The organism is Rhizobium sp. Root1204 (genome assembly GCF_001424965.1).
Lineage (GTDB): Bacteria > Pseudomonadota > Alphaproteobacteria > Rhizobiales > Rhizobiaceae > Pararhizobium.
Genome location: NZ_LMCZ01000001.1, coordinates 230,687 through 286,968, shown reverse-complemented (window position 1 = coordinate 286,968; position 56,282 = coordinate 230,687). Strand labels below are relative to the sequence as shown.

Genomic DNA, 56,282 nt, shown 5'->3' with positions numbered 1-56,282 from the left:
CCTGCGGCCGCGTCCGCCCAGCCGTTTTCGGCAAGCCAGCCAGCGGGGTCGATGTTGTTGACGCTGCAGGCGGTGGTCAGTGTTCCCTGCCAGCCATTTTTCGGCACGGTGCATAAAAGTGCGCGCGCCCGCAGGAAATTGCGGAAGGCGGTTTGGGCCACCATGCCGCAGGGCCATGTCTTGCCTGTTTCGCCGCAGATGCGATCCGCCTTTTCCGGCTCGATCCCCTCAAGTTGCAGCAACCGGTCGCCGAACTGGATAAGGCCAGCGGACAGCGCAACCGGATGACGCAGGACGGCGGGAACCGGCTCCGGCCGGGCAAGAGGTTGCGACAGCGGCGTGCGCGGCTCGATACGCTCCAGCGGTTTTGCTGGTACTTCGTCCGGCAGTCCGAACTGTTCCGGCGCGATATCGCGCACGGTTTTGTCCTCTGCCTGGGGCAGCGCGTTGCCGGTGGAAACAGTGGTTGCGGGATCTTCGTGCGCAGGGTCGGCGGGTGCAGCAAGCACTGGCGTGTCCTCGCCGGCCGTGGTTTTGGCGGGATCCATTCCTCCGTCGGCCAGATCGGGCACATCGGCAATGTCAGGTGTTTCGAGCGTGAAATCCGAGGTTTGGGCGTCCTGCCGCCCCTGGATGACCGACGCGCCTGCCTGCAGAAGCGCTACGGTCAGAGCAATTCCGGCCAAGCCGCCGCCAATGGTGAGCAGATGCCGCTTCATCAGGAAAACTGTCCTATTGGCTGGCCCAGATGATGCGGGCGATCCACTCGACGTCGCTGAGTTCGAATGTGCGGTTGGGGTGTTCGGGATTGAGCGAGAGCAGCTCGATGCTGCGCGGGGTCTGGCGTACCAGCACCTTGGCCATCACTTCGCCCTCGGTGGTCTTGACCACCACGCGGTCACCGCGGCGAATCTGTGCGCCGGGTTCGACGATCAGCACATCGCCGTCGCGATAGAGCGGCAACATGCTGTCGCCCTGGATTTCCAGTGCATAGACGCCAGCCTTCGTGCCGGGAGCTGCCGGAAATTCGACGACATCCCAACCCTGGCCTGCCGGAAAGCCGCCATCGTCGAAGAAACCGCCGGCCCCAGCCTGCGCAAAGCCGAGCAGCGGAATAGAGCCGGCCTGCGGCGGAAAAGCACCCTCCGGCACGGCTCCGGATGCAGGTCCCGGCCGCAGGAAGTCCATGAACTGGTTGATCGTCGAGCCAGTCGCGTCAAGCACCTTGGCGATCGATTCCGTCGAGGGCCAGCGCTCGCGCCCATCGGCCGAATGGCGCTTGGACTTGTTGAAAGAGGTCGGATCGAGCCCAGCCCGCCGGGCAAGGCCCGAAGGGGACAGCTGGTGCCGTTCGGCGAGCGCATCGATCGCACTCCAGATCCGGTCATGTGAAAACATCGTTGCGCATCCTGCAAGCGGTGAAGCGTGACGCTTTCCTGTGTGTTCTGGCTTCTTGCTGTCTTGATTGGGTGTCTGTGCAGAATAGTCAAAATGTGACGTTGAGTAAAGCAGTAAAGGAAAATAATCCTGCCTCTTTCGCGGCGCAATCAGGGGCACGGTCCAATTGAAATACGCCGCATGCCGCCTATACTCCAGTGGACCCATCCCGCTGGTTGCGAGGCGCAGCATTTGTTCTCGATTTTGAAGTCCGAAATCCTCTTGGGCGCAGCACTGGTTTTGGCGGCTGCCGGCTTCCTGCTCGAACATGCGTTGCTGGAAAACGGGCAGGTGGCGGCTCTTGCCGGTGCAGCCGTTCTGGTCTTTGCCATCGTGCTCGCTTCATTACGGGTCGCCCATCATGCCGAAGTGCTGGCTGCCAAGGTCGGCGATCCCTACGGCACGATGATCCTGACCTTGTCGGCGGTGCTCGTCGAAGTCATCATCCTGGCGATCATGATGAGCGGCGAAGAGATCTCGCCAACCCTGGTGCGCGATACGATCTATGCCGCCGTCATGCTCGATATCAACGGTATTCTCGGGCTGGCAGCACTACTGGGCGGCCTGAAGCACGGCGAGCAATCTTATAACGACGACTCCAGCCGGACCTATAGCGTGATGATCCTGACCGCGATGGGCATTTCGATGGTGGTGCCGGAATTCGTTCCTGAAGCCAAATGGCACCTCTATTCGGCCTTCACCATTGTGGCGATGGTGACACTTTACGCTGTCTTCCTGAAAATGCAGGTTGGGGTGCACAGCTATTTCTTCAGCTACAGCTACCCCAAGCGCGAGGGCGGTGAAAAGCACTCGTCCGAGGATGAGCCGGTGGCGGTTTCGATTGCCATCTTGGTCGTCGGTATCGTCATCATCGGCGCGCTTGCCGAAGTCATGTCGGGGCTGCTGACGGCCGGGCTCAAGGGAACCGGTGCCCCGCCGGTCCTGGCGGCGATCGTCGTTGCGGCCATTTCCGCCTCGCCGGAAATCATGACGGCGATGCGCGCGGCCCTTGCCAACCGGATGCAAGCCGTCGTCAACATCGCGCTTGGCGCATCGTTGTCGACCGTCATCCTGACGGTGCCGGTGATGGAGGCGATCGCGCTCTATACCGGCCAGCCCTTCATCATGGCGATGACGCCGGTGCAGACGGTGATGGTGACGATTACCCTGATCGTTGCTGCCATCAACCTCAATGACGGCGAAACCAATGCCATCGAGGGCATGACCCATTTCGTCCTGTTCGCCACATTCGTCATGTTGTCGGTGATCGGGCTCTGACTTGAGCCGTTGTGAGCTAAATCCCGGCAACCGGAAAGGCTGATCGTCAGGCGGTATTTCTTGCCGCGCCCCCATTTTTCGCCACACATCGCGCTGTCATGCCTCTTCCGTGCACGCTGGCCTCGCGATATCACAGATCGCGCGCGCGATTTGCGCAGCGCCTTCGGGAGCCCTCCGTGAATACCTCCGTGCTTTCAGGCATTCTGCTGACGATCTTTTCCTATTTCCTGTTCACGCTGCAGGACGCTTCGGTCAAATGGCTGGTGGTGGCGCTGCCGGTCTGGCAGATCCTGTTCGTGCGCAGCGTGACGATCTTTGCGATCTGTGCTGCCATCGGCCGCGGACCGCTGCTTGTCCGCTCGCTGCGTTCGCCGGTCCTGAAGCCGATGATCCTGCGCAACCTGTTGTTGCTCGCCGCCTGGCTGTCCTATTATACCGCCGCCCGCGATCTCGGACTGGCCGAGTTGACGACGCTCTATTACGCGGCACCAATCCTGATCACCATTCTCGCCGTGCCGATCCTCAAGGAAGATGTCCCGCCCTTACGCTGGATCGCGGTCGTCGTTGGTTTCATCGGTGTGCTGGTGGCGACCGACCCATTCGGGTCGGCCATGAAACTGTCCTTGCCTGTCTGGCTGGCGCTGCAGGCCGCGGTGTTCTGGGCGTTTTCGACGGTACTCTTGCGCAAGACCGCGATGCAGGAGGTGACGCTGGTGCAGATGACGCTGTCGAGCGGCTTCTTCATCCTGTTCACCGGCATTGCCGTCATCGTCACCTGGGTTCCGCCAAGTCTTCTCGATGTCGGGCTGATGGTGGGAACCGGGCTGATTGCCGGTATTGCGCAATATGCGCTGTTCGAAGGTATGCGCCGCGCGCCGGTCTCAATGCTGGCGCCGTTCGAATATTCCTCGCTGATCTGGGCCTTCGGGCTCGGCTTCCTGATCTGGGGGGATATTCCTGCAACCCAGGTGTTCGCCGGCGCGGCGCTGATCTTTTCCGCCGGCATGATCATCATTCTGGGCGAACGTTTCAGCCGCCGGCTGCGGGCCGGCTAGGTCTTCTTGCCGATGAACCGGCGGAAGGCCTCGAGCGTCTCGACGCTGACATGATGTTCAATACCCTCGGCATCGATGCGGGCGGTTTCCGGGCTAACGCCAAGGCAGCGCAGGAAGGCTTCAACCGTCTGGTGGCGCGCCCGGCTTTCAAGCGCCATCTTCTGGCCGGCCTCGGTCAGGAATACGCCACGATAGGGTTTGCGTGACACCAGTCCTTCGGCAGCAAGCCGGGCCAACATCTTGGCAACCGTCGGCTGAGCGACGCCGAGACGGGCGGCGATATCCACTTGGCGCGCCTCATTGCCATCCTCGATCAGATCGGCGATCAGCTCGACATAATCCTCGATCAACGCACCGCGCCGTGCCTCGCGGGTCTGCCGGAAACCCTCGGAATGAATGTCCGCGTCTGGGAGCGGGTCCGTGCGGGGGACAGGGCGGCGCGGCAAGGGGCGATGTCCTCTCAGGTTTTTTCATTGATGCTTTTGGCGTTTCATATCACGCGCTTGGATTTTTCATAATGATTTATCCCGTCCTCCACATTGCCGCCCGGCGTGTCTTCCCATTTGCTGAAAAAAGCTAAAACGATAAAATATAGCATATTGCATAATGTTTTGCCCTGGCATAGTTTTTGGGTAACAGAGCCCATTCCGTATCCGGAGACCGTGCATGTCCAATTCCGAAGCCGTCCTTCCACCGCAGGAGAGCTGGACCTTTTCCAGTCCGAAGGAGGACGCGCGGCCAAGTCTCCCCGAGGTCAACGCCAGCATTCCCGTACCATCCGGCGGCCTCTGGTTCCGGCGTCTGCTCGCCTTCATGGGGCCGGGCTACATGGTGTCTGTCGGCTATATGGATCCCGGCAACTGGGCGACCGATATCGCTGGTGGCTCGCAGTTCGGCTATACGCTGCTGACGGTCATTCTGCTCTCCAACCTGATGGCGATCCTTTTGCAGGCGCTGGCCGCCCGTCTTGGCATCGCCACCGGCCGCGATCTCGCCCAGGCCTGCCGGGCGACCTATTCCAGGCCGGTCAACTTCATGCTCTGGCTTGCCTGCGAGGCGGCAATCATCGCCTGTGACCTTGCCGAAGTAATCGGTACGGCGATCGCGCTGCAACTTCTGTTCGGCATCCCGCTGATCGGCGGCGCGCTGATTACCGCGGCGGACGCTTTCCTTCTTCTGCTTCTGATGAACAGGGGCTTCCGTTACCTCGAGGCCTTCGTCATCGCGCTTCTGATCGTCATCGCCGGCTGCTTCCTCGTCCAGATCGCCGCCGCCGCGCCGCCGGTGGCTGCCGTTCTCTCCGGCTTCCTGCCATCGAGGGAAGTCGTCACCAACCCGGCCATGCTCTACATCGCCATCGGCATTATCGGCGCCACCGTCATGCCGCATAACCTTTATCTCCACTCTTCGATCGTCCAGACCCGCAACTACAAGCGCACCGATGAGGGCAAGCGTGATGCGATCAAATGGGCGACGGCCGACAGCACGATTGCCCTGATGCTGGCGCTGTTCATCAATGCCGCCATCCTGATCATTGCCGCTTCGGTCTTCCATGCCAACGGCCGTACCGACGTGGCTGAAATCGGCCAGGCCTACGAACTCCTGTCGCCGCTGCTTGGTCTTGGTATCGCTTCGACACTCTTCGCCGTGGCGCTGCTGGCCTCTGGCCTCAACTCGACGGTGACGGCGACGCTGGCCGGCCAGATCGTCATGGAAGGTTTCCTGCGGCTGCGCATTCCGCAATGGGCGAGACGCCTGATTACCCGTGGTATCGCCATCATTCCGGTTGTCGTCGTCACCTGGATCTATGGTGAAAAGGGTACGGCGGAACTCCTGGTGTTCTCCCAGGTCATCCTGTCGATGCAGCTGCCGTTCGCGGTCATTCCGCTGGTCCGCTTCGTTTCCGACAAAAAGAAGATGGGCACTTTCGTCATCCCGAAATATGTTGCCGCCCTTGCCTGGATCGTCGCCTCGATCATCGTCGTGCTCAATCTCAAGCTGCTTTACGACACGTTTATCGGTTAAGGCCGCCAACAAAAACAAACACGTAGAGGCGGCGGGAGTGCCGCCTTTTTCCTTGGCATTATTTCCTCTGTTTCAAGCTGCGGGGATAATCGTGGGCGCTTTTTTCTCCGATTTCACCCGTCTTCCACGCCCGCTTTACGGTGAACTGCGGCCCAAAAGCCTTCAATTCGCCAGCCATTGCCCCCATATGTTTGCCAAGAGGCGCGCGCTTGCGGGCCGGGAGAAACAACAGGATTGGGTTTCATGTTTAGAGTTGGACGCGTTCTTGCGACCGTTGCGGTCGCTTCCATGGTGATGCTGACGGTGGTCGATCTGGCCGAGGCGCGGCGTGGTGGCAGCAGCTTCGGCAGCCGCGGTACCCGCACATTCTCGGCACCGCCCGTCACCCGCACGGCGCCGGCGGATGCGACGCCGATCAACCGCACGATGACCCCGCAGAGCCAGGCGACGACGCCAGGTGCGGCCGGCCAGCAGAACATGGGCCAGGCGGCCCGTCCCGGCGCCCAGCGTCCGGGCGGCTTCTTTGGTGGCTTCGCAGGCTCCATGATCGGTGGTCTCGCCCTCGGCGGCCTGATCGGCATGATGATGGGCAATGGTTTCGGCGGCATGGCCGGCATGCTTGGCATGCTCTTGCAGATCGCTCTGATCGGCGGCGCCGTGATGCTCGCCTTGCGCTTCTTCCGCAATCGCCAGACGGCAGCACCGGCAGGCTACGCGCCGCGTGGCGCCAGCGCCTCGCCAATGCAGGGTTTTGGCACGCAGGGCCAGGGCTCCGGCTTTGGTTCGGGCATGCCGTCCTTCAAGATCCCGTCGATTGGTGGTGGCGGTGCCGCTGCTACGGCCGCATCTCGCCCGGCTCAGCCGCGCATGGCCGATGATACGACAGACGAAATCGGTATCGGCGAAGAAGATCTCGGCCAGTTCGAGGGAATGCTGAAGCAGGTTCAGGCTGCCTATGCGGCCGAAGATTACGCCACGCTGCGCAAGCTGACGACGCCGGAAGCGATGTCGTGGCTGGCCGAAGAGCTGAGCGACAACGCCACCAAGGGCCTGAAAAACGAGGTCAGCGACGTGCATCTGGTGCAGGGCGACGTCGCCGAAGCCTGGAACGAGGATGGCGATGACTACGCGACCGTCGCGATGCGCTACGAAAGCATCGATGTGGTGCGCGACCGCGCCACCGGCCGTGTCGTCGAGGGCGATCCGGACAACCTGACGGAAACCGTCGAACTCTGGACGTTCCTGCGCAAGCGCGGTGGCGACTGGCAGGTCTCGGCCATCCAGGGCATGACAGCCTAAGCGCTGCATCCACCGCGACTTCAAGCTTCGACCGCCGGCATTGCCGGCGGTTTTTGTATGTACCCGTTTCATCCGCTGCGCCGGCCTCCACCTGCCCGCGACCGTCTCGCGAAACACTCCGGCGGCTGAGACGGGAAGACGTATGGCCGCATTTTTCAGGCCGGGGATGAACGGGGATGGTTTTTTATTCGAAATGCCGGGCGCAGCGGCCTTTGACGGCAAAGGCGGACTTTATTTATCCCCGCTGAGGCGGGCGATGGCCTTCTCGAGACGGGCCAGCCGGATTTTTGGCGTGGTGGCTTTCAGGAGCGGCAGGATCAGCGCGTATTGGCCGGTCTTGTCGAGTGCCGCAAATACGGCAGCGGCTTTCGCATTGCCGTTCAGCGCTGCGACCAAATCCTCCGGCAGCCCGGCATGGCGCTGTGGCTCATAGGCCATCACCCAGCGGCCGTCCGCCTTGGCTGCCGCCACCTCCGCAAGACCCGCCGCCTGCATCCGCCCGGCCTCGATCAACGCGGCTACCCGGTCGACATTCAACCGCGACCACGGGCTTTTGCCCCGCCGCGGCGAATAGCGCTGCAGATAGCATTCTGTGTCAAAGCCCTTCCGCTGACTGTCGATCCAGCCGTAGCAGAGCGCAACATCCAGCGCCTCGCCGATGGTGATCAGCGGCCTTTTGGCGTTCTTCTTGGCGATCAGTAGCCAGATGCCGGTGGACTGGGCGTGGTTGGCGGCAAGCCATGTGTCCCATTCGGCTGGGGTGGTGAAGGCATGGGGGGAGGCGTCCATGGGGTGGTCCGGGTTGGCGTGGTGGCGAGTGTATCGTTTGGGAGGCGTCTGGCTAGGGGCATTGCCTTCAGACACTTGCAGAGGCCGGCCCCTCGGGGCTTGTTGGCTGGCATGTGCGGCCCCCCAAGCTCCGTCATGCCTGTGTTTGTCACAGGCATCCAGCCGCCGCGCGTCTGCGCGGCGAGGGGCCTTCAGGCCCCGGAGGGCCTGACTGTTGGTTGTGAATGTCGCCGGATATCAGCGTCCCTTGTCAGGCAGCCTTGGCGGCCGCTGCATAGGGGTCAAACCGCCCGTAGAAGGTCTCGCCCTTAGCGGCCATGTCCTTGAGCAACGGCGTCGGCTGGAAATGATCGCCGTAGGAAGCGGCGAGCTTTTCGCAGAGTGCCACGAAGGTTTTCACGCCCATGCCGTCGATATAGCTCAGCGTGCCGCCGGTATAAGGGGCAAAACCGAAGCCGAGGATCGAGCCGACATCGGCTTCGCGCGGGTCGGTGACGATGCCTTCTTCGATGGTGCGGGCGGCTTCGAGCGCGATGGTGACGAGGAAGCGCTGCTTGATCGTTTCGACGTCGAAGCTTTCCGCCGGCTTCTGGGCAAAGAGGTCCTTGAGGCCGGGCCACAGGAACTTCTTCGCCGGCTTGGCCGGATATTCATAGAAGCCCTTGCCATTTTTGCGGCCGCGGCGGTCGAGATCGTCAACCAGCTTGTTGATCAGCGTCATGTGGCGCGGATCGACAGAGCCTTCGCCGAGATCGGCGATCGAGGCTTTCAGGATCTTCTGGGAAAGATCTATCGCCACTTCGTCGTTGAGCGACAGCGGTCCGACCGGCATGCCGGCCATCTTGGCCGCATTTTCAATCATCGCCGCCGGCACGCCTTCGATCAGCATGTCATAGGCTTCGTGGATATAGCGGAAGACGCAACGGTTGACATAGAAGCCGCGCGTGTCGTTGACGACGATCGGCGTCTTCTTGATCGCGGCGACAAAATCGAGCGCGGTGGCAAGCGCCGCGTCGCCGGTTTCCTTGCCGAGGATGACTTCCGTCAGCATCATCTTTTCGACCGGCGAGAAGAAGTGGATGCCGATGAACTGCGCCGGGCGCTTCGAATTCTTGGCAAGGCCAGTGATCGGCAGGGTCGAGGTGTTGGAGGCAAAGATGGCGTCTTCGGACAGGACGGCCTCGACTTTCTCGATCACGTCCTTCTTGACCTGGCGGTCTTCGAACACAGCTTCGACGACGAGCTTGATGCCCTTCAGGTCGTTGTAATCGGCCGACGGCGTGATGCGGGAAAGAAGGGCCGCCGCGTCGTCCTGCGTTAGCCGTCCCTTACCAATGGAATCCTTGACCAGGCCTTCCGAATGGGCCTTGCCCTTGGTTGCGGCCTCGATGTCACGATCGATCAGGGTGACTTCGATGCCGGCGGCCGCGGCGACATAGGCGATCGACGCGCCCATGAAGCCGGCGCCGACGACGCCGATCTGCTTCAGCTCGGTCTTCGGCACGCCGGCGGGGCGGCGGGCGCCCTTGCCGAGTTCCTGCATCGAGACGAACAGCGAGCGGATCATCGAGAACGCCTCGGTGGTCTGCAGGATTTCGGTGAAGTAGCGCTGCTCGATCTTCAGGCCGGTATCGAAGGGAACCTGCAGGCCTTCGTAGACGCATTTAAGGATGGCAAGGCCGCCCGGATAGTTGCCGGAGGTTTCGCGGCGCAGGATGGCGGATGCGGCTGGCCAGAGCTGCGCCGCTGCCGGTGTCCAGATGCCGCCGCCCGGAACCTTGTAGCCCTTTTCATCCCAGGGCTGGACGGGCTTCAGGCCATTCTTGATCATCGCCTTGGCGGTATTGATCAGTTCGGCGGGTTCGGCGATCTCGTGGATCAAGCCCATGGCTTTGGCGCGCTGCGGCGTGAGCGATGAACCGGTCGTCATCATCTGCAGGGCATCCTGCGCATTGGTGAGCCGCGGAACGCGCTGCGTACCGCCCGCACCCGGGAAGATGCCGACCTTGACCTCGGGCAGAGCCAGCTTCACCGACTTGGAATTGGCGGCAACGCGGCCGTGGCAGGCGAGCGACAACTCAAATGCGCCGCCTATGCAGGTGCCGTTGATCGCCGAAACCCACGGCTTGCCTGAGGTTTCGAGCTTGCGGAACAGGCCGGTCATCTGGCCGGTGAGCTCGAACAGCTTCTGCGCGGCGTTGTCCGGATCGATCTTTTTCTGTTCCTGCTGGAACGTGAACATGCCCTTGATCATCGACAGATCGGCGCCGCCGGAGAAGCTGGACTTGCCGGACGTGAAGACGACGCCCTTGACGGCTTCGTCGGCCACGGTCTGGTCAACGATGGCGTCGAGTTCCTTCATCACCTCGACGGTGAAGACGTTCATCGACTTGCCGGGCATGTCCCAGGTGATGAGCGCAATGCCGTCAGCGTCGGTCTCGATAGTGAAATTGGTGTAGGTGGTCATGTGGGAATTCCTCTCCCTTGAAATCTTGGCTTCGCTCGATGCCGCCGCCTGAAATTGAGGGCGATCCGGCTGGGTAAGCCCCTCCCCCTTGTGGGGAGGGGTTGGGGAGGGGCTTCCTGCCACGTGGCGAAAACCCCTCCCGGCCCTTTGGCCCACCCTCCCCACAAGGGGGAGGGAAAGACCTCATACCCGCTCGATGATCGTCGCCGTGCCCATGCCGGCGCCGATGCAGAGCGTCACGAGCGCGGTCTGCAGGCCGCGGCGTTCCAACTCGTCGAGTACGGTGCCCAAAATCATCGCGCCGGTGGCGCCGAGCGGGTGGCCCATGGCGATAGCGCCGCCAGTGACGTTGATCTTGTCATGCGGAATGTCGAAGGCCTGCATGTAGCGGAGCACGACGGCGGCAAAGGCCTCGTTGAGCTCGAACAGGTCGATATCGCCGATGGTCATGCCGGCGCGCTTCAACAGCTTTTCTGTGACATCGACCGGGCCGGTCAGCATCAGCGCCGGATCGGAGCCGATATTGGCGAAATGCTTGATACGGGCGCGGGGCTTCAGGCCCATCGCCTCGCCACCGGCTTTGGAGCCGACGAGAACCGCGGCTGAGCCGTCAACGATGCCGGAAGAATTGCCAGCGTGGTGGACGTAGTTGATCCGCTCGATTTCCGGATGCGCCTGGATGCCGACGGCCTCGAAGCCGCCCATCTCGCCCGGCATCTGGAACGACGGGTTGAGCGACGCAAGGTTCTGCATCGTCGTCGTCGGACGCATATGCTCGTCCTTGGCGAGGATGGTGATGCCGTTCTGATCCTTTACCGGAATGACGGACTTGTTGAAATAGCCATTGTCCCAGGAATGGCCGGCGCGCTTCTGGCTCTCGACGGCATAGGCATCGACGTCCTCACGGGAGAAGCCATACTTTGTGGCGATCAGATCGGCCGAGACGCCCTGCGGCATGAAATAGCCGGGGAAGTTGACGGACGGATCCATGTACCAGGCGCCGCCCGACATGCCCATGCCGACACGCGACATGCTCTCGACGCCACCGGCAATGACGATGTCATCGGCGCCAGCGGCGATCTTGCCGGCGGCGAAATTGACGGCATCGAGACCCGAGGCGCAGAAACGGGAGATCTGCATGCCCGGCGCGCGGTTCGAATAACCGGCCTCGAAGGCGGCGGCCTTGGGGATGACGGCGCCCGCTTCGAACACGGGATCGACGCAGCCCATGATGATGTCGTCGACGGTCGACGTGTCGAGCCCGTTGCGGTCGCGCAGCGCTTCCAGAACCTTGGCAGCCAGACGCGGCGTCGGCACTTCGTGCAGTGCGCCATCCTTCTTGCCCCGGCCGCGCGGCGTGCGCACGTGGTCGTAAATGAAGACGTCGGTCATGATTGTTTTCTCCCTGTCGGCCTTGCGCCGTGAAACTGTTGTTTTCCTCTTCTCCCCAGCGGGGAGAAGTGCCGAGCAACGCGAGGCGATGAGGGGGCTCCGGTGAAGCCGGAGCCAAATACGTGGCGCCTTCGGCGCCCCCTCATCCGGCCCTTCGGGCCACCTTCTCCCCGATGGGGAGAAGAGGCAAGCTCAATCAAAACGCTGCCGCATCCAGTGCCATCATTGTGTCGGCGCCGGTTTCGATGCGGGCTTTGCGCAGTGCCGTTTCCGGCATGATGCGCTCCATGAAGAATTTTGCCGTGATCAGCTTGTTCTTCAGGTAGGCCTCGCGGTCGCCAGCGCCTTCGGCCAGCTTTTCCTCGGCCGTCTTGGCAATCTTCGCCCACATGTAGCCAAGCACGACGAGGCCGAAGAGGTGCATGTAGTCGGTCGAACCGGCACCGGCATTGTCGGGCTTTGCCATGGCATTGCCCATGAACCACATGGTGGAGGCCTGCAGGTCGTTCAAGCCCTTCTTCAGGCCCTTGGTGTAGGTCACCAGCTTTTCGTCAGAACGGTTCTCTTCGCAGAAATCACCGATCTCATTGAACAGCGCCGCGATCGCTCGGCCACCGTTCAGCGCCAGCTTGCGGCCGACGAGATCGAGCGCCTGGATACCGTTGGCGCCTTCGTAGATCATGGCGATGCGGGCATCGCGGACATACTGGCTCATGCCGTGTTCTTCGATATAGCCGTGGCCGCCAAAAATCTGCTGGGCCATGACGGCGTGATCGAAGCCCTTGTCGGTGAGCACACCCTTGAGGATCGGGGTCATCAGACCGAGAATGTCGTCGGCTGCCTGGCGATCCGCATCGTTGTCGCCGCGATGGGCGATGTCCGACTTCAGCGCCGTCCACAGCGTGAAGGCGCGGCCGGCCTCGTTGAACGCCCTGATGGTCATCAGAGTGCGGCGGACGTCCGGATGGACGATGATCGGGTCAGCCTTCTTGTCGGGAGCCTTGGCGCCGGAGAGTGAGCGACCCTGGATACGGTCACGGGCATAGTTGGCGGCGTTCTGATAGGCGACTTCGGCCACCGACAGGCCCTGCAGGCCAACGCCGAGACGGGCTTCGTTCATCATCACGAACATGGCGTTCAAGCCCTTGTTCTCCGTGCCGATAAGATAGCCGATGGCGTCGTCATAGTTCATCACGCAGGTCGAATTGCCGTGGATGCCCATCTTGTGCTCGATCGCACCGCAGGAAACCGTATTGCGCGCGCCGACGGTGCCATCAGCCTCGACATGAAATTTCGGCACGATGAACAGCGAGATCCCTTTCACTCCGTCCGGCGCGCCTTCGATACGGGCGAGAACCAAGTGGATGATATTGTCCGACATGTCGTGTTCGCCAGCCGAGATGAAGATCTTCTGGCCGGAAATCTTGTAGGAGCCGTCGCCTTGCGGCACGGCCTTGGAGCGGAGCAGGCCGAGATCGGTGCCGCAATGCGGTTCCGTCAGGTTCATGGTGCCGGTCCACTCGCCCGAAACCATCTTCGGCAGATAGGTTGCCTTCTGCGCATCGGTGCCGTGAACGAGGATGGCGGCGATGGCGCCCTGCGTCAGGCCCGGATACATGGTGAGCGCCATGTTCGCGGAGGACATGTATTCGCCGATCGCGGTATGCAGTGTGTAAGGCAGACCCTGGCCGCCAAACTCTTCCGGCACTGACAGGCCGAGCCAGCCGCCTTCGCGATACTGGTCGAAGGCCTGCTTGAAGCCCTTTGGTGTGGTCACTGTCGCATCGTCGTTGCGCTCGCAGCCTTCCTGGTCACCGGACAGGTTGACTGGGAACAGCACTTCCTCGGCAAGCTTGGCCGCTTCGCGGACGATCGCCTCGATCATGTCGGGTGTTGCGTCGGCAAAGCCGGGAAGGTTGTTGTAGCGCTCGATGCCGAGAACGTCGTTGAGAATGAAAAGCGTGTCTTCGACCGGGGCCTTGTAGCTGGGCATGTCTCGTGTTCCTCACCTGTAACCGTGTCACGGGGCGGCTTCTCCAGCAGCGCTCCATGTGATTTCCATCATGCTACAAAACTTTGACGTGCGCGTAAACGTCAAAATTTGCGGAGGGTCAAAATTTGATCGATCAGGGGATCCGGCGAGCCGGATGTGCCGAAACTGTCATGTGGAAGCCTCCCGACGGCAGCATGCGCCCAAATCGTTAAAAAATTTTCAGTCAGGTTAACGGCTTATTTACCACGTTTCGTGAAAGTGCGTGTTGAGATGGTCACAGTTGCAATAGTTTTGTCTTCGCGTCGTTGCAGCTCTGTCCGGATCGGTACCGGAACTCCCGGGAGGCGGGGATTTGCCTTTCAGAAGCCCGGATTCCGATCAAGGCCGATGAAAGAGGCGAAGAACGATGAACGGATCGCGATCAAACACTCCCCGTCCAGGCGCCCAGTCCTATGGCGACAGGTCGTCACTCGACGCGCTGAACCGCACGATCGAAGGCTTGGAAGCGCGCATCGAAGGATTGATGGGAACGGCTGGGCGTGATCAGCGGGGCCGTGTCCCGGCTGATGGTCCGGTGGCTGTTCCAGACCCGATCACGGAAATCATGCAGCGGCAACGGACACTGACGGCTACGCGGGAGCGCGATGCTATCCGGGAACGCGATGCTGTCCGTGACCGGGACACCGTTCGCGAACGTATCCAGTCCCGTGCGGCGCCGCGTTCCTATGAGGAGCACAGCGTTTCCCAGGCCCCGGCATATCAACCCCCAGCATTCCAGGCACCTGCGCAGCCCCGCCGCGAACTGCCGGCGGCACCACCGCTCAGCGAACAGTTGCGCAGCGAGGTCTATCGCAGCGAGCCGTTCCGCCGCGAAACGGTCCGCCAGGAAAATCTGCGCCCAGAGAGCCTGCGCCCCGAACCCACCCACCAGCGTCCGGAACCTGTCCGCAGCGAGCCCTTACGCTCGGAACAATACCGCAGTGAGCCGCAGCGCCCCGATCCGGCTATGGCCGAGATCGCCCAGGCGCTTGTTGGCCTGCGCCAGGAATTGAAGAAGGATATCGCCGACGGCCTGTCGCGCGAGATGACGACGCTGCGCGCCGAAATTCGTGGCATTACTGCCGATGCGGCTCAGGACCAGACGATGGCGGAGGATATCCGCGGCGATCTGCAGCGTCTGTCCGACAGCATCAACCAGCTTGGCCGTCAGGCATCGCCATCGCAGGCCGACGCGTTGAAGGTCGAGTTTGACGAACTGCGCATCATGATCGACGGTCTTGCCCGCGAGGACAGCGTGCACCGCATGGAAGCACGCTGGACCGGCGTCGAAGATCGGATGAATGCGTTTGATTCCAACCGCGACGACGAACTGGTGGCGCTCGCCTACCGGCTCGACGAAATCAAGTCGCAGATCGGCTCGATGAATAGCGGCCCGGCCATTCACGCCTTGGAGGATAAGCTGATTTCGGTGGCGCAGGCGATCGAAATGATCGGCCGCCACATGCAGCCTGACGATCGTCATATGGCATCGCAATTTGCCGATCTGGATGCGCGTCTCGACGAGATCAGCCGTGCCATCGTTGCCAGCGGCCGCGCGAGCGGCCCTGACAGCGCCGGCGTGACCCGCGTCGAGGGCCGTCTTGCCGACCTTTCCCGCCAGATCGACAGCCTGCAGCGCCCGAGCGACAACGGCGTTGGTTCGCGCATCGAGGCCTTGGCTGCTCGCGTCGAGGAACTGGCCAACGAAGAAGCCGCCGTCCGTCTAGAAGAGCGTCTCGAACAGTTATCGCAGATGCTGGAGCGCTCGCAGAAGGCGTCCGCACTGCCGGACCTGACGGGATATCTCGCTGACATCTCCCGCAAGATCGATGCGCTCGACCAGGGTTCGGTCAACGATGCGCTCGCCGAGCGCCTCGATGATCTTGCCCGCCGCATCGACCAGCTTGACGCGCCTGCGACGTCCGATATGGGCGACGCCCGTTTCGACCGGCTCGAAGGCCGGCTGTCGGATATCGCCACCCGCCTCGAGGAAACCCAGGCGGCGCCATTTGACGACAGCGAGATCCTGCGCAGCCTGCAGGATCAGATCGCCAACCTGTCGAGCCTTGTCAGCCAACCGCGCGACATGGCGCCGGCTGCTGTTCCTGCCGAGTTCGAAGGCCGGATGAGCGCGCTTGAGGATTATCTGGCGACCAGTGATGAATACATCATCGAGGCAGCCCGCCAGGCGGCCGAAGCGGTCATGGAAGCCTATTCGAAGAATGGCGTTGGCCAGTCTGCTTCCGGTGGCACGGACATGGCTGCGATCTCGGCGCTGGCCGACGATCTCAAGGTTCTGGAAGACATGAGCCGCTCGAGCGAGGAGCGCACGGCGCGCACGTTTGAAGCGCTGCACGAAACCCTTGTGCATATCGCCGAAAAGCTGGAGCGGCTGGAAGAGCGCGGCCAGGAACCGGATGCGCCGCGCGTCTTCGGGACGCGGGACGTTCAACCGCAGATGCCCAGAGCCGAGCAACCGGTTTTCGAGACGCAGGACGATCCCTTCGCCGAAGCTGATTTCGGACGCCGTTACGAAGACCTGAAGCGCGACATGCAGGGGTTTGTCACCGAGGCAGAGCCTGCTGGTCCATCGCGTGAAGAGGTTGCGGAAGCCGTTGCCGTCGTCACGGAGCAAGCGGCGGTGCACCAGAGCGATATCAAGACAGCGCCGCTGCCTGCTTCAAAGCCCAGCCTTCTCGCGGGGCTGACCAAGCGGTTTACCAGCAAGCGCACGGAGCCCGTTCTTGCCGCCGAACGTCAGGTCATCGACCCGACGCCGTCGATCGATGCGGCTGATGCCATCGAGCCGGATGTGGCAAACCAATTGCTGGAGCCTGGCTCCGGCGTTCCGGATGTGAAGAAAATCCTCGAGCGGGTTCGCGCCGGTCAGACCGGCCGCAATGCGCCGCCAAGCGAAACGGACAAGGCGGATTTCATCGCTGCCGCCCGCCGGGCTGCCCAGCAGGCCGCCGAAGAGGTCGATTCGATGAACCGCGGCAAGGGCGGTGCCAGCGCTTCGCCGATTGGCGGCGCACTGTCCCGTCATCGCCGTCCGATCCTGATGGCGGTCGGCGCCGTGCTCCTGGCGATCATGTCCTATCCGCTGGTCAACACGCTGATCCGCGGCGAAAAGGCGCCGGTCGAAGCGCCGGTAGCTGCCATCGAGCAGAAGGTTGAAACACCGGTTGCCGCTGACATGCCGGCCACCGCGAATGTAGCGCCTGCGATCGAGACCGCCGACACGGATGTCGAGCCGCTCAGCACATTGCAACCACAGTCCGGGGATCAGGCTCTCGGGGAGACATCGGGTGATGCCCCGCAAGGGATGCCGCCGGAAACGACCGTTTCTGAAACCGTGCAGCCGGACGCCAAATTGCCGGACGCCGCAGCTCAGGCCATGCCGGAAACCGGAACCGTCAATGCCCGGATGCTGTCGCCAGTGATCGAAGGGACTGCCCCGGAAACCGCAAATGACGAGGCCAGCACGGCAGCCGCGCAGCCTGCCACAGGCGAAGCCGCACTGATCGTTCCCGCCGAAATCAAGCCGGAGGCGCTGGCCGAAGCTGCCCGCAAGGGCGATCCGCTGGCCCTGTTCGAAGTGGGTGCCGTCTATACCGAAGGCCGCGGCATCAAGGCCGATCTCGCCCAGGCTGCGAAATGGTATCAGCGCGCTGCCGATGCCGGTGTCACGCCTGCCGAATATCGCCTGGCTAGCCTCTACGAAAAGGGCACCGGCGTCAGCCGCGACCTGACCAAGGCGCGTACGCTCTACCAGCAGGCGGCCGAAAAGGGCAATGCCAGCGCCATGCACAATCTTGCCGTCATGCTGGCAAGTGGTGGTGGGGCTGCGCCTGATTTCGCTGGCGCCGGCAAGTGGTTTGGCATGGCTGCCGATCGCGGTATCCGTGACAGCCAGTTCAACCTCGCCATCCTCTATGCCCGCGGCAACGGGGTAAGCCAGGATCTCGAAGAATCCTACAAGTGGTTTTCGATCGCTGCCCGCGATGGCGATGCCGATGCCGGCCAGAAGCGCGATGAAGTTGGCAAGGCTTTGAAGCCCGACCAGTTGAAAAGCGCCAAGGCGAAATTCGATGCCTGGAAGCAGACCCCACTCGACGCCAAGGCCAATTCGGTCGACGTGCCGGATACCTGGGTCGGCAAGGGCACCAAGACCGCATCGGTCGACATGAAGAAGGCGCTGCGCAATATTCAGGCGATCCTCAACAACAACGGCTTCGACGCCGGCAAGCCCGATGGCGAGATGGGCCAGAAGACCATCTCGGCGATCAAGGCTTTCCAAAAGTCGATCAACCAGGAGCCGACGGGCCAGATCACCGACGCGCTCGTCAAGGAATTGTTGAAGCGCAACGGCTAAGGCATCCTGTGTCCATTCAGGCACAGGCCGGCGATTTGGCCGGTGATGCCTAAGAACGGCGTCTGCGGCCGCAATAATGCCGCAGACCGGCCGGACACAGTGACATGCTACGGGTTACGGTCAGAGCCTGCAAAAGGTTGACAGGCCAGGCGCCGGGGCGCATGACGGAACGGCGTTGAATTCGCAATTTTATAATTGGTTTTCAAGACTGTTTCATTCCCTATCTCCCGTGGTGAATCACTTGCCACTTTGATGTTTTCCGCCCGCCTTGCGGGCTATTGGCATATTTAGAGGTCTGGCCGTGACGGTGTATCTGCCCATTGCAGAGTTGTCGGTGAACATTTTCATCATCCTGGGAATGGGCGCGGCCGTCGGCTTTTTGTCTGGCATGTTCGGTGTCGGCGGCGGCTTCCTGATCACGCCGCTTCTGATCTTCTACAATATCCCGCCTGTCGTTGCCGTCGCCACCGGCGCAAACCAGGTGGTTGCCTCCTCGATCTCCGGCGCCATCACCCATTTCCGGCGTGGTACGATCGATATCAAGCTTGGAACCGTGTTGCTCTGCGGCGGTCTGGCGGGCGCGACCGTCGGCATCTGGATCTTCTCGCTGCTGCGCCGCATCGGTCAGCTCGACCTGGTGATTTCGCTCGCCTATGTGCTTCTGCTCGGCACGGTCGGCTCGTTGATGCTATGGGAGAGCATCAACGCGCTGCGCCGGGCATCCAAGAACGAGACTGTGACGCTGAAGCGGCCGGGCCATCACAACTGGGTCCACCGCCTGCCGCTGAAGATGCGGTTCAAGAAGTCCAAGATCTATCTGAGCGTCATCCCGGTCGCAGTGCTCGGCTTCTGCATCGGCATTTTGACGTCGGTGATGGGCGTTGGCGGTGGCTTCATCATGGTGCCGGCGATGATCTATCTGCTGCGCATCCCGACGAACGTTGTCGTCGGCACCTCGCTGTTTCAGATCATCTTCGTCTCCGCCTATACCGTCATCGTCCAGGCGTCGGCCAATTACACCGTCGATATCGTGCTGGCCTTCGTTTTGATGATCGCCGGCGTTATTGGCGCGCAATATGGCGTGCGGGTCGGGCAGAGATTGCGCGGCGAACAGTTGCGGGCGCTTCTGGCACTTCTGGTTCTCGCCGTCGGCATCCGTCTTGCCATTGAGTTGGTGATCCCGCCAAAGGAAGTCTATTCGATCGTTTCCGCGGGGCTCGGCTTCTGATGCGGACGTATCTGGCCCTTTTGCTCTCCGGTCTGCTGTTTGCCGCGCCGCTTGCCGCGCAGGCGGAACCACTCGATTTTACTGAAAAGCTCGATATCGGAATTTCCACCGACGAGATCGCCATCACCTCGGATTTTCGCGGTGCCGACCTGACGATCTTCGGCGCCATTGATGGCGCCGATCCCGGTCTTTTGGCGCAGGGAAAGTACAATATTGTCGTGGCGCTGGAAGGGCCGAAGGAAAACACCACGGTGCGCCGCAAGGAGCGCGTTTTCGGCATCTGGATCAACACCAAATCGATGACCTTCGAAAAAGTGCCGGAATCCTATTCGTTGTCGAGTACGCGCGACATCGAAACGATCGCGCCGCCTGGCGACATGAACAACATGGGTATCGGCGTCGATCACATGCCGCTGACACCGATCGGTTTTATCGGTGATGGCAGCAACCTGACCGAATTCCGCGACGCGTTCCGGCGGCTGCGGGAAACCACCGGCATCTACCAGCGCGACCCCGGCGGGGTGCAGTTCATCAGCTCCAGCCTGTTCAAGGCCTCCCTGCGGCTGCCGGCCGACGTGCCGAACGGGTCGCATATCGTGCGCGCCTATCTGTTCCGTGACGGCCTTTTCGTTGCCGCCAAGGCGCTGGAACTGCGGGTGGTCAAGACCGGTCTCGAACAGGCGATCACCACCGCAGCGCATGAGCAGCCGTTCCTGTACGGTATGGTTGCCGTGCTTCTGGCCGTGATCACCGGCTGGCTGGCCAGCATCGTCTTCCGCAGGGATTAACCGCATCCGGCTTTGCCTTGTCTTCAAAACAGGCTATTTGCGATCGAAACATCAGGAGACTGAGCCATGAAGCCGATTTTCGTCCAGCTGCAATGCGCCCCCGGCAAGACCTATGAAGTCGCCGACGTGATCTACAAGAAGGAAATCGTCTCGGAGATGTATTCGACCAGCGGCGACTATGACCTGCTGATCAAGGTCTATGTCGATGAAGAGCAGGATATCGGCAAGTTCATCAACGACAACATCGCCACCGTGCCGGGCATCAACCGGTCGCTGACGACGCTGACGTTCAACGCGTTCTAGCCGGCCTGGCAGGGCTCCACCGGCCGTTGTCTCCGGCGCGGCAGCGTGGCCGCCCAGTAGATCAGGGCCAATAAGCTGACGGCACTTCCCAAGAAACAGACGCCCGCCCAGCCTGCTTGAGCGTAGATCGCCGTCGATGCGATGGCGCCGCTGGCACTGCCTGCTGAGTAGAACACCATGTAGCCGCCGATGATCCGGCTTTTGGCCTCCGGCCGGATCGACAGGATGGCACTCTGGTTGGTGACATGGATGGCCTGGATGGCCAGATCCAGAAGCACCGTGCCAGCGATCAGGGCGGGTATCGATGTGGGGAGCATGGCAATCAAACCCCAGGAGGCCAAAAGCAGGCCGAGCGAAACGCCTGTTGTCCGGTTGCCCAAACCCCGGTCTGCCAACCGTCCCGCGCCTCCTGCGGCAAGCGCACCGGCAACGCCCGCAAGGCCGAAGAGGCCAATCGCGGTATGCGACATCGAGTGCGGTTCGGCGCCGAGCGGCAGCGCCAGCGATGTCCAGAAAATACTGAATACGGCGAAGATCAGGAACGCCATGCCAGCCTTCTGGCGCAACACCGGCTCCTCGATGAACAGAACAGGGATGGAGCGCAGCAGGCTCCCATAGCCCGGCTTTGGCTGCTCCTCGCGGTGATCCGGCAGCATCCGGTGGAGTATGATAGCCATGATCAGGGTCAGCGCCGCCGAAGTCAGGTAGACCGATCGCCATCCGCCGATATCCGACAGCACGCCCGAGACGAACCGGGCGCAGAGGATGCCGATGACCACGCCGCTGGTGACGATGCCGACGGTCCTGCCGCGGGTAACCGGGCTGGCGAGGACAGCGGCGAAGGCGATCAACGTCTGGACCAGAACGGACAGCAGCCCGACGGCAATCATGGCTGCCATGAACAGGCCGACACTTGACGCAAGCCCGGCGGCGATCAGCGCCACGGACAACAGCACCGATTGTACGGTGATCAGCCGGCGCCTGTCGAGAATGTCTCCAAGCGGCGTGATGAATATTAACCCCAGGGCATAGCCGATCTGTGTCACCGTCACGATGATGCCGATAGACGCCGTGCCGATGCCGAAATCCTGAGCCATCGCAGCGAGCAAAGGCTGGGCGTAATACACGTTCGCCACGCTCAATCCGCCCGCCACGGCAAATATCATGGTCATTGCGCCGGAAAATCCGGCCGGGGCATTTCTCGTCATATCCGTCACTGGGGCCTCACATAATTTTTGTTTATGTAGTCCTATAATAAGACCAGTTGCTTCAACGTGAGTCTAGTCTTATTTTAAGACCGCATATCGATAGCGGAGTGACGATTTTGAAACGCACAAGCCTGACAGAGGCGGATTGCCCGGTTGCCCGCGCGCTTGATGCGATCGGCGACTGGTGGTCGTTGCTGATCGTTCGCGACGCATTCGATGGCATCAGCCGGTTCGGCGAATTCCGCCGCAGCCTCGGCATCGCCAAGGGCATGCTGACGGCCCGGCTACGGGATCTTGTCGACTGTGGCGTGCTGGAAACGGCACCAGCGTCCGATGGCAGTGCCTATCAGGACTATCTGCTGACGGAAAAAGGCCGCGCGCTCTTTCCCGTCGTCGTGGCGTTGCGGCAATGGGGGCAGGAGCATCTTTACGCGCCTGGCGAACGGCATTCCGTTCTGGTGGACGTGGTTGCCGGGAAACCGGTTGAAAAGTTGGCATTACGCTCGGCCGACGGCAGGCCGGTTGGATGGGGCGATACCCGGGTTGAGAAACTGTGACTCCGCCTATCGGCGTCTTCATGGAAACCGATTGCATTTTGCAATCTGTTTGATTAACGTCAGGCCAGTTTGCGAATGCCAATCTGTTTTGATCGAAGGAGATCGATATGGGCAAGGTCATCGTCTGGAATCTTGTTACCCTCGACGGCTATTTCGAAGGGGTGAAGAAATGGGATCTCGATTTTCACATGCAGGCCTGGGGGCCGGAACTTGAGGCGCCGAGCAAGGAGTTCGGCAAGAAGGCCGCAGCGCTGGTCTTTGGCCGGGTGACCTATGAGGGCATGAAAGCCTATTGGACGACCGCGGAAGACGACACCGAGGTCAAGGCCTACATGAACGCGCTTCCAAAGATCGTCGCGTCGCGTACGCTGGACACGGCGGATTGGAATAACAGCCGCATCGCCAAGGACATTGCCGGCGAACTCGCGCAATTGAAGCGGGCGACTGAGAAGAATATCTACATTTTCGGCAGTGCCGACCTCGTCTCGTCGCTTTTGCAAAGCGATGTGATCGACGAGATCATGCTCTGCGTCGTACCGGTCCTGCTCGGCAAGGGAACACCGCTGTTCAAACCTGCAGCCAAGCGCAAGCCGCTGAAACTGCTGGAATCCCGGCCACTGGAGTCGGGCGGCGTCATTCTGCGCTATGAGACGGAGAAAACGGCGTCCTAGCCGAGCAAATTGGCAAACCGCACCGAATAAATCCGGTCCCGCCCCAGCATATGGGCGACAAGGCTCTGGTGGTCGAAGAGGCCGCGCATGGCCTGATGACGCAGGTCGAGGCCGCCGGTGGTGACGCCGAAGGCGGGCATGATCAGGCGGCGGCCATCGGTGGCAAAGCAGGCGCGGCGCATGTATTTTTCGCGCCGCCGTACGGTGGCCGACGGATGCAGATGGCCGGCGATTTCGCCCGTGGACGCATTCAGCGCCGGCTCGTGGCGGAAGATCAGGCCGGAATGGGTGAGTTCGTCCATCGATGCGCCGGGCAGGGCGGTGGTGCCGTCAGGATCGTGGTTGCCGTTGATCCAGATCCATTCGCGGCCGCGCGCCATGGTTTCGATCATGCTGCGAAACAGGTCGGGCATCAGGGCCGAGCCAACCCGGTCGTGAAAATTGTCGCCGAGGCTGATGACAGTTTTCGGATTGTGCCGCGAGATCACCGCGTCGAGGATGCGCAATGTCGCCAGCGTGTCATAGGGCGGCAGCATCATGCCGCGGCGGGCAAAGGCCGAGCCCTTTTCCAGATGCAGGTCGGAGACGACGAGAATATCGAGATCGGGTAGATACAGCCCGCCGAGCGGATCGCAGATGCCGATCACGCCGTTGACGACGATGCGGGCCGACAGCGCCGGATTGTCCGGAAGGGCAGAAATGGCTTGGGCGATGCGGTGCATTGGGTTTCCGGCGCGGCGTTGTCGGTCAGTCTTTGAGCAAGGTTTATGGCGATGCCGTGGCCATTACATCCGCAAACAGTTCGTCGGCGGCTTCGGCGAGCAAAAAGTCCTGCGCATCGCCATTGACCGCTTCCTTGCCGATTTCCAGCATGACCGGAACGGCCAGCGGCGAGATGCGGTCGAGCGGACGATGGGTGATGTGGCCCTTGATTCGTGACAGCATATCGCCAAGCCGCTCGATCTCCAAAAGCCCGGTAGAGGCATCGTTGCGGGTGGCCTCCAGCAGGATATGGTCCGGCTCGTGGCTGCGCAGCACGTCGTAGATAAGGTCGGCCGACACCGTCACCTGGCGGCCGCTCTTTTCCTTGCCGGGATGCCGCTGGTCGATCAGTCCGGCAATGACGGCGCAGTTGCGGAAGGTGCGCTTCAACAGGAAGCTCTCGTTCAGCCAGGCTTCGAGATCATCGCCCAGCATATCCTCATCGAACAGGTCGGCAAGCTGCGGCCGCCGGGATGTGAAAGCCTCGCCGAGATCCTCCAGCGCCCATATGGCCAGTGAATAATCGGTGGCGACGAAGCCGAGCGGTTTCAGCCCGGCGCGGTCGAGCCGCCGGGTCAGCAACATGCCGAGAGTCTGGTGAGCGAGCCGCCCTTCGAACGCATAGATCACCATGTAATGGCGGCTGCCGCGCGGAAAGGTCTCGATCAGCAGTTCATCTTCCTTCGGCAGCATCGAGAGGTCTTTCTGCAGGGACAGCCAGTCGCGCACCTGTTCGGGCAGGGTGGCGTGGCGGCTGGGGTCGGCGAGCATCTTGCGGACTTGCTGGGCAAGGTAGGTGGAGAGCGGAAACTTGCCGCCATTATAGGAGGGAACCTTGGGGTCCAGCTTGTAACCCTGGCTGACCAGACATTCGCTTTCGCGGATGCCCTCGAAGCGCAGCACCTTGCCGGAAAACAGGAAGGTATCGCCGGGCGACAGCATTTCGATGAAATATTCCTCGACCTTGCCGAGCGCCATGCCGCCCCGGCCAAGGGAACCGCGGGCGTTGTGCTTGACCATGCGCACGTTGAGCATCGGCGATTCGATGATGGTGCCGACATTGAGGCGGTATTGCTGGGCAATCATCGGATTGGAGACGCGCCAGAACCCCTCGGGCGTCTTGCGGATCTTGGTGTAGCGTTCGTAGGCGCGCAACGCATAGCCGCCGGTCGCGACGAAATCGACGATACGTTCGAAGGTATCCCAAGTCAGAGTGGCGTAGGGTGCGGCGCTGGTGATCTCGGCGTAGAGCGCCAGCGGATCGAAAGGCGCGGCACAGGCCATGCCGAGCACGTGCTGCGCCAGCACGTCGAGCGCGCCCTTACCGACGGGCGGGGTGTCCTGCGCGCCGATGTAATTGGCGTCGAGCGCCGCCTGGCACTCCATCACTTCGAAGCGGTTGGCCGGCACCAGGATGGCGCGGCTGGGCTCATCCATGCGGTGGTTGGCGCGGCCGATACGCTGGGCAAGTCGCGACGCGCCCTTTGGCGCGCCGACATGGATGACCATGTCGACATCGCCCCAGTCGATGCCGAGATCAAGCGTCGAGGTGGCGACGACGGCGCGCAGCTTGTTCTCGGACATTGCCGCCTCGACCTTGCGCCGCTGGCCGACATCGAGCGAGCCGTGATGGAGAGCAATCGGCAGGTTGTCGTCGTTGATCGTCCAGAGTTCCTGGAAGACGCGTTCCGCCTGGCTGCGGGTGTTGACGAACAGAAGTGTCGTCTTGGTTTCACCGATCGCCTTGTAAATATCGCCGATGGCATAGGCGGCGGAATGGCCGGCCCACGGTACCCGTTCATCCGTCCGCATGATCGAAATTTCCGGCCGTGCGCCGCCGGTGACCGTGATCAATCCGGCATGATTGTTTTCGCCCGCTCTCTGGGGTGCCAGCCAGCGCTGCAGGTCCATCGGGTCGGCGACGGTGGCGGACAGGCCGATGGCCTGCATGCCAGGTGCCAGTTGGCGCAGGCGGGCAAGCCCGAGCGAGAGCAGATGGCCGCGCTTGGAGGTGACCAGCGAATGCAGCTCGTCGAGCACGACATATTTCAGGTCCTTGAAGAACCGCTCGGCTTCGCCATTGGCCAGGAGTAGCGCTACCTGTTCCGGCGTGGTGAGCAGGATATCCGGCGGATTGAGTTTTTGGCGCTGGCGCTTGGCGGCGGGCGTATCACCCGTGCGGTTTTCGATGCGGACCGGCAGGCCCATGTCGCCGACTGGCTTCATCAGGTTGCGTTCGATATCGACGGCGAGCGCCTTCAATGGCGAGATATAGAGCGTGTGGATGCCGGTGAAGGCCGATCCCGGCGGGATCTTTCCGCGCTCCGTCAGCGACACAAGTGAGGGCAAGAAGCCAGCGAGCGTCTTTCCTGCACCGGTCGGGGCGATCAGGAGCATGTTTTCACCGCCCTGCACGCGCGAAAGAAGCTCCAGCTGATGCGCTCGCGGATGCCAGCCCTTGTCTGCGAACCAGCGCAGGAAAGGGGCGGGCAGGAGCATTTGCGTTTTGGCACGAGGGATGGAATCGATCTGGTTCACGCGAACAAATGTAGATCAAATATGGCGAATTTGAAGGGCGTGGTTTGCGATGGAAAAATTGCCCGGCCGCGAGGGAACCTTCTTTCGTGGTGGGCGTTCGAACAATTCGGCCAAAATCAAACAGGCGCAGTCGAAAGGGAGAGGGGCATGCCGTCTTCAGCAACCGATAAGGTAATCATTCCACCGAATGATCATATCCTGACCGTTCAGGAGGCACTCGAACCACTCTATCAAAAGCTCGAACAGGAAGTGGAAACCCAGTTGGTGGAAGCAGCCGTCGATGCTGGCTGGTCTCCCTATGATGCATTGAATGCGATCGACCAGCTAAAAAAACACGACGGGCAGTGATGCGTCCTGTAGCGGACAACCGGCTTCATGAGCGGTGGCATCTGTCTTCTCAGAGTGAACGGGAGAGAGGAATCGGCCGCGAAAACGGCTGAACGCATTATCTGCGGCGGATGTCGGTCGCTGCGGTGAGAATCCCGGACCAAACAGCATGCACGATGGACTGATCACAGTCGCGGGCAGCGCGACCGGTTGGGCTATTTTCAAGGCAACAACGCTCAGGCCGATGCGCCTTCGTTCCAGCGCTTCTGCATTTCCTCCGGCGTTACGTGTTCGATGGTCTGTGACAACATCCAGCGGTGGCCGTAGGGGTCGAGCACCTGCGCCACCCGCTCGCCAAAGCTCTGATCGGCGGCGGCGCGCAGCAGGGTCGCTCCGGCAGCAAGAGCCTGCGCCACGGCGGCATCGGTTGATCCGGTGTCGACATGGAACGTCACCGGCGATCCGCCGATCGTGTCCGGCGACAGGGCGCCGAAATCTGGATATTCATCGGCGAGCATCATCAATGTTTCGCCGAACTGCAATTCTGCATGGCCGATGCGGCCATCGGTGGGGTCGGTCATGCGGAAGATTTCTTGCGCACCAAAAGCCTGTTTGTAGAATTCGATGGCCTGGACTGCATTCTTCACGACGAAATAGACGCTGACTTTGCGGGTGGTAGCGGACATCGGATGCTCCTCCTTGACTGGGTCGTATATTAACGTTACGTATCGTAATGATATGAGTCAAGATGGAAACACCGAGTCAAGAAAACGCGGTCGCCCGCCGAGCGAAGCTGCGCAGAGGCGTGCACTGCAAGCTGCCCATGATATTCTGATGACGGAGGGTTTCGGCCGTTTGACGGTCGAGGCGGTTGCCGCGCGCTCGGGTGTCGGCAAGCCGACGATCTACCGCTCCTGGGCGAATGCGCAGGAACTGGCCATGGCTGCGCTGCTGGTCAACACGATGCCGGAAGTCGAGGCGAAGGGGGCAACGGCTGAGGTTGCGTTGCGCGCGCAGATGCGTGGGCTGGTCACGGCCTTTGCCAGCACGCGCGGGCGCCAGATCACGATGGCGCTGGCGGCGGCAGACCCGGAAAGCGAATTCACCAAGGCGTTCCGCAACCGGGTGATCCTGTCGAGCCGCAATGCCGGCCGCGTCATCCTGGAGCAGGCCTTGGCAAGGGGCGAGATATCACAACCGCCTGATCTGGAGGCCTTGCTCGATATGATCTACGGACCGGTATTTTTTCGGCTGCTTGTCGGGCATCGCCCGGTCTCGCGGGAGTTCGGCGATGCCATCATCACGACTGCTTTGCTGGCCGTTGCGCCCTCGCGAACATAACTGCCTGTCTTCTTACATCGCGATATAGCGATCCTTGCGATGGTTCATCGCCAGCGTGACGTTCATCACCACGGCACCGGCGATCGAGCAGGCGATGATGTACGGGCTTGCGAGGAAGAACGAGCAGGCGACGATTGCGCCGTCGAAGCCGAGCTGGACAAGCCCGGCGCGCCAGCCGAAGCGATCCTGCAGATAAAGCGCCAGAATGCCGATACCGCCAAGGCTGGCGCGATGGCGGAACAGGGCGAGCAGGCCGGCACCAACCACAAGGCCCGCAAACAGCGCGCCGATCAGCGGATCGACATGGGTGATCCCCAGCGCGCGTGGCAGAACTTCGGACATGGCCGATGTCAGCGCGACGGCGATGAAGGTCTTCACGGTGAAGGCCAGGCCCATGCGTCTGAAAGCCAGATAATAGAAAGGCAGATTTACGGCGAAGAAGCAGGCGCCGAAGCTGATGCCCGTCGCGTAATGAACGAGAAAGGCTATGCCGGGCGTGCCGCCTGTCAGAAGTCCGGCGCTGGAAAACAGCGTGATGCCGAGCACGGCCAGCATGCTGCCGGAAATGACGCCTTGAGCATCATCGGCGATGGAATGCCGCTCGGCGCTCGAATTCATCAATGCCGCAAAGGCTGATTTTGCAGGTGTTGCCGTCATCGTCACTGTTTCCCGTCGTCTGTATCCGCCCTTCTATCCTGCGGTTTTGCGAACGCAAGCTTTGTGAGCGATTTCTCCGCTTGACGGCCGGAATAATCGTGGATATAAATTATCCACGATAAAAAAGGGAGGTGGGGCGATGAAGATGGGTGAGGGCGTCGAGCAGGCTATTCACAGCGTCGCCATGCTGTCCGGCCTGTCCGAGGGTGGGGTTCTATCTGCTGCTGCAATCGCCGAGTTTCACGGCGTGTCGACCAGCTATCTGCTCAAGCATCTGCAATCGCTGTCGGGTGCCGGAATTCTCGACACGGTGCCAGGCCCGAAGGGCGGATACAGGCTGGCAAGACCGGCGGAAAAGATCACCCTGCTCGATATCGTGCTTGCCGTCGAAGGCCCGGCGCCGGCCTTCCGCTGCGGTGAAATCCGCCAGCGGGGCCCAAACCCGGTCGCCAATCATTTCTTTTCCAAGCCCTGCAATATCTCGGCCACCATGCTGAGGGCGGAGCGCGTCTATAGGGCGGAACTGGCCAAGACCACGATTGCCGATCTCGGCGTGCAACTGGCCGAAATCGATGATGGATCGATCGCAGCAAGAGGCTGCGCCTTCCTGGAAATTCACGAACGCAAAACGGCTCGCTGAGCCATCACCACAGGAGAAGACCATGCAGCCTCGTTTCAACTTCGCCAAAGCTTCCCCCGCAGCCTACAAGGCCGTTGCTGCTCTGGAGCAATATGTTCAGGAGAGCAATCTCGAGCGCCGCTTCATCCACCTCATCAAGCTGCGCGCTTCGCAGATCAACGGCTGCGCCTATTGCGTCGACATGCATGTCAAGGAATCGCGTCACGACGGCCTGAGCGAGCAGTGGATCAATCTCATGTGCGTCTGGCGTGAATCGCCGGTCTACGATGCCCGCGAACGCGCGCTGCTCGGCTGGGTCGATGCCGTCACCAATCTTGCGCAGACCGGTGCACCGGACGATGTTTTCAACACGCTGAAGGAGCATTTCACCGAGGCGGAAATGACCGATATCACGGTCGCCATCGGCGCGATCAACGTCTGGAACCGGCTGGCAGTTGGTTTCCGCACGCAGCATCCGATCGATAAGCCGGCCAAGGCTGCCTGAGTAAAAACAGAACGGCGCCGCGCACCGTTTTCAGGAGCGCGGCGCCGGAGTGCGGGGACTGGCTGCGCCGGTCCCGCGCTCACCACCTGCAGACCATGGAAGGTTGGGCGAGGGACAGCCAGTGCTGCCCATGCTGTGGCCGGCAAGTTCGTTGCTGAACCTGCATACCCCTCGCCACCTTGCTTTGCTTGACCGGCCTCCCCGCCTGAGAGACCGGCGTCGTCACAAAGCGATATAGCGGTCGGCGCGGTGGTTGATGGTCAAGAAAAGATTGAGCACGACGGCGCCGAGCACCGAATAGAACACGATCGGCGGCGTAGTGACAAAGAAGGCAGCTGCCAGCACGCAGAGATCGATGGCAAGCTGCACCAGCCCGGCGCGGATGCCGAACCGCTCCTGCATATAAATACCAAGAATGCCGACGCCGCCGAGGCTGGCGCGATGGCGATAGAGTGCCAGAACGCCGTAACCCAGAAGCAGGCCACCGAGCAGCGCCGCCCAGGCCGGATGAATGCTGGCGATTTCGAACACATGGCTTTGAACATTGGTCAAAAGCGAGGTGATCGCGATGGCGATAAAGGTCTTCACCGTGAAGGCCATGCCGAGACGCTTCCACGACAGGTAAAAGAACGGCAGGTTGAGCAGAAAGAACGCAAGGCCGAAAGTGATGCCGAGCGCATAATGCAGGAGGAAGGCAACACCGGCGGTGCTGCCCGTCAAGAGACCGGCGCTGGCAAGCACATAGAGGCCGAGGGCTGCGACCAGGCTGCCCGAAAAGATGCCCTGCACATCTTCAACCGGCGTGTGGCGCGTCGCGCTGGTATTCAAAAAGCCAAGGGCACTGATGATGCTCATGTCGCGATCTCCAAAGACAGCCAGATGCGCGCCGGGCGGACCCGAACGGCGATACCAACAAGGAATGAAAGTGCATGTGCCCCGGCGATCCCTTCGATCGCGGCGCCTGTGTGCAGTGCAGCAATTATCGGGATTCTGCCCGTTCCAATCAAGCAAAATATGTAAGCAATACTGACCTATTTCAACTTCGCAAGAAAACTGCGCTCACGCCGATCTGCGCGTAAGGAACAGAATGCCGAAGACCGGTTTGCCGCCATCATTGCGAATGGTGGTTTTGCTGGTTGCGAGAATCTTGAGCCCAAAGCGCTTGCAGATACCCTCGATATAGGTTTCCGAATGGGCATAGCGCAGCGACGGGCGCAGAACGAAATCGCCTTGTGCATCGGCATCCTCGACGGAAAAGGCAAACACGCCTTGACTGCCCAGCAGCTGTAGAGCGATGACGAAGACGCTGTCGAGGTTGCCAAGATACATCAAGACGTCGGCGGCGCTGACCAGATCGGCGCGGTGATCCCGCATGTCCGCAAACAGCCCGGAGGTTTCCGGCGGCAGCGACAGATCGGCTTGAGCCAGAAGGTCATAGCAGCCCTTGGCTTCCGCTTTCGCCAGCATGTTGGCCGATAGGTCGAAGCCTTCCAGCCGGTCCGCCTTGTCGCGAATGCGCTCGCCAAACAGGCCTGTGCCGCAGCCGAGATCGATTACGTTCAAAAAGCGGGCTTCGGCCGTATGGTCTATGATCAGCGCCGCCAGTTTTTCCGGAACGGTATATTCCAGTTTTTCGACCAGTGCCTTGTCAAACCGGTCGGCATAGTCGTCGAACAGTTGCGCCACATAGAGACTGGACGGCTGCTCGGGTGTTTCCGCCCCACCGAGAAGAGCGAGCTTCAGGCCGGCACCGAAGACATCATCGGGATTGAGGTCGAGAACCTTGTGCAAGGCCGAAATGGCTGCCTCTTTGCGGCCGGATTTTTCTTCATAACCGGCAAGGCGGAACCAGCCCGCTGCCCAATCGGGTGCCAATTCCAGCGCCTGGGTCATCAAATCTGCTGCATCCGCATTGTCGCCGCTATCGGCAAGCATATGCGCATATTCGGCGCGGCGGTCGGCGATGAGATCGCCGGAAGAAAGCTGGTTGAGCGTCATGTTTCCGCGTCTCGATTGTGCACCATCTGCCGATGGCTGGGCGTTATGCGCTTGTCGCGTGCAAGTGTAGAAATGGCAAGCGGCGATTTGACGGCGGGACCGCCAGAAGCGCTGATGGCTTGCAGCAGGGGCTGCAGGAGCTTATGTGAAGAAAAACAGGAGAATCGTGGGCCATGGCCGATGGAGTGAATAGATTTCTTGGCGATTCGCCGCTTCGGGTGCTCGTCAAGCTGTTGGTGGTCTCGATCATCGTCGGCTTCGTCATGGCGGTTTTCGGCTGGACGCCCTATGGCATCCTCTACACAATCAGGGACTTTGTCCTTGATCTCTGGCACTCCGGCTTCGCAGCTCTTGGCCGCGTCGGCGATTACCTCCTGCTCGGTGCTGCCGTGGTGATCCCAGTCTTCATCATCCTACGCGTCCTCAGCTACCGGCGGTAACATGCACGATCAGACATTCTCCGTTTCCCGGCGCACGATGCTGCGCGCGGGTGCCGTTCTTTCGCTCGGTCTGCTTGCCAGCTGCGGTACGCCCAAGATTACCCCGAGCGGCAATGGCAGCGACCAGACGGATGCCACGCTTGGCTACATCAACGACTTGAGAAAGCAAAAGGGCCTGAAGCCGCTGGCCCGCGATCCGGCTGCGGCGCAAGCGGCCCTGTCGCAGGCCTCCCGCATGGCAAAGGCTGGAAAGATGTCACATCTGATCGGCATCGGTGACAGCTTCCTCGCCCGCATGAAGGGCGACGGCGTGCCGTTGCCGGCGGCGGAAAATATCGCGGTGGGTCAGGACAGCGCCGAAAGGGCTTATGCCGCCTGGTTCAATTCGCCCAAGCATCTGGAGAACATGCTGGGCCCGAATTACAACGGCCTCGGCGTCGCCGTGATGCGGAATCCGGCTTCCGGAAACCGGCCCTATTGGGCCATGGTGCTGTCGACCAGCTGATGTGATTCTGACGTTTTGCGGCTGGTTCTGAGAGGGGGCGGCCATGACTGCAGCGCCAACGACGGATATTCGCGAGAACGCCCACGGAGCGGGACCCTTTCTCGTCACCAACCGGCTGATTCTTTCGATCGCTGTGCCGATGACGCTGGGGTTTCTCACCACGCCGTTACTTGGTCTTGTCGACACCGCCGTCGTCGGCCAGCTTGGGCAGGCGACGATGCTGGCGGGGCTCGCCGTCGGCGCAATCGTGTTTGACCTGATTTTCACAACATTCAATTTCCTGCGCTCCGCAACGACCGGACTGGTCGCCCAGGCCTTCGGGCGCGGTGACAAAGCGGAGGAGCAGGCGGTCTTCTGGCGTTCGCTCAGCATTGCGCTCGTCAGCGGTTCCATAGCGCTCGTGTTGTCGCCGCTGCTGCTTGCAGCCGGGATCTGGCTGCTGGCGCCGGGGCCGGATATCGAAGGCGTGACGCGGATCTATTTTACGTATCGGATTCTCGCCGCTCCTGCCGCGCTCGCCAATTATGCCATCCTCGGTTTCGTGCTCGGCCGTGGCCAGGGCACGACGGGATTGCTTCTTCAGACGTTGATCAACGGTATCAACATTGTCCTGTCGATCTTTCTTGGGCTGCATCTCGGCTGGGGCGTGATGGGCGTGGCGCTGGCGACGGTGACGGGAGAGGTGATTGGCGCCGTCGTCGGTTTTGTCGTGGTTTTCGCACGGTTTGACCGGTCGGTTGCGCCGAGTTGGGCAACCGTCTTTTCCCCCGCGCGCCTGAAGCCGCTGTTCGGGCTAAACCGCGATATCATGATCCGCTCCTTCGTGCTTCTGGCGGCGTTCACCTTGATGACGCGGATCGGCACATCGTTTGGACCGGTCACGCTGGCGGCCAATTCGGTGTTGATGACCATCTTTCTGGTGGCAGGCTATTATCTCGACGGACTTGCCAATGCTGCGGAGCAATTGACCGGCCGGGCAATTGGCGCGCGTTTCCGCCCCGCCTTCGACCGCGCGTTAAGGATGACGGCAATCTGGTCCTTTGCGCTGGCAGGTTTCACCACCATCGCCTTCCTCATTTTCGGCAACCGGCTGATTGATCTCCTGACGACGGCAACCGATGTGCGCGCCGAGGCCTATAGCTACATGCCTTGGGCGGCGATCACCGCACTGACCGGCGCGCTCGCCTTCCTGATGGACGGCGTGTTCATCGGCGCCACGTGGTCACGCGACATGCGCAACATGATGCTGCTGGCCTTTGCCGGCTATGGCGCAGCGCTCTGTCTGCTCGTGCCGGTCTTCGGCAATCACGGTCTCTGGGCCGCGCTCAATCTTTTCCTTTTGTTTCGCGGCCTCTTCCTGATGGTGCTGGTGCCGCGCCGTTCGGCTCAGGCGTTCTTGCCGGCCCAGTAATCCGTCCGGCTGCCACGGATATCGCTGATTGAAGCCAGCTTTTCGCGGTCGCAGAGTTGTGAAAGGCCGCGCACGATCCTGCCCGGTAGCGATGGGCCTTCGTAAACCATGCAGGAATAAAGCTGGACGAGATTTGCGCCGGCGCGGATCTTTTCCGCAGCCGTTTCGGCCGACGAGACGCCGCCGACGCCGATGATCGGCAGATCGGCGCCGACGCGCTTGCGCATCTTGGCCAGCACGATGGTCGATTTCTCAAACAGCGGCTTGCCGGACAGGCCGCCGCTCTCTTTGGCTTGCCGTTGGTCCTTGAGGCCATCGCGCGATAGTGTCGTGTTGGAGACGATCAGGCCATCGAGGGGATGCGCCAATGCGACAGCGGCGATATCGTCCATGCCCTCTTCGGTCAGATCCGGCGCGATCTTCAGGAATACCGGCACGCGGATGCCAGCCCTGGTAGCTTCGTCATCGCGAGCGGCAAGGACGGCGGAAAGCAGCGCCGAAAGGCTTTCGCGCGCCTGCAGGTCGCGCAGGCCGGGCGTGTTCGGCGAAGAAATGTTGGCGGTGAAATATCGGGCGACACCGTAGAAGGTGCGGATGCCGGTAACGTAATCGGCGATGCGATCGGCGCTGTCCTTGTTGGCGCCGATATTAACGCCGATCATCGCTTTACTATCACAGGCCTTGAGGCGCTGGAGTGCGGCATGATGACCTTCGTTGTTGAAGCCCAGACGGTTGATGACGGCCTCGTCCTCGACCAGCCGGAAGATGCGTGGCTTGTCATTGCCTGCCTGTGGCTTCGGCGTCACCGTGCCGATCTCGGTAAAGCCGAAACCGAGCCTCAATAGTGCTTCCGGCACCTCGGCGTTCTTGTCGTAGCCGGCCGCAAGGCCGATCGGATTGATGAAGGCCAGACCCGCCACTGTCTGTGCCAGGCGCGGATCGGCGGGAGCTGTGCAGGCAGGCACAAGGCCGGTCTTCAGCCCCTTGATCGACAAGCCATGAGCGGCTTCCGGATCGAGAAGGAAAAGGCCACGGCGGGCCAGCGACTGGAAAACGTCGATCATTGATCAAGCTCCGGAAAGACGTGGATACCGTTTGCGTCGAGCGGCAATGGCTTTTCCCAAATGACCGCATCCAGCGGCAAAGTGGCAAAGAGGTGTGGAAACAAGGCGCCGCCGCGCGAGGCCTCGTAGACCAGCTTGTCGCCCAGCTTTTCGCCATCGACGGCAACAAGCAGCAGGTCGCCCTGGCCGGCGAAATACAGGGCAGCGGTCTGTTTGACCTGATCTGCGGCCGAAAAATGGATGTACCCATCGGTCAGATCGATCGGCGCGCCCTTGAATTCTCCGCTGTCGCGCGCACTCTGCCATAGAGTTGCCGGAACGATTTTGTAGATAATACTGCGCATGCCGCCGTTTCCTGAAAGCTTGGACGATATCCTTTGCGGGATTGCCGTAATCTTCTGCGAATGTCCACCGGCAAGCGGGACGGGATCCTGATTTTTGAGGATCAACGGTTTTTTGTTAGGCAAGGAGAATGCAATGAACAGGATGCTGATGCCGGTAGTCGCCCTTGGCGGCATGTTTGCAGCGTGTGCCGCTTTGGCGCAGGAGCCCGCGCCCGGGCGGTATGCCATGCAGAAGACCGACAGTGGCATCGCACGGCTGGATACACAGACCGGGGAAGTCTCGCTCTGCCAGGAAAAGGACGGCGACATCGTCTGCCGGATGGCGGCCGACGAGCGCACGGCCTTCGAACTGGAACTCGATTTGCTGACCAAACGTGTGGAAACCCTGGAAAAGGCCGCATCGGAAGGCCCGTTGGGCGTCAAACCAAGGCTTCCGACGAAGGAAGAGATTGACCAGACGATGGGCGTCATGGAAAGAATGATGCGCAGTTTCATGGGAATTGTAAAAGATCTGGAAAGTGAGGAAAAGCCGCCGTCTGGCAAGACGGAGGATGTGCCTCAAAAGACCTGACCGGATCCGGACGTCACAGCGGACGAATTGGAGGATTTTCCGCCGTGACGGGCCTTGCGGCCGTGCTCTTGGGAGGGAGCGTCATGACGTCAGGATTGACCATCATCATTGCGGACGATCATCCGCTGTTTCGTGGCGCGATGCGTCAGGCTTTGGGCGGCATGCCGGGCAACCCGGCGATTATCGAGGCGGGGGACTTCACCTCGGCCCGGCAGGCGGTGCTTGACAATGTATCCGTGGATCTGATGCTGCTGGATTTGACCATGCCGGGTGTCAGCGGGCTTTCGGGACTGATTGCGCTCCGCGCCGAATTCCAGAGCCTGCCGGTGATGATCGTTTCCGCCCATGACGATCCGGCAACCATCCAGCGCGCGCTCGAACTCGGCGCTTCCGGCTTCCTCTCCAAGTCTGCCGGGATCGATGAAATTCGCCAGGGAATCGATACGGTGATGGCCGGCGATATCTTCACGCCGCCAGGTTTCCAGCGCGGCATGGAGCACGAGCCTGAAGTGGCGGCTCTGTTGCACCGTCTGCAGACGCTCACGCCGCAGCAATCCCGCGTGCTCGGCATGCTCGCCGAAGGCCTGCTCAACAAGCAGATCGCCTACGAACTCGGCGTCTCAGAGGCAACGATCAAGGCGCATGTCTCGGCCATTCTCTTGAAGCTCGATGTCGACAGCCGGACGCAGGCGGTCATCCAGCTGGGCAAGATTTCAGCCGTGGCGGCTTGAACTGACATCTATTGACAACAGGCGGCGTTTCCCGTCCCCCAAGGCAAATCTGCTACTCCGCCGCCGCCTTCATCGAGACCGACAGTTGCGTCAGCCAGGCTCGCATCGAGGCGGGCCGGACCGGCTTGTTTTGCAGGGTGATACCGTCGCGCTCGGCGCTCGCGCGGACCTCGGGTGAACGGTCGGCCGTGACCAAAAGCGACGGGATTTCAGTGCCGAAATAGAGCCGGATAGCGCGGATCATGTCGATGCCGGTGCCGTTGTCCAGGTGATAGTCGGCAATGATCGCGTCGGGGCGCGGGTCATGGGCGGTCAGGCCTTGCTGCCAGATGTCGAGGGATGGCGTGGTTGCGACGTTGCAGCCCCAGCCCTCCAGCAGCAGCTTCATGCCCTCCAGGATCAAAGGCTCGTTGTCGATACACAGCACACGCAGTCCATGCAGCGGTTCGGCGGTGCGAATGGGGTCTGATGCCGTGGCCTTGGCGCTGCTGGCAACGGTGCGGTCAATGGGCAGCCTCACCCGGAAGCGTGTGCCCTTGCCCGGTTTGGATTGCAGGTCGACGCTGTGGTTGAGAACCCGCGAAATGCGGTCGACGATCGAAAGCCCGAGCCCGAGCCCGGCTGCGGTCTTAGCGCCTTCATCAAGGCGGGCGAACTCCTTGAAGACGGTGCGGAACTTGGACGCCGGAATGCCGATGCCGGAATCAAGCACCTGGATGACGGCATCGCCACCTTCGCGGCGTACGCCGACGAGCACCTTGCCGGCCGGCGTATATTTGATGGCATTAGAGACGAGGTTCTGCACCAGGCGGCGCAGAAGGTTGGGGTCGGTGCGCACCGTCAGCGAAGTCGGCATGACGGTCAGCTTGAGATTCGCGGCGCGGGCGACCGGTGCGAAATCCGTCTCGATGCGCCGCAGCAGATCATTGAGCGGCACGGATTGCAGGCGCGGCTTCATCGCGCCGGTATCGAGCCGGGAGATGTCGAGGACTGCGCCAAGGATGGTTTCGACCGATTCCAGCGAGGAATCGATATTCTGCACCAGCGCGCTGTTTTCCGATTCCCCCAGACGCTCAACCAAAGACGATGAATAGAGGCGGGCGGCGTTCAACGGCTGCAGGATATCGTGGCCTGCGGCGGCGAAGAACCGCGTCTTGCCGATATTGGCCTCTTCGGCGGCGGCGCGGGCTTCGGCCACTTCCTTGTTGACGCGGGTGAGTTCGCCGGTGCGTTCGGCAACGCGCAATTCCAGCGTCTCGTTTGCCTGCTTCAGCGCCATATCTGCGGCAACGCGCTGGGTTATGTCGGTATAGGTGGTGACGATGCCCTTGTCGGGCATGGCATTGGTGCGTACCTCGATGATCCGCGTGCCACCGGAGAGTTCCAGCAGGAAAGGCTTGTCAAGGGTGAGGAAGTCGGCGACCAGCCGCTTGCCGTCTTCCCTGCGGATATCGCCGCGCTGGGTGAGCATCGAGACGATATCCGCCAGCGGAAAGCCGACCTGTCCGGCCGTTTCCGGCAGGTCGAGCAGCTGGCGGAAGCGGCGGTTCCAGATGATCAGGTTGTTCGAGCTGTCGAAGACGGCGATACCCTGGTCCATCTGAGACAGTGCCGTCTGCAGCATGTCCTGATTGTATTGCAGCGCCTCCGATGCCTGGTCGAGAAGCCAGGCGGTGTCCGATGACGCATCGTCCAGCCGCTGCAGCACCAGCGACAGGACCAGCCGGGCGGAAGACGAACCGATGGCGCTGCCGAGCAGTTGTTCGGAGAAATGGATAAGGCCCATATCGGCGGGCAGGTGATCCTCCAGCCAGCGCCCCGACTGACGCTCGTAGGTCTGGAAGGAGCGTTCCATCCGCTCCTGGCCGAGATAGCGCGCGATCGTGGTTTTCAGATCGAGGACGGTGATCTTGGTCTTGCGGCCGCGAAAGGCTTTTTCGGTGCGCGATTTGCGACGGATGAACACCCCCGCCTGTAGACGCTCCAATGGTTTCGGCGCCCGGGTGAGCGAGCCGATGACATAGGCCATGACATTGACCAGCAGGCTGAGCGCCGAGGCATTGACCAGCGGATCGGCTTCGGGACCGGAAAAGACCGAGGTGAACGGGAACAGGAAGCCAAGCACGGTTGCCGCGACATGCGAATTATCAGGTCCGCCAAGGCTCGGCAGAAACAGGAGATAGGCCCAGACGAGAAAACCGAGCGTCATGCCGGCAATCGCGCCGCGCGCATTTGCCTGCCGCCAGACGAGGCCCCCGAACAGGGCCGGTGCCATCTGCGAAATTGCGGCAAAGGCGAGAAGGCCGAGCGAGGCAAGGCCGGAGCCCATGTCCGCAGAGCGATAGTAGGCATATCCGAGCAGCAGCACCACGAAGATCGCGGTGCGCCGGACATTGAGCAGGGTGCCAGCCACATCCTGCGAGCCACCGCGGCCCATCAGGTTGCGCCGCAGGAACACCGGCATGACGATATCGTTGGAAATCATGATCGACAGCGCCACGGAAGCGACGATGACCATGGCCGTCGCGGCGGAGAAGCCGCCGATGAAGGTGATCATGGTCAGCAACGGCATATCGGCAGCAAGCGGCAGCGTCAGCAGATAGAGATCGGCATCGCCGGTGCCGGCGAAAGTCAGCACGCCGCCGATCGCAACCGGCAGTACGAACAGGTTAATGGCGATGAGATAGATCGGAAACAGAATGCCGGCGGTGCGCAGGTCCCTTTCCGTCCTGTTCTCCACCACCGTCACATGGAACTGCCGCGGCAGCATGATGATGGCAAAGGCGGAAAGGACAATCAGCAGGATCCAGCGTGGCAGCGGCGTCTCGTAGTGCAGCGCCGTCATCACCTGTTGGTTGGCAAGAGCCTTCGCCCACAGGTCGCCCGGGCCGTCGAACAGGAAGAAGACGACATAGATCCCGGCGGTCACCAGAGCCAGAAGCTTGACCACCGATTCCATTGCGATCGCCAGGATCAGCCCGTCCTGATGCTCGGTTGCATCGGTATGGCGCGTGCCAAAAACGATGGCGAAGCAGGCAAGGAAAAGCGTCACCAGCAGCGGCAGGTCGATGAAATCCTGGCCGGAGCCGATGCCGTAGCCGCTGGTGTCGACCATGGCCGATACTGAGCTCGAAACGGCCTTGAGCTGCAGCGCGATATAGGGGATGGCACCAACCAGCGAGATCAGCGCGACGATGGCGGCGACCATCGGGTTCTTGCCGTAGCGCGCGGCAATGAAATCGGCAACTGAGGTTAGTTTCTCGGCCTTGGCCAGCGCGATGATCCGGCGGATGACCGGCAAGCCGATGGTGAACATCAGGATCGGGCCGATATAGATGCCGGTGAATTCGAGACCCCGCTCGGCGGCAAGGCCGACGCCGCCGAAATAAGTCCATGAGGTGCAGTAGATCGCCAGACTGAGGGCATAGACCAGCGGCCTGCCCTTTCCGGCAGGGGCGGTCTTCCACGCCTTGCGATCGCCATAACTTGCCACCGCAAACAGCAGCAGCAGGTAGCCGAAGGCGGCAGCGAAAATGATCGAGCCCGAGAGCATGTCTCCTCCTTCTCTCACCTGGAGCATAGGACAAGACGGTTGGGAAGAAAATCGCGATGGCCTAAGCCTTAAGTCAAAGAAACCACGGCTCTTTTCCCATCAGGCCGCAATTTGCTCATGTGCCGTTATTTTTGCCTGTGATTTACATAATTTGGTTTTCGTTTAGCATCCGACGTGCGTTCCACTGCGTAAGAATCAGGCAAGCGCAGTTGGCTTAAGGTGCAACAAGGAGAGAGTAATGCTGAATGAATTCAAGGCGTTTATCGCCCGCGGCAATGTCATGGACCTTGCGGTCGGTATCATCATCGGCGGCGCGTTCACGCTGATCGTCAATTCGCTGGTCGGCGACATCATCATGCCGGTCATCGGCGCCATCACCGGCGGCCTTGATTTCTCCAACTTCTTCTTCCCGCTCTCCTCCAAAGTCACAGCAACGTCGCTCGCTGCAGCGCGCGAACAGGGCGCAGTCTTCGCCTATGGCAACTTTCTGACCGTGGTGATCAACTTCCTGATCCTTGCCTGGATCATTTTCCTGATGGTCAAGGGCGTCAACAAAATGCGGGCTTCTCTGGAAAAGCAGAAGGAAGCCGAACCGGCAGCACCGCCGCCGGTAGACGTGCAGCTCCTCACTGAGATCCGCGACCTGCTGAAAACGCAGCGCGTGTAAGGCACATTTCGCGGTTTTCAGGTGGGCTTCGATACATCACCAGAATCGATAAATCCGTCACTGAATATCGCGTGATCGTGATCTGAAAAACAGCTAGAAGCGGCGGGCAAACAGGAGCCCGCCGATGACCATACTTGCCAGCCTCAGCCCCCGATCCCTTTCCGCGCCGGAAAGCGGCATCGTTGAACTGGTGAATTATGCGCGCGGTCGCGAGGGGCTTATTCCGCTCTGGGTCGGCGAGGGGGACTTGCCGACACCGGATTTCATTTCGCAGGCGGCGCAGGATTCGCTGAAAGCCGGCGAAACCTTTTACACCTGGCAGCGCGGTATTCCGCCGTTGCGCGAAGCCCTGTCGCGCTACTATCAGCGCCATTTCGGCAAGACGTTGTCGTCTGACAATTTCTACGTGACCGGTTCGGGCATGCAGGCCATCAAGCTTGCCATCGAGGCCGTGACCTCGCCGGGCGACGAAATGGTATTTCTCACTCCGGCCTGGCCGAATTTTGCCGCCAGTGCCGAACTGTCCGGCGTTCGCCCGATTGCCGTGCCGCTCAGTTTCGAAGACGGAAAATGGCAGCTCGATATCGGTAAGCTCGAGGCGGCGATTACCGAAAAGACGCGGGCGCTGTTCGTCAATACGCCCTCCAATCCCACCGGCTGGACGGCCACGCATGATGATCTGAAAGCCATCCTGGCGCTGGCACGCAAGCACGGCCTGTGGATCATGGCTGATGAGATTTATGCTCTTTATTCCTACAACGGCGATCGTGCCCCGTCCTTCCTCGATGTGATGGAGGAAGGCGAGCGTATCCTGTTCGTCAATTCCTTCTCCAAGAACTGGTCGATGACCGGCTGGCGGGCCGGGTGGATCGTGGCACCGCCTGCGATCGGCCAGGTGCTGGAAAATCTCATTCAATATTCGACATCTGGCGTGGCGCAGTTCATTCAGCAGGGCGCCGTCGTGGCGCTTGATCAAGGCGATGCGTTCGTTGCGGAAAATGTTGCCAAGGCTGCCCGGTCGCGCGATCTGCTCTGCGATGCGCTGATCGCCACCAACCGGGTGCAGACGCTGAAGCCGGACGGCGCTATCTATGCTTTTTTGAAGATCGACGGCGTGACCGATGCACGGCGCGCAGCTCTCGATATCGTCGACAAGACCGGGGTTGGCCTCGCACCCGGAACCGCGTTCGGCGAGGGTGGATCGCTGTTCATGCGCGCTTGTTTCCTGCGCGACCCCAAGCAGATCGCCATCGCGGCCGAACGGCTGGCGGGTTACATCGCCGCGCTCTGATCCTGTTTTGGCCGCCTGTTCCTGCACATAACCCTTGTGAATCGCGCCGTGAACGGGTTTTATCCCGCTCACTTGAACAGCGCAGGAGCAGGCAATGGCGGTATTGGTAACGGGCGGCGGCGGTTATATTGGCAGCCATATGGTCTGGGCGTTGCTGGACGCCGGCGAAGGGGTCGTTGTCATCGACCGTCTGTCGACCGGTTTTCGTTGGGCGATCGCGCCGGAAGCCCGTTTCTACGAAGGTGATATCGCCGACGCGGCCCTGATGCGGCAGATTTTTGCCGAGAATGACATCGATTCCATCATTCATTTCGCCGGCTCGATCGTCGTGCCGGAATCGGTCGCCGATCCGCTCGGCTATTACGAAAACAACACGGTCAAATCCCGCAGCATGATCGCCAGCGCGGTCGAAGCCGGTATCCCTTATTTCGTGTTTTCTTCGACGGCGGCGGTCTATGGCACGCCCGACGTGTTGGAGCCGGTGACGGAGAGCGTCAATCTCAAGCCGGAATCGCCCTACGGCTCATCGAAGCTGATGACCGAGATCATGCTGCGCGATACGGCTGCCGCACATACGTTTACCTATACGGCCTTGCGCTACTTCAACGTCGCCGGTGCTGATCCGAAAGGCCGGAGTGGACAATCCTCCGAACTTGCCACGCATCTGATCAAGGTTGCCTGCGCCACCGCGCTCGGCAAGCGCTCCTCGATGAGCGTCTTCGGCACGGATTATCCAACCCCGGACGGCACCTGTGTGCGCGACTATATCCATGTCTGGGACTTGGTTCAGGCGCATCTGAAAGCCTTGCAGCGCATGCGCGCCGGCGGCGGTTCTCTGGCGGCCAATTGCGGGTATGGTCACGGGTTCTCGGTGCTTGAGGTGCTGGATGCCGTGCGCAAGGTGCATGGTGCGGACTTTGCTGTCACCTTCTCGGAACGGCGCGCAGGCGACCCGGCGATGATCGTCGCCAACCCGGCCCTGGCCAAGCAGGAACTCGGCTGGGTACCGCAATATGATGATCTTAACGGTATCATCCGCAGTGCGCTGGATTGGGAATTGCATCTGATGCGGAAAAATTCCTTCTAAGAATACCTAAGAATACAGACGCTTCCATGTTTTAGGACGCAAACCTCGGGCCGCCAGCCGCAAAGCCGGGCGGCCTCTCCAGTTTGACGACAGTTTCACCCTCTAGGTTACCGGTCAGAATGGACTGATTGGACCTCGAGCATGATGGAATTTCCGCGCTTTAAAAAACCTCCAACCGCAAGGCTTGAGGCTCTGCTGTCGAAGGCACCGCGTGGCTCCGGTTCTGCTCCATCACCGGCCAACCGCAATCCTGCTCCCTCTCGCCAGGCCATCGCGGACATTGTCTGCGCTCGTCTGAACTTCTAACGGGGAGGAGCGGATGAAAGCAGTTATTCTTGCCGGCGGCCTTGGGTCGCGCATCGCCGAAGAAACCCATCTGAAGCCAAAGCCGATGATCGAGATCGGCGGGCGGCCGATCCTCTGGCACATCATGAAGCTCTACTACGCTCACGGCGTGCGTGATTTCATCATCTGCTGCGGTTTCAAGGGCTATGTAATCAAGGAATATTTCGCCAATTATGGCCTGCACATGTCGGACATTACCTTCGATCTGTCGCAGAACTCGATCGAATTTCATCGCCAAAGCGCTGAAAACTGGCGCGTCACGCTGGTCGATACCGGTGAAAACTCGATGACCGGCGGCCGCCTGAGGCGCGTTGCACCTTACCTCAGGGACGAAGAGGCCTTCTGCTTCACCTATGGCGACGGTGTCGGCAATATCGATATCGGCAAGACCATTGCTTTCCACAAGAGCCACGGCAAGCAGGCGACCGTGACCGCCGTGCGCCCGCCGGCGCGCTATGGCGCGTTGCAGCTGGAAGGCACCGAGGTTCAGGGCTTCATTGAAAAACCGGAAGGCGAGGGCGGCTTCATCAACGGTGGCTTCTTTGTGCTTTCACCCCGCGTCATCGGCAGGATCGACGCGGATCATTCAAGCTGGGAAGGGGACCCATTGGTGGGGCTGGCCAAGGACGGCGAGCTGCAGGCGTATTTCCATGAAGGCTTCTGGCAGCCGATGGATACGCTGCGTGACAAGAACCATCTTGAAAGCCTGTGGCAAAGCGGTGCCCCACCCTGGAAAATCTGGTGATGACGATGACACATGACTTCTGGCGCGGAAAACGGGTGCTTGTCACCGGACATACGGGCTTCAAGGGCAGCTGGCTGACGCTGTGGCTGCGCGAACTGGGCGCCGAGGTTTCGGGCCTCTCGCTGGCGCCGCAGACCGACCCTTCGCTGCACCTTTTGCTTGGCGGCAGTATGGATGGCCCCGGCATCATCGATATCCGCGACCGCGATGCGGTGACGCATCATGTGCTGAAGACCAAGCCGCAGATCGTTTTCCATCTGGCGGCGCAGGCTCTGGTGCGCGCCGGTTATCGCAATCCGGTCGAGACCTATGACGTCAACGTCATCGGCACTGCCAATCTGCTCGATGCCCTGCGCGTCTCGGAGGGTGTGCGCTCGATCGTCGTGGTAACCACCGACAAAGTCTACCACAATGCCGAGACGGGCCTTGCCTTCATGGAGAGCGATCCACTCGGCGGCCACGATCCCTATAGCGCCAGCAAGGCGGCAGCTGAAATCGTCGCGGCAAGCTATCGCTCTTCGTTTTTTGCAGCCCGCAAGATCGGTCTTGCCACGGCGCGCGCCGGCAATGTCATCGGCGGTGGCGACTGGGCGGAAGACCGGCTGATCCCGGATGCTGTGCGGGCCTGGCAAGGGGGCGAGACATTGCAGGTGCGCCGTCCGCGTGCCGTGCGCCCCTGGCAACACGTGCTGGAGCCGCTCGGCGGCTACATGGGATTGGCTGAGCGCCTATGGCAGATGCCGGATGGAATCGAGAGCTACAATTTTGGCCCGGATCACGGTGAGGCAGCATCTGTGGGTGCTGTCCTCAGGATGGCCGAGCGTCACTTCGGTGGCGGTGCAATGATGCTTGGCGATGGAACAGACGGGCCGCACGAAGCGGGCTATCTGGTGCTCGACAGCGCCAAGGCGCGCGCCGATCTCGGCTACCAGCCGCGCTGGCGCCTGACGGAAACCGTCAAACGGACGATGGAGTGGTATCGGGCGCAAGGGCAGGGCCAAGCGGCTCTTGATCTCTGCCTCGGCGATATCCGCGATTTTGCCGGGCTTGCCACGAAGAACGAACTTTTACGGGCGGCCGGATGAGTGCGCGGTTCACGGCGCACGCAACGCCTCTTCAGGGGCTTTCCGTCATCAGCCGCAAAACCCTTTCGGATGACCGGGGCTTCCTGTCGCGGCTGTTTTGCGAAGAAGACCTCGCGGCCTTTGGTTGGCAAGGGCACATCGCACAGCTGAATGAGACCGGTACGCTCTACAAAGGCACGGTTCGCGGCATGCACTTCCAGCGCCCGCCGCATGCGGAGATCAAGCTCGTTACCTGCACCCGTGGCCGCGTTCTCGACGTCGCCGTTGACATCCGGACGCACTCGCCAACCTTTCTTCAGCATTTCGTCGTCGAACTGTCGGAAGACAATGCCTGCTCGCTGCTGATTCCGAAGGGTTTTGCCCACGGCTTCCAGGCCCTGACCGATGACGTACGGATGATCTATGCCCATTCGCGGCCCTATGCCGCCGATGCGGAAGCCGGCTTCCATCCGCAGGATCCGGCGCTCAACATCGACTGGCCGCTGCCGGTCATCAATCTGTCGCCGCGCGATGCGGCGCATCCGCTGCTGTCGCCGGACTATCGTGGAGTAGCCGTATGAAATGCCGTCACTGCGGATCGACGCATATGGTGCCCTTCCTCGATCTGGGGACCGCGCCACCCTCCAATTCCTACGTCAATGCCAATGAGCGGCACCTGCCGGAGTTCTGGTATCCGCTGGTCATCCGCTGCTGCCAGGAATGCCGCCTAGTGCAGACCGAGGATTTTGCCGATCGCGAAACGTTCTTCTCCTCGAGTTATGCCTATTTCAGCTCGTTTTCGACCTCCTGGCTCGATCACGCCAAGCGTTATGTCGCCGACATGCAGGCTCGCTTCGGCCTCACCGAAGCCTCCCATATCGTCGAGGTTGCCGCCAATGACGGCTATCTGCTGCAATATGCGAGGGAACGCGGCATCGGTTGCCTCGGCATCGAGCCGACGGCCAGCACGGCGAAGGCGGCGCGGGCGAAGGGTATCGAGATCGTCGAAGAATTTTTCGGCTCTGAACTCGGCGAAAGGCTTGCAGCCGAAGGCCGTTCGGCCGATTTGACCGCAGCCAACAATGTTCTGGCGCACGTGCCCGACATCAACGATTTCGTTGCCGGTTTCGCCCGTCTGCTGAAGGAGAACGGCGTCGCGACCTTCGAATTTCCACATCTGCTCAACATGGTGCGAGAGGCGCAGTTCGATACCGCCTATCACGAACACTATTCCTATCTGTCGCTGACATCGGTCAGCCGCGTGTTTGAAGCTAACGGTCTGTCCGTCTTCGATGTGGAGACGACGCCCTGGCATGGTGGTAGCCTGCGCGTGTTCGCGCAGCGCAGCGATACCGGAAGACATCCAGCCGCAAGCTCGGTGGCAACGATGCTCGCTGAAGAGCAGGCTGCCGGCATGTTGGATGATCGCTTCTACACGGATTTCCAGGAAGCGGCGCAAACCGTGCGTGACGGTTGCCTGACCTTCCTGATCGAGAGCCGCCGCCAGGGGTTGAAAGTCGCGGCCTATGGCGCTGCGGCCAAGGGCAACACACTGATCAACTTTGCCGGTGTCAAACCCGATCTCCTGTCCTTTGTCGTAGACAGGAACCCCGCCAAGCAGGGTCTGCTTCTCCCTGGCAGCCGCATCCCGGTTGTCACGGAAGAGTTTCTCAAAGCCGAAAAACCGGAAAGAGTGGTAATACTGCCATGGAATCTTCAGGCCGAAATCAAACAGCAACTTTCGTATATCAGCGATTGGGGTGGCAAGTTCGTAACGGCGGTGCCGACGCTGACGGTGCATCCGTAGCTGAGGGTGTCATCGCCGCTCTGCCGGATGTCGCGGACGATGCACCGGCCAAGAAGGCGGATACGGCCAGCATCAAGATCGGCTGAACGCCGGTTTGCGGCTATTTCCCGCTTTCCCCGAGGATAACCAACTCATGTTCGATCGAATGCTGGATCAGGCGCGCCCAGAGGTTCTCGTAGAAGTCCGGATCAAGCCCTGCCTGCTCGGCATTGCGGCGCGCGTTCAGCCGGACTTCGTCGACGCGTGAGGGGATGTCGGCCTTGAGCCCTGCCGGCTTCTTGATCTCCGCAGCGCGGCCGATATAGCCCCAGCGCTCTTGAAAAAGTGCGATCAAGGCCCGGTCAATCCGATCGATCTCGACGCGAATCTCTGTCATCGAGGCGCAGTCTGCCGGACGTTTCTGCATGCGGGTCTCCGAGTGTCTTTCACGGCGTTGCTGTATCGCAAGGCCGCATGTGACGCTGCTTATCAAGCCATCCCACTCCTGAAAAGCCGAAAACCCGACAGGTGGCCAAAGGGTCGCGGGCAAGCTTCGCGAAAGGCGTTGCCGCTAATGTACGGCAAACGGAGAAATTTCATGTTCGCCCAGCCGAAACTGACGATTTGTGTACCTTCGCGTAACCGCCAGCGATATTTCCAGGAAACGATCAGAAGTCTGCTGGTGAATATGCGCACGGATGTCGAGTACATTTTCGCCGATAATTCTGATGACGTCTCGATCATGAACGGTTTCATGGAGGAAATTGCGGGAGATCCGCGGGTAAAGTACCTGCCCTCTGTGGGCCGTGTCCTCTCCATGGTCGAAAACTGGGACCGTTGCGTCGAGATGGCGACTGGCGAATTCATCTGCATGATCGGTGACGATGACCATGTGGACGTAAATGTTGTGGACCTGATTGCCAGAACACAGGCCCAGCATTCCAGCGTCGATGTCTTCGTCTGGAACCGGCTGAGTTACAATTGGCCGGATAACCGGGCGAAGCGGTGCAATGTTACCATTCCCTTGAAAACCGAAGTTCACAAAATTCCGCGCTCCGCCCTGTATCGGGAATTTTTCTCCTGGAAAGGGGAGGCGGGGACGCCGAACATGGCCTTCGGCTTCTATCACGGTGCTGTCTCCATGCAGGTCATGAACAAGATCAAGGCCCGCTTCGGAGGGAAATATTGCGAGTATCCGACCGTCGATTTCGACAACGTCTGCAAGGTTCTCGTAACGGCGGAACATTTTTTCTACTCGGAACGGCCGTTCTCGGTGCTGGGCGCCTGCGTCGAAAGCAACTCCGCGAAAATAGGACAGGTGGTCGATGCCAAGGAGCGGCATGCACTGTTTATGAGCGAGGTTGGCAGGAACATCGATGATGATCCGCATATGAAGACGTTCCCATTTCCATCATCTCTCGGTCTCGCCGCTTGTATAGCCCAAACCCAGAATTGGTTCCTGACCACTTACGGCTATAAGCCGATCCCAGGATGGGAAACCAATTTTGCTAAAGCTTGTGGGATCAGTTGCGGCATGATGGATGATTTCGCGGCTTATGAAGCCGTCGCGGAAGGGTATAGAGCCGTTTTCAGCCGTTGGAAGGGCGGAAAATATCTACCGGACTTTGTCCCGGTAGATTACATCCCGGTAAGCGACGCTAAACTGTTCTCGGGGGTCACCAACGATAGTCTCGTGATCGATGAGGATATTGGTGGCGTCCAGACCCCAGCGGAATTGTATCAACTGGTAGAGCAGCTAATCGCACCACAGCACGAACTCACGTTTAAATCGCAGGAGCGTTTTAGGGCGGCTTGAGGCGATGTCGTAGACAGCCTCAAGAAAGGCGTCGGGACTCGTTTGCGGGCTGCCTGATTACCTTGGTTGCTGCAGCCTATGACGGTGTACCAATGCAACAACATATGCACAATGTTTGAACGGGTCATGAACCGTACCATCGTTATTTCACAGTCGATGTACTTTCCCTGGGTGGGTCTGCTGGAGCAAATCCGCCTGGCGGATGTCTTTGTTCATTATGATGATGTGCAATATTCCAAAGGAAGCTTCAGCAATCGTGTTCAGGTCAAGGGGATCAACGGCATTGGCTGGATGACGCTGCCGCTGCGCGATTATCATCTTGGTCAACGGATTGATGAGGTGATGCTCGACGACCGGATCGATTGGCGTTCCAAGCATCGCGAAATGCTGCGCCAGGCCTATCGCAAGGCGCCTTTTCGCGACGAGATGCTCAACCTTGTGGATCGCGTCTTTGCCGACGAAGCGGCAACGGTGGCGGATGTTTCGCGCCGGTCGATGATGGAGCTTTCCGTCTATTTCGGACTGGACAGGCCGAGGTTTCTCTCTTCGGACACGCTCCCGATTCCAGGCGCAAGCAGCGAGAGGGTCTGCGATATAGTCGACTATCTTGGCGGAAACATCTACGTCACAGGGCACGGTGCACGGAAATATCTCAATCATGAACTTTTCGAGGAGAGAGGCATCTCAGTCGAATACATGCATTATCAGCGCACGCCCTATCCGCAATTGCACGGCGACTTCACACCTTACGTCACCGCTTTGGATCTCGTGGCCAATCGTGGCCCGCAGGGCGTCACCGTGATTCAGTCAGGAACAGTCGGTTGGAAGGAATTTATGCAATGAAAACAGAAAATCTCGATGCTGTTGCAACCGAGTATCGCCCGGATGCCGCAACGGCGATCGAAAACGATCTTATCCTCAACTGGTATCCCGAACGCATCATCCGGCGGTTCGGTTCGGTCGGCTCCATCCTCGAGCTAGGGATCGGCCATGGTTTTACACCCGGCCTTTTCAACGCGGCCTGCGATCGCCACGTCATCATCGAAGGGTCGCAGTTCGTCATTGATCAGTTCAAGGCGAAAAGCCCGGATTTTGCCGGCGAAGTCGTTTTTTCCTATTTCGAAGAGTTTGAAACAGAAGAGCGGTTTGACGTCATCATCATGGGGTTCATTCTCGAGCACGTGGATGATCCGGGCATGCTTTTGGAGCGCTTCAAGAGGTTTCTGAAGCCGGGCGGACGCATCTTCGTGGCCGTTCCGAACGCCAAATCAATGAACCGGCGGCTCGGCGTCGAGCTTGGCAAGATCGACGACATCTACAGTCTGAATGCCAATGATCATGCTTTCGGCCATAAAAGGCAATATTGCCGGGATACGCTCAAGCATGAAGTGCAGAGCCGCGGCTACTCCGTCAGCTTAGAGGAAGGCATCTACCTTAAACCCTTGCCACTTGGCGTCCTGAAGACACTCCCCGATTTCCAGGAAAATCTCGATGCTATGCTGCGCGTTGGGATCGATTTCCCTGATCTCTGTGTGGCGCTTCTGATGGAAGCCCGGCCTCAATGAACATGATCAGCCAGGTCGGGATATGCCAAACAGCGCAGTGAAAAAGCCCGGCGACACGATCGCCGTCGTGGTGACAGCGGTCGGTGCGCTGATCGGACAGGGGATCATTCGCTCACTGCGTTTGTCGGGGCTTCCGATGCGAATCATCGGTGTGGACCGCGATCCCCACGGTATCGGGCCTTATTGGTGCGACGTGTTCTTTGCCAAGCCAGTAGCTGATGAGAGCTCAGACACATATCTCGACTTCTGGAAAACTCTGCTGGCAGATGAAGGCGTCGATCTTGTCCTGCCCGGGCTGGAACTCGATGTCCTGTTCTTCAGCCGAAACCGGGCAGCATTTGCGAATATGAATGCCCGCATCGTGCTTAACGACCCCGACGTTATCGAACTGGCGCAGGACAAGTGGGATTTCGGACTGGAACTGCAGCGGCTCGGACTATCCGTCATTCCGGCATTGCTCGGCGCTGGCTGGGCAGAATGTGTCCGGGATCTCGGCCTGCCGCTCCTCCTCAAACCTCGACAGGGCAACGGTTCGCGCGGTATCGCGCTTCTGCGCGACGAGGACGACTTTAACTACTGGAGCGGCAAGAGCAGGGACGCATTCCTGATCCAGAAATTCATCGGGAGTGATGAGCAGGAATTTACCGTCGGTGCTTTCGGATTTGGCGACGGCACGGCGCTGATGCCGATCATCTTTAAGCGAAAGCTGTCGGTTGCCGGCAATACCCAGTATGCCGAGGTTGTCGATCACCCTGTCCTTGCTGAGGCAGTGACCCGGCTTGCAGCAATCTTCAAACCGGTCGGGCCGACGAACTACCAGTTCCGCATGGACGGCGAGACGCCTTATCTTCTGGAGATCAATCCGCGTTTTTCCAGTAGCACGTCGCTGCGGGCAGCTTTCGGGTATAACGAGGCTGCCATGTCGGTTGAATATTATCTGTGGGGTAAGAGACCGCCGCTGCCCGAGATCCGCCTGGGACGTGGCTGGCGTTACTATGAAGATCTTGTGGTGACATGATCGCGATCATTTCGGACGTTCACGGTAATCTTCCAGCGCTGAAAGCGGTGCTGGAAAAGATAGATACACTTGGCTGCGAAACGGTCATCTCGCTTGGTGATGTCGTTGGATATTATGCTCAACCCGGCGAATGCGTTGACCTGCTGCGCGATCGAGGCGTCGTCAATATCCTCGGCAATCATGATCATTACATTGTCAGCGGCGAGGGCTGCCCGCGCTCGAAACTGGTCTCCGACATTACCGAGTACCAGCGCGGCATCATTTCGCCGGAGCAAATCGCTTGGCTCGCGCAGTCGCGTTCCTACATCATCGACGGGGCGATCTATTTCATCCACGGAGGCTGGCAGGACCCGGTCGATCAGTATCTTTATGCTATTGCCGAGACGGATATTCCCGTGGAGGCCGAGACGTTCTTTGCCGGGCATACCCATGTACAGGTTCTGCTCGACGTGAACGGCAAGACGTTCTGCAATCCTGGCGCCGTCGGGCAGCCGCGTGATGGTGATCCGCGCGCTGCGTTTGCGACGTTCGAGGATGGACATATAGAGTTGCGCCGGGTCGAGTACGACATCGATGAGACTGCATTCCACATGAAGGAAGCAGGGTTCGAGGCGAGATTCTACGAAAACCTTTACATCGGCGCACAGATCGGCGGCAGGATCGACAGGATTACGCTCGCCGTCTGATTGCGGCGGATGGCGAGGATCCTGGCCATTCCCCTTGCCCCAAATTTACGATACAGGCATGCAAAGGCCTGCGTTCTGCACCAACAGAACGCAGGCCTTGAGCAATGAAGACTGCGTGTCAGGCGGCGTCGGGTAGACGGATGCAGTATCCGCCCGGAGACGATGCCAACACGAGCTTCCCGTTGATCACTGGATCGGCCTGGAAGCGGTCGTTTTCCTGGAGATAGTCGTTGACGGCAGTCAAAGGATCGTTGCCTCGGAACCAGGATTTCGAGCGTTTTTTCGGAGACTGTTCTTCTTCCACATGCCCAACGGCCGTATCGGCGACCACCAGATAGCAACCGGGCGTCACAAGGGGACCATAGGCGCGGCATTCGGCCAGCACGTGGTCGTAGGAATGGTCGCTGTCGAGAACCACCATGACCCTTGCACCGTCAGGGATGAGATCACGGACGGCCTGCAGGGTGCTGCCGTCGACGGAGCCGCCTTCGATAAGCGCGATACGGCTCGCCATCGGATGGGTCTCGATCGCGTCGCGGTTATGGGCGCGGATGTCGATATCGACGCCGATCACCTTGCCCTTGTCATTGCCGGTCATCGCCAGCAGAGAGGCCATGAAGATCATCGAGCCGCCGCGCGCGACGCCGGTTTCGATGATGATGTCGGGCCGGGTGTTCCAGATGATCTCCTGCGTCGCCATGATATCGGCCGGCAGCTGGATAATCGGTACGCCCATCCAGCTCCAGAGATAGGAGTAATCGTAGGTATCCAGCGCAATCATCGTATCGAGCGACTGCTTGAAGAGTTGCGTATCCTTGCCAAGCGCCAGGCACATCTCCTGCTTGTGCGCTTCAAATTCCTGGCGATCGTCTTTGGTTGTCATGGAATGCGGTACCTTTGTCATTCAAGACGGCTGTCTGGGGCCGTGTGGCCGGCGGCGGGTGATGCGCCGATGTTTCAAGCGGATTTCGCCAGGGGTGGTTCGCCGGCTGCCCGGCTGTGGATGAGGCTGACGATGACATCGGTTACTCGTCCGATCTCGCCTTCGGTCATGTCATGATAACTCGGTAGATTGATGGCCCGTTCCGGGATATCCCAGGCATGCTGGTTGCTGCGCTGCTCCTGAAACATTGGCAGGCTGGTCAGCGGATGGAAGAACACGCGCGCGTCGATATTGGCGGCGCTGAAAGCCTGCTGTAGCATTTCGCGGGTGATACAGATGTCGCGGTCGAAGACGGCGGTGGGCATCCAGGCACCGTTGATGGTGCCGGTGTTTTCAGGGTTGAGGCTGATGCCCTGAAAGGCATTCAATTTTTCGGCATAACTGGCCAAAATCTCGCGCTTGCGGGCGATCAGGCCATCGACGCGTTCAAGCTGAGCACAGCCGAGTGCCGCCTGGATGTTCGACATCTTGTACTTGAAGCCTATATCATCCGGCCAGAACTGCTTTTTCTGGTAGCGGGCGCGGCCGTGATTGCTGAGCGTCAGTACCTTTTCGAACAGGGCGTCGTCGCTGGTGACGAACATGCCGCCTTCACCCGTCGTCAGTGTCTTGGTGCCGTGGAAGGAGAAGGTTCCGAACGTACCCATCGATCCGGCGCGGCGGCCGTGCCATTCGGAACCGATCGCTTCGGCCGCATCTTCGATGACCGGAATACCGTGACGGTGGCCGATATCGAGAAGCCGGTCCATGTCACAAAGATTGCCGTAGATATGGGTGGCGATGATCGCTTTGGTCTTTGGCGTGATGTGGCGCTCGACTTCGGTCGGGTCGATGCACCAGCTGTCAGGGAGGATATCGACGAAGACCGGCGTGGCGCCGAGATGGACGATCGGGGCCGCCGTGGCAATCCAGTTGGTATCGGCGAGAATTACCTCGGCGCCTTGCCCGATGCCAAGGGCTGCCAGGCCCATGTGCATCGCGCCGGTGCAGCTCGATGTGGCGATCGCATGGCTGACGCCAAGGTGTTGGCGAAAACCGTCCTCGAAACGAATGATGTAGTCGTAGCAGCGGTCCCCCCAACCATTGGTGGCGGCGTCGGCGGCGTAGGCAACTTCTAGCTCGGTAATCGAGGGCCTGGTATAGGAGATTCTCGACACGGTCGGGTTCATGCGGCCTTGGTGTCCTTGCTGTAAAGGGCGCCTCCACAGATCAGCTCGACCGGCGCCATCATCAGTCTGACTGTCGTATAGAATTCCGTGGCGTCGCGTGCGCCAGCAACGAAACGATCGATCAGCAGTACACCGTCATGCAAGCCACGCCGGTGATCCTTTTGCCGTACCTCGTGGAATTCGGGACGGAAAAACGGCGCGAGATGGCCGCCCTCGAACTCTTTCAGCGCAGCGAAATAGGCGTTGCCCTTGTTCTTGTAGGCCTCGCGGCTGGTTTCCATCATGCAGTCGATCATCAGCGCACGCACAAAGGCTTCGCCGCCGCCGGACCAAGGCGTATCAAGCTCGCGCAGTACATGAAACTGCACCTCCGCCACTGCTCCGGCGATACCTAGGCCGGAATGGAAGGGGAAATTCCAGGGATGAAGCGGCGGCTCAGCGCTAAATGGGACGAGGTTGATGGCCGACATCGGTCTGGCGCAGAAGGCCAGTTCATTGGCAAACAAAAGAACCTTGGCCGCCCATTCATATTGCGGTACCGGCGTCGACCAGTCCTGCAGCTCCGGTAATTGCAACAGTGCATCCAGAAGCGACCTGCGGATCGCCGCATGATAGAGGCCGAACGGCATTTTCGGGCTGTTGAGGCTGTTTTCCCAGTAGAAAAAAGCCTTCAGCATGATGGTCTTGTCGAGTTTTTCGATGTGGTAGCTGGCCGGAATGGCGACCGAGCTCGCGTTGCCGGGCTCAGCATGGCGATCGATCTGAAAGGCATTCCATGCGAGCGCATCGACATTGGGCGACGTCGTTTCAAGGAAGGCGACCATGGTTGCGAGGTCGCTTTCGATGACGTCGCCAGGATTGACCAATGTCACCCAATCGCCTTTGGTGGCCGAGACGGCGTGGCGCCAGAGATGCTGGCGGGTTGAGCCTGCGGCGACATCGGCAATCACGATCGGCGCACTGTCGGCGGCAAGTTCGGCAATGGCGCCTGGGAGCGCGACATCTGCCGGTTTTGCGATAACGATCTCGAAATTCTCGCTGGGTTTTTCCAGCAGCAGCGTCACCAGCGGCAGCACATCCTGCGTGGCGGTTTCCACGGGAATGCAGATCGAGAGTTTGGTCATGGCTTGCCTCGTGACGTCAGCGGTCCTTGCCGGACCATCACTGCCGTGACCAATCCGGAAAATGGTCACATCAGCAGACAAGTACCTTCTGCGAAGAGGAGGGTGCGGTCCTGTCTCTCGGCGGAAGCCATTGCCTGCTGACGTGTGGTTTAGGGATAACGCAGGAAACTTGAGCGAAGCTTTGCATGGAGAGGCAGGATGCACGGCGCGTTATGCGCCGAGCGAGAGTTTGATGGCAAAGCCGATGATGGTGACGGTCAGAACGCCCAGAAACCACAGGCCGACGAACCACAGGAGCTTTTTCGAAACGCTATTTTCGTCCGGCATCAGTGATAGCCCTCTTCCGGATCCATCTTGCCGCGGAACACCCAATAGGCATATCCGCTATAGATCAGGATGATCGGCACGAGGAAGGCCGCCCCCCACAACAGGAAGGCCAGGCTCGAGTCCGGCGCTGCCGCATCCCAGATGGTCACCGATGGCGGTACCATATAGGGATAGAAGCTGATCCCGATGCCGGCAAAGCCGAGCACGAAAAGCCCCAGTGCGGCCAGGAACGGCTGGACATCACGCTTGCCGCGAATTCCCATGAGCAGCAGCGCAAAGCAACCCAGCACCAGCACCGGCACAATGAAGCTGAAGATCGCAGTCGGCCATTTGAACCAGCGCTCCAGGTAGATCGGCTCGAGGAACGGCGTCCACAGGC

Annotated in this window: 53 protein-coding genes (2 of these 53 running past the window's edge); 31 read left to right on the top strand and 22 right to left on the bottom strand. The window is 60.5% G+C overall.

Annotated elements, in window-relative coordinates:
- Both ASC96_RS01355 and ASC96_RS01350 read right to left on the bottom strand, forming a co-directional pair.
- Nucleotides 1-719: the 5' portion of a thermonuclease family protein gene (locus tag ASC96_RS01355; RefSeq protein ID WP_060500608.1), read on the bottom strand. 160 nt of this gene lie to the left of the window's left edge; 719 of the gene's 879 nt are visible here — the first part of the coding sequence; it begins with the start codon at nt 717-719; the stop codon falls past the left edge of the window.
- 13 nt (nt 720-732) lie between these two features.
- A complete protein-coding gene (locus tag ASC96_RS01350; protein WP_060500606.1) occupies nt 733-1,398 on the bottom strand; it encodes a helix-turn-helix transcriptional regulator in 666 nt (221 codons plus the stop codon).
- A gap of 231 nt (nt 1,399-1,629) precedes the next feature.
- Here ASC96_RS01350 and ASC96_RS01345 point away from each other — a divergent pair, with 231 nt between their 5' ends.
- Together ASC96_RS01345 and ASC96_RS01340 are read left to right on the top strand one after the other, a co-directional pair.
- Entirely contained in the window at nt 1,630-2,715 is a 1,086-nt protein-coding gene (locus ASC96_RS01345; protein WP_060501368.1) for a calcium:proton antiporter, read from the top strand.
- Between the two features lie 176 nt (nt 2,716-2,891).
- Entirely contained in the window at nt 2,892-3,770 is an 879-nt protein-coding gene (locus ASC96_RS01340) for a DMT family transporter (RefSeq protein WP_060500604.1), read from the top strand.
- Here the strand turns inward: ASC96_RS01340 and mntR are convergent.
- Nucleotides 3,767-4,216 carry a manganese-binding transcriptional regulator MntR gene (mntR, locus tag ASC96_RS01335; RefSeq protein WP_060500602.1) on the bottom strand — a complete coding sequence of 150 codons (450 nt, stop codon included), beginning with the start codon at nt 4,214-4,216 and terminating at the stop codon, nt 3,767-3,769. The two genes, ASC96_RS01340 and mntR, sit on opposite strands and share 4 nt — an antisense overlap.
- Nucleotides 4,217-4,436: 220 nt before the next feature.
- On the opposite strand from mntR, the gene ASC96_RS01330 reads away from it, so the two are divergent.
- Both ASC96_RS01330 and ASC96_RS01325 read left to right on the top strand, forming a co-directional pair.
- The gene (locus tag ASC96_RS01330; protein ID WP_060500601.1) at nt 4,437-5,795 is read left to right on the top strand and encodes an Nramp family divalent metal transporter; all 1,359 of its coding nucleotides are present in this window, start codon (nt 4,437-4,439) and stop codon (nt 5,793-5,795) included.
- A gap of 243 nt (nt 5,796-6,038) precedes the next feature.
- Nucleotides 6,039-7,094 (top strand): Tim44 domain-containing protein, encoded by a 1,056-nt coding sequence (locus tag ASC96_RS01325; RefSeq protein ID WP_060501366.1) that lies wholly within the window; start codon nt 6,039-6,041, stop codon nt 7,092-7,094.
- A gap of 231 nt (nt 7,095-7,325) precedes the next feature.
- On the opposite strand, the gene ASC96_RS01320 is transcribed toward ASC96_RS01325, so the two are convergent.
- From ASC96_RS01320 to ASC96_RS01305, 4 genes are all read right to left on the bottom strand, one after another.
- On the bottom strand, nt 7,326-7,883 hold the full coding sequence (locus tag ASC96_RS01320) for a YdeI/OmpD-associated family protein (protein ID WP_060500599.1): 558 nt from the start codon (nt 7,881-7,883) through the stop codon (nt 7,326-7,328).
- A gap of 250 nt (nt 7,884-8,133) precedes the next feature.
- Complete coding sequence (locus tag ASC96_RS01315) at nt 8,134-10,350, bottom strand: FAD-dependent oxidoreductase (RefSeq protein WP_060500597.1); 2,217 nt, start codon at nt 10,348-10,350, stop codon at nt 8,134-8,136.
- Between the two features lie 183 nt (nt 10,351-10,533).
- Complete coding sequence (locus ASC96_RS01310; RefSeq protein WP_060500595.1) at nt 10,534-11,742, bottom strand: acetyl-CoA C-acetyltransferase; 1,209 nt, start codon at nt 11,740-11,742, stop codon at nt 10,534-10,536.
- Nucleotides 11,743-11,938: 196 nt separating this feature from the next.
- Nucleotides 11,939-13,735: an acyl-CoA dehydrogenase C-terminal domain-containing protein gene (locus ASC96_RS01305; RefSeq protein ID WP_060500593.1), complete on the bottom strand. Its 1,797-nt coding sequence runs from the start codon at nt 13,733-13,735 to the stop codon at nt 11,939-11,941.
- A gap of 406 nt (nt 13,736-14,141) precedes the next feature.
- On the opposite strand from ASC96_RS01305, the gene ASC96_RS01300 reads away from it, so the two are divergent.
- The 4 genes from ASC96_RS01300 to ASC96_RS01285 all read left to right on the top strand — a co-directional run bounded on the left by ASC96_RS01300 (nt 14,142) and on the right by ASC96_RS01285 (nt 20,468).
- A complete protein-coding gene (locus tag ASC96_RS01300; protein WP_060500590.1) occupies nt 14,142-18,149 on the top strand; it encodes an SEL1-like repeat protein in 4,008 nt (1,335 codons plus the stop codon).
- A gap of 301 nt (nt 18,150-18,450) precedes the next feature.
- On the top strand, nt 18,451-19,377 hold the full coding sequence (locus ASC96_RS01295) for a sulfite exporter TauE/SafE family protein (RefSeq protein ID WP_060500588.1): 927 nt from the start codon (nt 18,451-18,453) through the stop codon (nt 19,375-19,377).
- Complete coding sequence (locus ASC96_RS01290) at nt 19,377-20,165, top strand: TIGR02186 family protein (RefSeq protein ID WP_060500586.1); 789 nt, start codon at nt 19,377-19,379, stop codon at nt 20,163-20,165. The genes ASC96_RS01295 and ASC96_RS01290 overlap by 1 nt, the downstream gene beginning before the upstream one ends.
- Nucleotides 20,166-20,231: 66 nt before the next feature.
- On the top strand, nt 20,232-20,468 hold the full coding sequence (locus ASC96_RS01285; protein WP_037104964.1) for an Lrp/AsnC ligand binding domain-containing protein: 237 nt from the start codon (nt 20,232-20,234) through the stop codon (nt 20,466-20,468).
- Here the strand turns inward: ASC96_RS01285 and ASC96_RS01280 are convergent.
- Nucleotides 20,465-21,640 carry an MFS transporter gene (locus ASC96_RS01280; RefSeq protein WP_200954870.1) on the bottom strand — a complete coding sequence of 392 codons (1,176 nt, stop codon included), beginning with the start codon at nt 21,638-21,640 and terminating at the stop codon, nt 20,465-20,467. The genes ASC96_RS01285 and ASC96_RS01280 overlap by 4 nt on opposite strands.
- A gap of 152 nt (nt 21,641-21,792) precedes the next feature.
- Between ASC96_RS01280 and ASC96_RS01275 the strand changes: the two genes are divergently transcribed.
- Nucleotides 21,793-22,233 (top strand): helix-turn-helix domain-containing protein, encoded by a 441-nt coding sequence (locus tag ASC96_RS01275; protein WP_060500583.1) that lies wholly within the window; start codon nt 21,793-21,795, stop codon nt 22,231-22,233.
- 107 nt (nt 22,234-22,340) lie between these two features.
- Complete coding sequence (locus tag ASC96_RS01270) at nt 22,341-22,904, top strand: dihydrofolate reductase family protein (RefSeq protein WP_060500580.1); 564 nt, start codon at nt 22,341-22,343, stop codon at nt 22,902-22,904.
- Here ASC96_RS01270 and pdeM read toward each other — a convergent pair.
- Together pdeM and ASC96_RS01260 are read right to left on the bottom strand one after the other, a co-directional pair.
- Nucleotides 22,901-23,626 carry a ligase-associated DNA damage response endonuclease PdeM gene (gene pdeM / locus ASC96_RS01265; RefSeq protein ID WP_060500577.1) on the bottom strand — a complete coding sequence of 242 codons (726 nt, stop codon included), beginning with the start codon at nt 23,624-23,626 and terminating at the stop codon, nt 22,901-22,903. The genes ASC96_RS01270 and pdeM overlap by 4 nt on opposite strands.
- A gap of 43 nt (nt 23,627-23,669) precedes the next feature.
- Nucleotides 23,670-26,165 carry a ligase-associated DNA damage response DEXH box helicase gene (locus ASC96_RS01260; protein WP_060500572.1) on the bottom strand — a complete coding sequence of 832 codons (2,496 nt, stop codon included), beginning with the start codon at nt 26,163-26,165 and terminating at the stop codon, nt 23,670-23,672.
- 186 nt (nt 26,166-26,351) lie between these two features.
- Between ASC96_RS01260 and ASC96_RS01255 the strand changes: the two genes are divergently transcribed.
- Nucleotides 26,352-26,552, top strand: coding sequence for a hypothetical protein (locus tag ASC96_RS01255; RefSeq protein ID WP_060500570.1), 201 nt, complete (start codon nt 26,352-26,354; stop codon nt 26,550-26,552).
- Nucleotides 26,553-26,767: 215 nt separating this feature from the next.
- Here the strand turns inward: ASC96_RS01255 and ASC96_RS01250 are convergent, their stop codons facing one another.
- Nucleotides 26,768-27,217 carry a VOC family protein gene (locus tag ASC96_RS01250; protein WP_060500568.1) on the bottom strand — a complete coding sequence of 150 codons (450 nt, stop codon included), beginning with the start codon at nt 27,215-27,217 and terminating at the stop codon, nt 26,768-26,770.
- Nucleotides 27,218-27,269: 52 nt separating this feature from the next.
- Here ASC96_RS01250 and ASC96_RS01245 point away from each other — a divergent pair, with 52 nt between their 5' ends.
- Nucleotides 27,270-27,872, top strand: a complete 603-nt coding sequence (locus ASC96_RS01245; RefSeq protein WP_060500566.1) for a TetR-like C-terminal domain-containing protein — start codon at nt 27,270-27,272, stop codon at nt 27,870-27,872.
- A 12-nt stretch (nt 27,873-27,884) separates the two neighbouring features.
- Here ASC96_RS01245 and ASC96_RS01240 read toward each other — a convergent pair whose 3' ends face one another.
- Nucleotides 27,885-28,529, bottom strand: a complete 645-nt coding sequence (locus ASC96_RS01240) for a YitT family protein (RefSeq protein WP_060500564.1) — start codon at nt 28,527-28,529, stop codon at nt 27,885-27,887.
- A gap of 139 nt (nt 28,530-28,668) precedes the next feature.
- Between ASC96_RS01240 and ASC96_RS01235 the strand changes: the two genes are divergently transcribed.
- Together ASC96_RS01235 and ASC96_RS01230 are read left to right on the top strand one after the other, a co-directional pair.
- Nucleotides 28,669-29,169 carry an Rrf2 family transcriptional regulator gene (locus ASC96_RS01235; RefSeq protein WP_060500562.1) on the top strand — a complete coding sequence of 167 codons (501 nt, stop codon included), beginning with the start codon at nt 28,669-28,671 and terminating at the stop codon, nt 29,167-29,169.
- A gap of 22 nt (nt 29,170-29,191) precedes the next feature.
- Nucleotides 29,192-29,653, top strand: a complete 462-nt coding sequence (locus ASC96_RS01230; RefSeq protein WP_060500561.1) for a carboxymuconolactone decarboxylase family protein — start codon at nt 29,192-29,194, stop codon at nt 29,651-29,653.
- Between the two features lie 222 nt (nt 29,654-29,875).
- Here ASC96_RS01230 and ASC96_RS01225 read toward each other — a convergent pair whose 3' ends face one another.
- Both ASC96_RS01225 and ASC96_RS01220 read right to left on the bottom strand, forming a co-directional pair.
- The gene (locus ASC96_RS01225) at nt 29,876-30,508 is read right to left on the bottom strand and encodes a YitT family protein (RefSeq protein ID WP_060500559.1); all 633 of its coding nucleotides are present in this window, start codon (nt 30,506-30,508) and stop codon (nt 29,876-29,878) included.
- Between the two features lie 204 nt (nt 30,509-30,712).
- Nucleotides 30,713-31,651, bottom strand: a complete 939-nt coding sequence (locus ASC96_RS01220) for a methyltransferase domain-containing protein (RefSeq protein ID WP_060500557.1) — start codon at nt 31,649-31,651, stop codon at nt 30,713-30,715.
- Nucleotides 31,652-31,824: 173 nt separating this feature from the next.
- Here ASC96_RS01220 and ASC96_RS01215 point away from each other — a divergent pair, with 173 nt between their 5' ends.
- The 3 genes from ASC96_RS01215 to ASC96_RS01205 are packed head-to-tail and all read left to right on the top strand — an operon-like array spanning nt 31,825 to nt 34,007.
- A complete protein-coding gene (locus tag ASC96_RS01215; RefSeq protein ID WP_060500555.1) occupies nt 31,825-32,091 on the top strand; it encodes a DUF6460 domain-containing protein in 267 nt (88 codons plus the stop codon).
- A 1-nt stretch (nt 32,092) separates the two neighbouring features.
- On the top strand, nt 32,093-32,596 hold the full coding sequence (locus tag ASC96_RS01210; RefSeq protein WP_060500554.1) for a CAP domain-containing protein: 504 nt from the start codon (nt 32,093-32,095) through the stop codon (nt 32,594-32,596).
- Between the two features lie 43 nt (nt 32,597-32,639).
- Complete coding sequence (locus ASC96_RS01205) at nt 32,640-34,007, top strand: MATE family efflux transporter (RefSeq protein WP_060500553.1); 1,368 nt, start codon at nt 32,640-32,642, stop codon at nt 34,005-34,007.
- On the opposite strand, the gene ASC96_RS01200 is transcribed toward ASC96_RS01205, so the two are convergent.
- Nucleotides 33,983-35,071, bottom strand: coding sequence for a quinone-dependent dihydroorotate dehydrogenase (locus ASC96_RS01200; protein ID WP_060500552.1), 1,089 nt, complete (start codon nt 35,069-35,071; stop codon nt 33,983-33,985). The genes ASC96_RS01205 and ASC96_RS01200 overlap by 25 nt on opposite strands.
- Complete coding sequence (locus ASC96_RS01195; RefSeq protein ID WP_060501364.1) at nt 35,068-35,415, bottom strand: DUF952 domain-containing protein; 348 nt, start codon at nt 35,413-35,415, stop codon at nt 35,068-35,070. Before ASC96_RS01195 ends, ASC96_RS01200 begins: the two co-directional genes overlap by 4 nt.
- A 142-nt stretch (nt 35,416-35,557) precedes the next feature.
- On the opposite strand from ASC96_RS01195, the gene ASC96_RS01190 reads away from it, so the two are divergent.
- The gene (locus ASC96_RS01190; protein WP_244481811.1) at nt 35,558-35,986 is read left to right on the top strand and encodes a hypothetical protein; all 429 of its coding nucleotides are present in this window, start codon (nt 35,558-35,560) and stop codon (nt 35,984-35,986) included.
- Between the two features lie 83 nt (nt 35,987-36,069).
- Nucleotides 36,070-36,717 (top strand): response regulator transcription factor, encoded by a 648-nt coding sequence (locus tag ASC96_RS01185; RefSeq protein ID WP_060500550.1) that lies wholly within the window; start codon nt 36,070-36,072, stop codon nt 36,715-36,717.
- 52 nt (nt 36,718-36,769) lie between these two features.
- On the opposite strand, the gene ASC96_RS01180 is transcribed toward ASC96_RS01185, so the two are convergent.
- The gene (locus ASC96_RS01180) at nt 36,770-40,270 is read right to left on the bottom strand and encodes a NahK/ErcS family hybrid sensor histidine kinase/response regulator (protein ID WP_060500549.1); all 3,501 of its coding nucleotides are present in this window, start codon (nt 40,268-40,270) and stop codon (nt 36,770-36,772) included.
- Nucleotides 40,271-40,508: 238 nt separating this feature from the next.
- On the opposite strand from ASC96_RS01180, the gene mscL reads away from it, so the two are divergent.
- The 7 genes from mscL (at nt 40,509) to ASC96_RS01145 (ending at nt 47,276) form a co-directional block, all read left to right on the top strand.
- The gene (mscL, locus tag ASC96_RS01175) at nt 40,509-40,937 is read left to right on the top strand and encodes a large conductance mechanosensitive channel protein MscL (protein WP_037105026.1); all 429 of its coding nucleotides are present in this window, start codon (nt 40,509-40,511) and stop codon (nt 40,935-40,937) included.
- A gap of 124 nt (nt 40,938-41,061) precedes the next feature.
- Nucleotides 41,062-42,228 (top strand): pyridoxal phosphate-dependent aminotransferase, encoded by a 1,167-nt coding sequence (locus tag ASC96_RS01170; protein WP_060500547.1) that lies wholly within the window; start codon nt 41,062-41,064, stop codon nt 42,226-42,228.
- A gap of 94 nt (nt 42,229-42,322) precedes the next feature.
- Complete coding sequence (galE, locus tag ASC96_RS01165) at nt 42,323-43,315, top strand: UDP-glucose 4-epimerase GalE (RefSeq protein ID WP_060500546.1); 993 nt, start codon at nt 42,323-42,325, stop codon at nt 43,313-43,315.
- A 319-nt stretch (nt 43,316-43,634) separates the two neighbouring features.
- Nucleotides 43,635-44,405: a glucose-1-phosphate cytidylyltransferase gene (gene rfbF / locus ASC96_RS01160; RefSeq protein ID WP_060500545.1), complete on the top strand. Its 771-nt coding sequence runs from the start codon at nt 43,635-43,637 to the stop codon at nt 44,403-44,405.
- A complete protein-coding gene (gene rfbG, locus ASC96_RS01155) occupies nt 44,405-45,490 on the top strand; it encodes a CDP-glucose 4,6-dehydratase (protein ID WP_060500544.1) in 1,086 nt (361 codons plus the stop codon). Before rfbF ends, rfbG begins: the two co-directional genes overlap by 1 nt.
- A complete protein-coding gene (rfbC, locus tag ASC96_RS01150) occupies nt 45,487-46,050 on the top strand; it encodes a dTDP-4-dehydrorhamnose 3,5-epimerase (RefSeq protein WP_060500543.1) in 564 nt (187 codons plus the stop codon). Before rfbG ends, rfbC begins: the two co-directional genes overlap by 4 nt.
- Nucleotides 46,047-47,276 carry a class I SAM-dependent methyltransferase gene (locus tag ASC96_RS01145; RefSeq protein ID WP_060500542.1) on the top strand — a complete coding sequence of 410 codons (1,230 nt, stop codon included), beginning with the start codon at nt 46,047-46,049 and terminating at the stop codon, nt 47,274-47,276. The genes rfbC and ASC96_RS01145 overlap by 4 nt, the downstream gene beginning before the upstream one ends.
- Before the next feature lie 100 nt (nt 47,277-47,376).
- Here ASC96_RS01145 and ASC96_RS01140 read toward each other — a convergent pair whose 3' ends face one another.
- On the bottom strand, nt 47,377-47,682 hold the full coding sequence (locus ASC96_RS01140; protein ID WP_060500541.1) for a chorismate mutase family protein: 306 nt from the start codon (nt 47,680-47,682) through the stop codon (nt 47,377-47,379).
- A gap of 171 nt (nt 47,683-47,853) precedes the next feature.
- Between ASC96_RS01140 and ASC96_RS01135 the strand changes: the two genes are divergently transcribed.
- The 5 genes from ASC96_RS01135 to ASC96_RS01115 all read left to right on the top strand — a co-directional run bounded on the left by ASC96_RS01135 (nt 47,854) and on the right by ASC96_RS01115 (nt 52,340).
- A complete protein-coding gene (locus tag ASC96_RS01135) occupies nt 47,854-49,071 on the top strand; it encodes a glycosyltransferase (RefSeq protein ID WP_060500539.1) in 1,218 nt (405 codons plus the stop codon).
- A gap of 126 nt (nt 49,072-49,197) precedes the next feature.
- Nucleotides 49,198-49,914, top strand: coding sequence for a WbqC family protein (locus tag ASC96_RS01130; protein ID WP_060501362.1), 717 nt, complete (start codon nt 49,198-49,200; stop codon nt 49,912-49,914).
- Nucleotides 49,911-50,636, top strand: coding sequence for a class I SAM-dependent methyltransferase (locus ASC96_RS01125; protein ID WP_060500537.1), 726 nt, complete (start codon nt 49,911-49,913; stop codon nt 50,634-50,636). Before ASC96_RS01130 ends, ASC96_RS01125 begins: the two co-directional genes overlap by 4 nt.
- 22 nt (nt 50,637-50,658) lie before the next feature.
- Entirely contained in the window at nt 50,659-51,654 is a 996-nt protein-coding gene (locus tag ASC96_RS01120; RefSeq protein WP_060500535.1) for an ATP-grasp domain-containing protein, read from the top strand.
- Nucleotides 51,651-52,340, top strand: a complete 690-nt coding sequence (locus tag ASC96_RS01115) for a metallophosphoesterase family protein (RefSeq protein ID WP_060500533.1) — start codon at nt 51,651-51,653, stop codon at nt 52,338-52,340. Before ASC96_RS01120 ends, ASC96_RS01115 begins: the two co-directional genes overlap by 4 nt.
- Before the next feature lie 118 nt (nt 52,341-52,458).
- On the opposite strand, the gene ASC96_RS01110 is transcribed toward ASC96_RS01115, so the two are convergent.
- The 4 genes from ASC96_RS01110 to cydB all read right to left on the bottom strand — a co-directional run.
- On the bottom strand, nt 52,459-53,223 hold the full coding sequence (locus tag ASC96_RS01110; protein ID WP_060500532.1) for a CmcI family methyltransferase: 765 nt from the start codon (nt 53,221-53,223) through the stop codon (nt 52,459-52,461).
- A 74-nt stretch (nt 53,224-53,297) separates the two neighbouring features.
- Nucleotides 53,298-54,452, bottom strand: coding sequence for a DegT/DnrJ/EryC1/StrS family aminotransferase (locus tag ASC96_RS01105; protein WP_060500531.1), 1,155 nt, complete (start codon nt 54,450-54,452; stop codon nt 53,298-53,300).
- A complete protein-coding gene (locus ASC96_RS01100; protein WP_060500530.1) occupies nt 54,449-55,576 on the bottom strand; it encodes a hypothetical protein in 1,128 nt (375 codons plus the stop codon). The genes ASC96_RS01105 and ASC96_RS01100 overlap by 4 nt, the downstream gene beginning before the upstream one ends.
- A gap of 326 nt (nt 55,577-55,902) precedes the next feature.
- Nucleotides 55,903-56,282 carry the end of a cytochrome d ubiquinol oxidase subunit II gene (cydB, locus tag ASC96_RS01095; protein ID WP_060500528.1) on the bottom strand. It continues 625 nt past the right edge of the window, so 380 of the gene's 1,005 nt are visible here — the last part of the coding sequence; its start codon lies beyond the right edge, outside the window; it ends in the stop codon at nt 55,903-55,905.

Coding starts and splice junctions, on each gene's coding strand:
- ASC96_RS01145 (WP_060500542.1), top strand. CDS start 46,047: ATGAAATGCCGTCACTGCGGATCGACGCATATGGTGCCCTTCCTCGAT.
- ASC96_RS01215 (WP_060500555.1), top strand. CDS start 31,825: ATGGCCGATGGAGTGAATAGATTTCTTGGCGATTCGCCGCTTCGGGTG.
- ASC96_RS01200 (WP_060500552.1), bottom strand. CDS start 35,071: ATGATCGACGTTTTCCAGTCGCTGGCCCGCCGTGGCCTTTTCCTTCTC.
- rfbC (WP_060500543.1), top strand. CDS start 45,487: ATGAGTGCGCGGTTCACGGCGCACGCAACGCCTCTTCAGGGGCTTTCC.
- ASC96_RS01115 (WP_060500533.1), top strand. CDS start 51,651: ATGATCGCGATCATTTCGGACGTTCACGGTAATCTTCCAGCGCTGAAA.
- ASC96_RS01185 (WP_060500550.1), top strand. CDS start 36,070: ATGACGTCAGGATTGACCATCATCATTGCGGACGATCATCCGCTGTTT.
- ASC96_RS01280 (WP_200954870.1), bottom strand. CDS start 21,640: ATGACCATGATATTTGCCGTGGCGGGCGGATTGAGCGTGGCGAACGTG.
- ASC96_RS01220 (WP_060500557.1), bottom strand. CDS start 31,651: ATGACGCTCAACCAGCTTTCTTCCGGCGATCTCATCGCCGACCGCCGC.
- rfbG (WP_060500544.1), top strand. CDS start 44,405: ATGACGATGACACATGACTTCTGGCGCGGAAAACGGGTGCTTGTCACC.
- ASC96_RS01245 (WP_060500566.1), top strand. CDS start 27,270: ATGAGTCAAGATGGAAACACCGAGTCAAGAAAACGCGGTCGCCCGCCG.
- galE (WP_060500546.1), top strand. CDS start 42,323: ATGGCGGTATTGGTAACGGGCGGCGGCGGTTATATTGGCAGCCATATG.
- ASC96_RS01300 (WP_060500590.1), top strand. CDS start 14,142: ATGAACGGATCGCGATCAAACACTCCCCGTCCAGGCGCCCAGTCCTAT.
- ASC96_RS01230 (WP_060500561.1), top strand. CDS start 29,192: ATGCAGCCTCGTTTCAACTTCGCCAAAGCTTCCCCCGCAGCCTACAAG.
- ASC96_RS01170 (WP_060500547.1), top strand. CDS start 41,062: ATGACCATACTTGCCAGCCTCAGCCCCCGATCCCTTTCCGCGCCGGAA.
- ASC96_RS01315 (WP_060500597.1), bottom strand. CDS start 10,350: ATGACCACCTACACCAATTTCACTATCGAGACCGACGCTGACGGCATT.
- ASC96_RS01105 (WP_060500531.1), bottom strand. CDS start 54,452: ATGAACCCGACCGTGTCGAGAATCTCCTATACCAGGCCCTCGATTACC.
- ASC96_RS01135 (WP_060500539.1), top strand. CDS start 47,854: ATGTTCGCCCAGCCGAAACTGACGATTTGTGTACCTTCGCGTAACCGC.
- ASC96_RS01190 (WP_244481811.1), top strand. CDS start 35,558: ATGCTGATGCCGGTAGTCGCCCTTGGCGGCATGTTTGCAGCGTGTGCC.
- ASC96_RS01255 (WP_060500570.1), top strand. CDS start 26,352: ATGCCGTCTTCAGCAACCGATAAGGTAATCATTCCACCGAATGATCAT.
- ASC96_RS01350 (WP_060500606.1), bottom strand. CDS start 1,398: ATGTTTTCACATGACCGGATCTGGAGTGCGATCGATGCGCTCGCCGAA.
- ASC96_RS01305 (WP_060500593.1), bottom strand. CDS start 13,735: ATGCCCAGCTACAAGGCCCCGGTCGAAGACACGCTTTTCATTCTCAAC.
- ASC96_RS01120 (WP_060500535.1), top strand. CDS start 50,659: ATGCCAAACAGCGCAGTGAAAAAGCCCGGCGACACGATCGCCGTCGTG.
- ASC96_RS01310 (WP_060500595.1), bottom strand. CDS start 11,742: ATGACCGACGTCTTCATTTACGACCACGTGCGCACGCCGCGCGGCCGG.
- ASC96_RS01330 (WP_060500601.1), top strand. CDS start 4,437: ATGTCCAATTCCGAAGCCGTCCTTCCACCGCAGGAGAGCTGGACCTTT.
- ASC96_RS01210 (WP_060500554.1), top strand. CDS start 32,093: ATGCACGATCAGACATTCTCCGTTTCCCGGCGCACGATGCTGCGCGCG.
- ASC96_RS01325 (WP_060501366.1), top strand. CDS start 6,039: ATGTTTAGAGTTGGACGCGTTCTTGCGACCGTTGCGGTCGCTTCCATG.
- ASC96_RS01290 (WP_060500586.1), top strand. CDS start 19,377: ATGCGGACGTATCTGGCCCTTTTGCTCTCCGGTCTGCTGTTTGCCGCG.
- ASC96_RS01240 (WP_060500564.1), bottom strand. CDS start 28,529: ATGACGGCAACACCTGCAAAATCAGCCTTTGCGGCATTGATGAATTCG.
- ASC96_RS01235 (WP_060500562.1), top strand. CDS start 28,669: ATGAAGATGGGTGAGGGCGTCGAGCAGGCTATTCACAGCGTCGCCATG.
- ASC96_RS01100 (WP_060500530.1), bottom strand. CDS start 55,576: ATGACCAAACTCTCGATCTGCATTCCCGTGGAAACCGCCACGCAGGAT.
- ASC96_RS01110 (WP_060500532.1), bottom strand. CDS start 53,223: ATGACAACCAAAGACGATCGCCAGGAATTTGAAGCGCACAAGCAGGAG.
- ASC96_RS01205 (WP_060500553.1), top strand. CDS start 32,640: ATGACTGCAGCGCCAACGACGGATATTCGCGAGAACGCCCACGGAGCG.
- ASC96_RS01195 (WP_060501364.1), bottom strand. CDS start 35,415: ATGCGCAGTATTATCTACAAAATCGTTCCGGCAACTCTATGGCAGAGT.
- rfbF (WP_060500545.1), top strand. CDS start 43,635: ATGAAAGCAGTTATTCTTGCCGGCGGCCTTGGGTCGCGCATCGCCGAA.
- ASC96_RS01285 (WP_037104964.1), top strand. CDS start 20,232: ATGAAGCCGATTTTCGTCCAGCTGCAATGCGCCCCCGGCAAGACCTAT.
- ASC96_RS01140 (WP_060500541.1), bottom strand. CDS start 47,682: ATGCAGAAACGTCCGGCAGACTGCGCCTCGATGACAGAGATTCGCGTC.
- ASC96_RS01260 (WP_060500572.1), bottom strand. CDS start 26,165: ATGCTCCTGCCCGCCCCTTTCCTGCGCTGGTTCGCAGACAAGGGCTGG.
- ASC96_RS01320 (WP_060500599.1), bottom strand. CDS start 7,883: ATGGACGCCTCCCCCCATGCCTTCACCACCCCAGCCGAATGGGACACA.
- ASC96_RS01130 (WP_060501362.1), top strand. CDS start 49,198: ATGAACCGTACCATCGTTATTTCACAGTCGATGTACTTTCCCTGGGTG.
- pdeM (WP_060500577.1), bottom strand. CDS start 23,626: ATGCACCGCATCGCCCAAGCCATTTCTGCCCTTCCGGACAATCCGGCG.
- ASC96_RS01225 (WP_060500559.1), bottom strand. CDS start 30,508: ATGAGCATCATCAGTGCCCTTGGCTTTTTGAATACCAGCGCGACGCGC.
- ASC96_RS01180 (WP_060500549.1), bottom strand. CDS start 40,270: ATGCTCTCGGGCTCGATCATTTTCGCTGCCGCCTTCGGCTACCTGCTG.
- ASC96_RS01125 (WP_060500537.1), top strand. CDS start 49,911: ATGAAAACAGAAAATCTCGATGCTGTTGCAACCGAGTATCGCCCGGAT.
- ASC96_RS01250 (WP_060500568.1), bottom strand. CDS start 27,217: ATGTCCGCTACCACCCGCAAAGTCAGCGTCTATTTCGTCGTGAAGAAT.
- mscL (WP_037105026.1), top strand. CDS start 40,509: ATGCTGAATGAATTCAAGGCGTTTATCGCCCGCGGCAATGTCATGGAC.
- ASC96_RS01270 (WP_060500580.1), top strand. CDS start 22,341: ATGGGCAAGGTCATCGTCTGGAATCTTGTTACCCTCGACGGCTATTTC.